This window comes from Sessilibacter sp. MAH1 (assembly GCF_054658315.1).
This window is the reverse complement of the sequence record NZ_BAAGIC010000001.1, coordinates 57,672-115,342: the sequence shown is the minus strand read 5'-3', so window position 1 is coordinate 115,342 and position 57,671 is coordinate 57,672. Positions and strand designations below refer to the sequence as shown.

The window sequence follows — 57,671 nt, the reverse complement described above, 5'->3', positions numbered from 1 at the left end:
CGGCAGTTTTAGGCGTCGCCTTAAACGAAGTGTTTATTCCGATTTTGCAAAAGCAATTCCCCGAGATTGTCGATTTTTATTTGCCGCCAGAAGGCTGCTCTTACCGACTCGCCGTTGTGACCATGAAAAAACAATATCCCGGCCATGCCAAGCGTGTGATGATGGGGGTTTGGTCTTTCCTGCGCCAATTTATGTACACGAAGTTTGTTATCGTAACCGATGACGACGTCAATGCTCGGGATTGGAATGATGTGATCTGGGCTATTACTACTCGTATGGACCCGGCTCGCGACACCACACTGGTAGAAAACACCCCCATCGATTATTTGGATTTTGCCTCTCCGGTTTCGGGTCTCGGTTCAAAAATGGGAATGGATGCTACTCATAAATGGCCAGGGGAAACCAATCGCGAATGGGGCACCGCAATCGCTATGGATCAAACAGTGAAAGACAAAATCGATGGTATTTGGGATGAATTGAATATTTTCTGATATTCAATTTTTATAGGAAGCTCTGATTAACCCAGAGTTTCCAGCGACACAAGAATGTGTCGCCAATTTCTAGAACGGTAAGTGATTGAAATTGTGAAGAAATTGGAAATTGCATTTTCAATTTCTGCCCTCTGATTAAATCAGGGATGAGTTAATCAGAGGTTCCTATAGTCGTCAGTAGTGGTACCTACACGAGATAATCGTGATTGCGATATCGTCTACGGCATAAACCAAACGATTGATATCATCGATTCTCCGCGACCAGAAGCCGGAGAGATTTTCTTTTAACGCTTCTAGCTTGCCATTACCTTCGAACGAAGAGCGTTGAGCATCAGCGATTAATTTGTTGATGCACTCTAACGTTTTCTTATCTTGTGTCTGCCAATAGATGTAACTGTTCCAAGCTTCATCAGTTCACGATGAAAGCCTACTACTCATCAATCAGCGCTCTATGAGTTGTTTTTCGATTTTTAAATTGTGCAATTGAACGATTTAAGTGCTCAGCATTAACAGGCGAACGAAGTAAATGCACCGTTTCCATAAGGCTATTGTAATAATCCAGCGACATTACCACGGCATCTTCAGTGTCACGACGAGTAATTACAACGATATCTGCGTCATCCACAACGCTGTCTAAAACTGCTTTAAGCCTATTTCTAGCATCAGTAAAAGAGATAATTTTCATAGAACGCCCAACGTGTAGAACATTTGGTATAAGTCTAACCAAGAAATAAAAACAAGTACCGAATTCGCGCAAGACTTTCGTTGGCGACAAATACCAGACTGTAGAAACGAATACTCGATCTTACTCTTAGCTGTTCACAAGAGAGTATTTTATCCAGTACTTTTGTGAATAACTCCTGAGAAACCACCCACCTTAACGATTAATAGCTCCGTTTAAAACCCTCAAAGCATGGCATATAAAAGATTTTATCGATAGTAAACACTCACACCAAACATTCAATTCTGTGCTGACTAAGATTTACACAAAAAAGCTATTGAGCTTCTGCGTAATGGTGATATAGTTACATATAACACCATCACAACTAACTCGGACCAATGACATGTTAAGCGCAACATCGCTTCCAATGATTCACCGACAACACCAACACATCCGCTCGCTGATTTGGTTGTGGAGTTTTGCTGCATTCACGATGTGGATAATTATGTTCGCAAACGCCGCACACGCTGAAGATGCCAATCAAGGCAAAAAAACGTTTAACTTGTCAGAGGTTCATCAGATTGATGTGTCTGACTTCTACCAAGTGACGCTAATTCAGGGTGACAAAGAATACGTAACCGCCACCGGTCCTTCACAGGCGCTTGCCAATATTGACGGTCAATTTCAAGACAACGTGCTCTCATTGGGTAGCAAGACCGATGCACTCCTGCCGATCTCTCTAGAAATTGGTATCAAAAATCTAGAAAAACTCGTCCTCGAAAATGTATTAGAAACTAAAATTGAGTCTCTAAATGCCGACAAACTGAGCCTAGCGTCTGTGGGTACCGGATTATTATCCTTGGGTAAAATATCTGCGCAAAAACTCAAAATTACCAGTCATGGGACCGGCGAAATCTGGGGCGAATTACTCACCAGCACCGACGTCAATCTCACCGTATCAGGCTCAGGCAACGTCAACATATTTGAGCTGAAGGCCAACCATCTGCGCACCAATATTTCTGGCAGCGCCGGAGTTCATATCGATCACGTCGGCGAGGTAGAAACCTCTGCCATATCGCTTTCCGGGTCGGGCTTGTTTGATGCCGCCAACCTCATCATGCATCAAGCAGAAATCGCCATCGCAGGTTCTGCGAACGCTTTGGTTAACGTATTAGAAAACTTAGACGTCAGCACTTCCGGTTCAGGCACCGTTACCTACTATGGTAATCCCAACATTGATTCGGGCATTTTCGGTACCGGCTTAGTGCGTCGCGCGTTTTAAGGCTGGAGCAGATTAATGCAGGAAAACTGGAACGATCAACAGCCTATTTATAGACAACTTAGGGATCGTGTTGCGGCTTTAGTAATGAGCGGACAAATCAAAGAAGGGGAATTTGTTCCTTCAGTTCGCCAAGTAGCCACCGAATCGCAAGTCAATCATTTAACCGTGAGTAAAGCCTATCAAGAACTGGTTGATGAAGGCGTCTTAGAGATGAAACGCGGCCGTGGCATGTGTGTGATGACAGGCGCCCAGGAACAATTGCAAAAGCTTGAACGCAGCAGATTTATTCAAGAACAACTGCCCGAATTCGCCAAAAAGATGCAGCAGTTGAATATTACCCCGCAAGAATTGATCGAACTGATTAAGGAAATACAATGACAAGTCCGGTCGTAAAAATTCGTAATCTGGAGAAGCATTACGGTCGCACACAAGTAGTCGACATCCCGCAGCTTGATATTGAACCCGGACGCATTGTTGGCTTAATTGGCCCAAACGGTGCCGGTAAAACCTCAACCATTCGCTGTTTACTGGGTCTTTCTCAATTTAAAGGTCAACTCGAAGTTTTGGGATTAAATCCCTATACAGATCGATCTAAATTATTAAAAGACGTTGCCTTTATCGCCGATACCGCTGTTTTACCGAAATGGATTAATACTCAGCAGCTGCTCGATTACATGGCCAAGGTACATCCGAATTTTAATATTGAAAAAGCCAAACGCTTTTTATCTCAAACCAATATTCGACCAACGGCAAAGGTTAAAACCTTATCTAAAGGCATGATGACGCAATTGCACTTAGCCTTGGTTATTGCCATTGAAGCAAAACTCCTGTTATTGGATGAACCAACACTTGGCTTGGATATTATTTATCGCCAGCAATTTTACGAGCAATTATTAAACGATTTTTTCGAAGAAGATCGCACCATTATTATTACTACCCACCAGGTCGAAGAAATCGAAACCATCCTTACCGATCTTATTTTTATCAACCAAGGTTCGGTGGTGTTAAACGTCGCGATGGACGATATTGCCTCTCGATTCGTTGAATTAACGGTTTCTTCCGATAATTATCAACAAGCAAAAGCGCTTAACCCCATTCGTGAGCGCTCAAATCTTGGCAATACCATCTTTACCTTTGAAGACACAGATCCACAATTACTCACAAATTTAGGCAGAATGAACACACCAAGCCTGTCAAATTTGTTCATCGCTAAATGCGCCCAAGATTCAGCCAAGGGAGTACAGTCATGAACACTTCCAGCTTTATTGCGCAACTAAAACGTGAGTATTGGGAATCGAAAGCGTGGTTAATTCTATTACCCACAATTCCCGCCGTACTCATCACATTGTTGATTATTTTAGTTTCACAAGTAGGTGAATTTGCTCAAATCGAAACCACACCGTCGATTCCGTTTGAAAGCTCACAGCAACCGCAAATTCTCGATTTTAGCATCGATGAAAACTCATCTACGTCAGATACCGACGACGAAAACGATGACTTCAATGTAGAAATTAACGTAGAAGCCAACGGCGGTGCTCGCATTGACTCGGTGCTACAACTGCTGATGGCCGTGGGTTGGTTTAATGCATTCTTCTACTTTCTAAGCTGTTTATATTCCGACCGTAAAGATTCGAGCATTTTGTTCTGGAAATCGCTACCCGTTAGCGACACCCAACAGGTTCTATCCAAGTTTACCTTTGGAATGGTTTCGTTTCCGATGGTCTCTATGGCCATTGGTTGGATACTGATGGTGGTACTCGTAGTTATTGATAACACCCTCATCGAGAGCTCAGGATTTAACCTAATTGAAGAACTTGAACCCAACAGAAACGTGTTTGTAGATTTTATTGTTGCACCCTTTGTTTTGTGGGCATTAACAGCGCTAAAATTTTTTCCTTTGGTAGCCATAGCCATGCTGGTATCGGCGGTATCGAAAAGATCGCCCTTCTTATGGTTGATCTTTCCGCTGTTTATCATCTCAATTATCGAACGCATATTTTTGCATTCAAACAATCTTCTGGATTGGTTTTTATCACACCTACCCGTGTTCGAAACCGAAGCCTTTAGTGAAATTTCCTCCGACCCTGTCGGATTTATGGATCGATATTATTTTTACGGTGCAGCAGTACTTGTTCGTGATACGGTTTTAAGTGTCATAATAATCGCCTTGTGCATATGGCTGCGCAAAAATCGATTTGAAATTTAGCGGTGGGACCTAGTTGTTCCCAGTGCAACACCGAGGAACAACATGGAACACCAAGCGACATCTAAAGGCGAATTTTTCAGCAGATATTTAATTGCTTTAATTGCAACGGGCATCGTGCTCGGAGCAGTAATAGGCAGTCTGGCGCCGAGCGTCGGCATTGCCCTTGGGTTATTGGGCGAATTGTTTGTTGGTGCTCTGCGTGCCGTCGCCCCCATTCTGGTATTCACCCTATTACTAACGGCGATTGCCACGCGCTCAAAAGACAGCAGCCTTAAATTCGGACCAATACTAACGCTCTACATTATAGGTACCCTAAGCGCGGCCTTTATCGCCGTAGTTCTCAGCCTTCTCTTTCCTTCAGAACTGGTTCTAAACAACTCCGCCGGTGATATCAATCCACCCAGTGACGTTCAACAGGTACTTAGAAACCTTCTGTTTCGCATTGTCGACAACCCCAATAACGCCTTGGTGACAGGGAACTACATCGCCCTAGTTGCTTGGGCAGTAGCACTTGGCTTTGCCCTTCAAGGGGCAGCAGACAGTACCAAAAGAGTCATTAGCGACTGCGCACAAGCCATCGCAACCTTAACCCGCTGGGTTATTCGCTTCGCGCCCTTGGGCGTTTTCGGCCTTGTGTGTAAAACCGTGGCGCAAACGGGCTTGGGAGCCATGACCAACTTTATCCATCTGCTGTTCGTTTTATTGGCAGCGATGTTAATAGTCGCGCTCATCGTGAATCCACTTATCGTCTTTGTAAAACTGAAACGCAATCCCTATCCATTGATTTTTACCTGCTTAAAAGAAAGCGGAATTACCGCGTTTTTTACCCGCAGTTCTGCGGCCAATATTCCAGTTAACCTAGAATTGTGTCGCCGATTAAAACTCGACGAAGAACTGTATTCCGTATCAATTCCGCTCGGTGCTAACGTCAATATGGCCGGTGCCGCAATCACCATCACCGTAATGACGTTAGCCGCCGTTAATACTCTAGGCATTGAAGTAAGCTTTATTTCAGCACTTTTACTGAGTGTAATCGCCGCGGTATCAGCCTGTGGCGCCAGTGGTGTGGCAGGTGGATCTCTATTGTTAATTCCCTTAGCGTGTAATCTTTTCGGTATCAGTGGCGATGTAGCGAGCCAAGTCATTGCCATTGGCTTTGTCATCAGCGTTATTCAAGACTCCGCCGAAACAGCGCTCAACAGCTCAACCGATGTTGTTTTTACCGCCGCCTGCTCCAAAAGCAACGAAATCCCATCTTAAAAATCTACCAATAAAACAAACGGCAGTTGCAAAAATACAGCTGCCGTCTTCACCTCGATTTTGTTCAAACACCAACAAAACAGTCATGAGAATAGAATAAAGATTTATTAGTCTTTATCACCAGCACAAAGCTAAGATATGGGAATCATTTGTGCTTAACAAATGACACCATTGGAAGCTCTGACTAACTCATCCATGATTTAATCAGAGGAAAAGTTGAAAAGACGATTTTCAACTTATTCAGAATTTCAATCACGCACCGTTTTTGAAATTAGCAGCACATCTTTGTGTTGCTAAAAACTAAGCACTAGGAATTAAGTAATGAAAGCTGTTGAACTGTTTATTGAAGCCATCATATTTAGAAGCCGCTGGTTATTGGCGCCATTTTTTCTCGGTCTCATTCTCGCTACCATTGCTTTGCTCGTTAAATTTATGAAGGAGCTGTACGTCCTTGCATCGCAACTTCTAAGTCTAACCTCGGCCGATGTTATTATTTCAATTCTAACCTTGGTTGATACCACACTCATTGCAAGCCTACTGTTCATCATAATATTAAGCGGCTACGAAAGCTTCGTATCTAAAATTGATTTTTACGATCACGAAGATCGCCCTTCTTGGATGGGCAAAGTCGGATTTTCAGAACTAAAACTGAAACTCATTGGCGCCATTGTGGCCATTTCTGCCATCGAACTGCTAAAGGCCTTTGTAGATGGATCTGCGACTAATCAGGAAATTGCGTGGAAAATTGCCATTCATATGACCTTTGTGGTCTCAGGCGTACTGTTCGCCATCACCGACTATATCTCTGCCAGAAAAAACAAAGACGATAAACACTAAACTATCGCACTTTTAAAGAACTTTCAGATTTAACCTAAAATAAATCCCTCTCTAAAGCGCCTCAAATAATGTCGAGGCGCTTGCCGCCCCAAATTTCCTGTCTTAAAGCAACTTCCCGCCAAAACATTTAAAAGACTTTAGATCTCAGTCTTGAGTGTGTCTACAAACAACTTAAATGCGATTGTAGAACTTATCTCTAGCGCTAGTATTGCGGACGTTATTACCCTCGAACTCAGGATAGAAAAATGAAAACACTCTCTCAAATCATCATATTATCGTCACTGGTGATAACTAATCTCGCACTTGCTAATAATGTTCGAATACCCAATGAATTTATGATGAAAATAAACCCAGAAAACTTTACTCAAAATCTGGATCAATCCAACAGGAATGAAAATTATCACAGCATAGATGTAGATAACACTTGTCTCGCAGTCAACTCAGATGAAAATAGATTTATTTATAAAACCTGTGACGCAGGAGATCTAACCCAACACTTCAGATATGAGCAGGGAAGATTAAAAAACTCTTTCGATCAATGTTTAACTCATTTAGATCAAGAACAAAGAACAGAGCGCACATCATTTTGTACAGACACTAGAACATTAATCCGCAAACGAACATCTTACCGATGGACAGTTAATTTCAATAGTTGTACACAAAATTCAAATCAAGTATGGCAAATAGAAACTTCTAGTTTGGGGGACGTTATCTTCAAGCAAGATGACGAATGCCTAGCATTCACAGGCGAGAGTTTTAGGCAAGAAGTTGGTTGTAATTTTGATCTCTACTGCTATACGAACAGTGGTGGCAATGAAGTATGTGAATACCTCAATTCTGTAGTTGGTGACGTGGATTTTGAGGATTTCAGAACCCGAACAAGATCTTGCGAATTAGATTTAACATATGGATTAGAAAATCCAGATGGAAGCATCCTCGTCATAGAAAAATTAATTCCGATAGTCGTCCCAATACTCTAGTTAAACCTTCTCCAAAGCACACGAAATTGATCGTAGCTTAATCCCAAAATACTTGCGGCTCGGCCTTGGTGATGTTGTGCCAATTCCATTGCTGCGAGTATTTGTTGTTTTTCCCAATTTTCCCTTCTGCCTTTAAAATCTCTGAGGCTTTCTTCGGAAATTTTTTCAGGTATTGTTTCTTGAATTATTTTCTGTGACTTTTCAGATTCTTGAATTTTTCTTTTTACTAAATCGACATCATTTGCTGCATTGATTTTGGTGTTTTTCCAAGGCGATTGGAATGGATCAAGATTAATTTCAGATATTGGTTCTTCAGGATTTTTACAGCGAAATAAAGACCGCTCAACAACATTTTTAAGTTCGCGAATATTTCCGGGCCATGAATACTGTAATAATTGCTGTTGCACGACTTCGCTAAAACCCGGGAAAAAATCCCAGTCCAGCTGACGAACAAAGCTTACGGCAAAGTGGTCTGCCAACAGTAAAATATCGTCCTCACGCACTCGCAGTGGCGGCGTATGAATTACATCAAAAGCGATACGATCCAGCAGGTCGTTTCGAAACTCGCCCTTTTCTGCCATGGAGTGTAAATTACCGTGAGTAGCACCAATGATTCTACCTCGGGTTACCAAGGTTTTTTGGCCACCCAATCGCTCGAACTCTCCGTATTCTAAGACTCGCAAAAGCTTTTCTTGTATTCGCAAAGATAGCGTTGCGATTTCGTCTAAAAATAACGTGCCCTCACCAACTCGCTCGAAGTATCCGGGTTGCGAACGAATCGCTCCGGTAAATGATCCCGCTTCATGGCCAAACAAGGTGGATTCGACCAGTGTTTCAGATAGCGCAGCACAGTTGACTTTGATGAAGGGTTCTTCCCAGCGAGGCGATAAGAAGTGCGTTCTGTGAGCCATTAGTTCTTTACCAGATCCGCGCTCACCCAGTATCAACACAGGCCGATCAAGAGTAGCCAAACGAGAGGCTTGGTCTAGGGCATCCAGATAATAACGACTTTGACCAATGGATTGTTGTTTTCGATCTTCTTGCATGGCTAATAACACCAAATATTGGCTTTGAAATGGGTTTATTTAACCAAATAATTAGAGAGAAAATCAAAGCAAATTGAAAAAAAACCAACAAATCCTTTTAAATCAATTAGTTAACAAAATTGGCACAAAGTCAGCTATATATCGAATACAAAAATAGGAAAGACAGAAATTACTCATAATTTTCAGGAGATAGAACACATGGGCATCTTTTCACGCTTCAGTGACATAGTACAAGCCAACATCAACAGCATGCTCGATCGCGCGGAAGATCCAGAAAAAATGATCCGCTTGATGATCTCAGAGATGGAAGAAACCTTAATTGAGGTCAGAAGCTCAAGTGCGCGCATTATTGCCGACAAGAAAGCGGCTCAACGTCGCTTAGATAACATGAACGACGACTCTGAAGAGTGGGAACGTCGCGCTAAACTTGCACTAAGTAAAGATCGAGAAGACTTAGCGCGAGCAGCGTTGTCTGAGAAACAAATCATCAAAGATGAAATTGCGCTAATTGAAAAAGATTTGCAAAATTTGGAAGAGCATCTCACCAAACTGGATGTTGAGATTTCACAATTACAGTCAAAACTTGATGATGCGAAAGCTAAAGAAAAAACCTTAAAAATGCGCCAAGAAGCCACCAGCGCTCGTTACAAAACCAAACGCCAAAACGAACGCTCCGATATTGAAGATGCATTTTCTAAATTCGAACGTTTTGAGAAAAAACTCGATAAATACGAAAGTGAATTAGAAGCCATGGATTTAGGTAAAGATAAATCAGGTAATTTACATCAGCAATTTGCTAATTTAGAGAATGACGACAAGTTAACGGAAGAAATTAATCGTCTTAAAAAAGAAGTTAACAATAACAACATTTAATTAGGGAGCCCGGTACCCATGTCATTCACGTCATTTTTATTCGTGCCAACAATCTTATTTATGATTTTTGTGGCACCACTTTGGATAATTTTTCATTACAAGAGTAAGCGAAAAGAGGAAACCGGGCTTTCCGAACACGAACGACTACAACTCGAAGAACTTTTAGTCAAACTCGACAAGATGTCAGACAGAATTAAAACGTTAGAAGAAATATTAGATGATCGTCATGGTAGCTGGCGGTCAAAATCGGACAAGGAGAGATACCACTCATGAGCAGGTGTTCTGATAATAAATTCCAATGTTGGAAAGAAAAGAAAGCACACGGCTATAACCGCAATCTATATCGCAACAAACGCGACGGAAAAATATTTGGGGTGTGTGCCGGCATTGCCGACCATTTAAATATGGATCACTGGGTAATGCGAGTATTGGTTTTAGGTTCGTTTTTTATTCTTGGCCCACTGACATTTTGGGCATACATCACCGGCGCCATTGTCTTGTCAAAGCGTCCCGAGCAGTGGACGCCGGAAACCGAATACGATGAAGAACGCGGACATTTTCGAGAAAAAACTATTTTTAAACACTCGAAACCAGCGCCACAAAGATTGAGGGTTGCAAGAGAGAAAATGGATATGGCGTTAAAAAGAATCGAAAAGATCGAGCGCTATGTAACTTCATCGCGATACGACCTAGACAAACAGTTTGCCGACATGGAGAGAGGTAAGTAATACCTCTCTGCCAATAAAAGTATCACTATAAATTCGGCATTTTAGGGACAATAAATTTAGGGGTGGGCCATGCGATACTTCGAAGGTGTTGTTATTGCAGTAATGGTATTGTCATCAAGCCTTTTTTATTTAATTGAAAATACCAATTTTCGCTGGCAAGTGACATTGATGGACGTCACCATTGAGGTTTCGAATCAATTTCACTCACCAGCGCAAGATACGATTAGTTTAGCTGTTCAAGCTGACCAACTCGCATCATCATTTCTGTTACCACCTGCAAATCCAACAAAAATTGGTAATCCGTTTTAAATTCATTGGCGTTGTGACCGGTATATTTTGTACCGGGCTCAGCCAAACCAAATTGCACTCCGTTTGGTAAATAATGAACAGAGGTAGCACCGGCAGAAGAAGAAAACTCTCTCGGTAAATTTAGGTTTTCGGTCGCAACGTCCAACAATGCATTTACCCAACGACCCTGCGGATTACGGTACATGGGTTCAGCGATAGAAATATCTAAATTCATTGGCGTCTTGGTCGTTTCTTGCCACTGACCAACCTTCTCAAGAATCTCTGCTTTTAAATAATCAGGCTTTTTACCAACCGGCACACGAAGATTAGTGGCGATTTTCATTTCAGCATCATCAACACTAACATAAGTGAGCGATGTGGTAAGTGGGCCCATAAATTCATCAGAAAAACCAATATTTAATTTGCCGCCCAAATAATTTAATCCCCAGTTTGAAGCCGCATATTCGGCAGCATCAATAATATGATTTTGCTTTACAGGAAGCTGGCCGTTAAGTCGATTTAACAACAGCATCATTCGAGAAACAGGGTTTACGCCAGAGCCAGGATCTGATGAATGCGCCGAAACGCCTTTTACTTTCAACAGAATTTGATCGTTGACAATATCAACATCAATCGAGAAATTACTGCCGTATTCTTTAACGAAAACCTGGGCCTGCTGATTTAACACTTCGCGAGTGGCAACCAAGTCATCGGCAAGAATTGTGGCAATAGACTCACGGGGAATTTGATTGGTTGCTAAGCCACCGGTAACCTTGATGACTTCCATACCTTTACCGGTAGCGGTTCGCGCGGGAAAACTCGCCATTACGGTGCCATAGCCTTTTTCAGCAATAACAACGGGATAACCGCCATCTAGAGCCAAGTTATAGTCTGGTGTTGGGTGTCTTTCAAAATAATAAGGAATAGCGGTAGAAGAAGTTTCTTCTGTGGTATCAACCAATAACCGGAAGGTTCTATTAAGCTTAATGCCTTCTTCTTGGATGACTTTCATCGCGTATAAAGTTACAACGATGCCGTTTTTATCGTCTTCGGCGCCACGGCCGTACATACGATCGCCAATTTTGGTTAATTTAAACGGATCAAGCTTAGTACCATCTTCTAAAACCCAGTTATCTGGATTAACCGGAACCACGTCGCCGTGAGCGTGAATACCCACCAACTCTTCGCTCGTGCCCGGCAGGGTAATCTCGTAAACACGATTATCAACGTTCTTAAACGCTAAACCAAAGTCGGTAGCAAGCTCTTCAATGCGCTTAGCAAGTTCATGAAAATTGGGGTTGTCGTGCTGCTCGTACCGGCTGTCACGGAATGTTGGAATAGCAACCAATTCGGCCAATGTTTCAACCGCTTGCTTGCCGTATTTAATACGTGTGTATACGCCTAAAAGGCGCTGAATTTCATGACTTTGCTCTTCGGAGAGCGCTTTGCCACGACGATATAAACTGAGTGTTTTTTTTAGCTCAGGATTTGATTTGGCCAATTCTGATTTTTGAACCGATTTTAAAAACTTATTAAACGAATCAAAGGATTTCTCATGCTGCGCAACAATAAGTTCCTGAACAGTTTGGCTTGGTAACAAGGTTTCTGCACTTGCTTGGGCAATTGGCTGACAAAAGGCCGACACCAATATACCGGATAATATCAACGGTTTACGCATAAACTGACGACTTAATAATCTCTTCATAAAACTCTCAAAATCTCACGTTTAAACTAAAAGCTCCTAGAGCCATAACATGTGTATGCTACTCGAATATAACCCGACGAATTAACCCTCAACCATCGGATTTGTGACAACTTCTGAATGAGTTGTTTCACAATTTTTTATGCGTTTTAAACCGCATATTGAGTATGGTAAATGCGGGGCATAACCACGGCTGTTAAAACAGTGTCACTAATGAGTATGGATACACGTTGCAGATGAGACGAAAACACGGTCTGCAAGCACAATAGACGCAACCAAACGATTTTAATAACAAAGCAGACTAAAGAAACTTCTGATTAACTCCTCTATGAATTAATCAGACGACAGAAATTGACAATGCGATTTCCGATTTCCTGACAATTTCAATCACTTACCGTTCTTGAAATTGGCGAGACATCCTTGCAACACTGGAAGCTCTCGGTTAATCAGAGTTTCCTAAGCTTTTAATATTGAAATAACCTTAACTGGCTAACTCAGTCAAATACGATCAAACATTAAGTATTAGATGTACTATGAACCCTTCTGACCCAACACGAGCGACTCACAGTAATCACGGCGATAACCATGATTTCTACATCAGCCAAAAGCGGCTATTTGAACAGGGTTCAATGCAATTACTGCTGGCCAACCTGCTCCAACTCTACGGCCACATAAACCAGTGTCATGACCCAGAAAACCTAGCACTCGCCATTAAAGCGTTATCGAACCTAGGTTTAACCCGAGATGCCTCCGCCCTGTTTTGGCGTAGTTGGCGACGCTTGAATAAACCCGACGTACTGGCGGATTTCTATTACCACCATCTACGTCGTAGAGGCAGTCATTGGCAAGCACTTTTAGAAGTGAAAGAGCACCTGCACAACGCCGAGTTACCCAATAAAATCCGCAGCGACCTGTGGATAACCCAAGCCGAGCTATTGGCAACCTATCGCGATTTCACCGGCGCCGAAGAGGCGCTAGATACCGCCGAAAAATTCGACATCAGTCGGTGGTCGAAGGTGAGTCGTGCGTACCTTAAACTCGACGCCGATTTACCCAGCGAAGCTCTCGCTATTTGCAAAAACCTGCTCGCCGTAGAACCCAACTATCGACCTGCTATTCAGTTCGCCGCGCACATTTATCATCAACTAGGTGACAGTAATTCCGCCATTAGCTTGCTTGAAAACGCGGTAATAACCAGTGATATGCAGGTGCGCATGCAATCGTTCTCCACGTTTTCACAACTCATTTATTTGTACATCGAACAAAAAAAATATTCAAAAGCGGAACACGCCTTAACCCTATTAAAAACATTTGTTTTGAATCCGCCACAATATTGGCAAAATTTCGTCGATCAAATCGAGGCTGATTTATTATGTGCTCAACAAAAATACGAAGACGCTATTAAATATCTCAGCCCCGTACATTTATTTACCCAAACCATTTCTGAAAGAATTAAAGCGAATTCACAAAACACGCAACAGCGTCAAGCGGGCAACCGCACCGTTTTAGAAACCCCTTACGAGCGCCAGAACTATTTAACCTGTGCCCCGGCAAGCTTAACAACAGTTGCCAATTATTTTGGCGCAAACGTCAAACAACAAGATGTCATTGATGAAATTTGCTACGCAGGCACACCCGATATTGACGAGCGCCGCTGGGCAAGAGATCAGGGTTGGCTGGTTAAAGAATTCGAATTAAATCGCGAAACCGCAGTAAAACTGATTGATGCCCAAATACCCTTTTTATTTTGCACCGTTGAACCTGGAATGGGACACCTTCAAGTATTGGTTGGTTACGATGAAGCCACCGAAACCTATATTATTCGCGACCCAAATTATCCACGTTTACGAGAAACGCTTATTGGTATAACTGAGGATTATTATGCATCAAGCGGGCCGCGCTGCATGGTAATGATTCCACCGGAACTATATTCGCGAATCGAAAATATAACGCTGCCAGCTTCGGAGTTATACGACCATTATTTTGAATTAAAATTGGCGTTAGATAATCACCAACGCGCGAATGCCTACCAAGCCTATCGAAAAATGCTGACCATTGATGCCGAGCATCGACTCACTTTATTTGCCAAAAGAGCTTTAGCGAGTTACGATTTTGACGATAAAAAGTTAAGCATCATCAACGATCAATTGCTTGAGCGATATCCAAACGATGTTAATTTAATTTTAGCAAAAGCAGGAAATATCGCTTATTTAAAAGGCACCCAGGAGCTTTTAAAATTCCTAGAGCCTTACACTCAACAAGCAAACTGTCATTATTTGATATTAAATCAGTATTTGGAATATTTCCGCCGCGACGCACGCTACCGAAAAGACGCCGAAAAATCCGCGCAAAAATTATTAAAATACTACGGCGCTCAAGCGAATATACTTACCACCTGCGCCAGTTTATTTTGGGAGAGCGACCAAAAAGAGCTCGCCTGTGAAGCCTTTCGATTAGCGACCTGCCTTGAAGATAAGCAAGAACAATACGCTCACAATTATTTTGTGACCGCGCAAAAACTAAAAAAGACTCAAACCGCATTGGATTTTTTGCAGTCCAGATTCGATCAATTTCAGCATAAATCGTCCGGCCCGGCCTTGTCTTTATATTCTGCACTCGCGGCCATAAACCGCGAACAAGATGGTTTGGAAATACTGAACAAAGCCGTTGTAGCGCGACCCGGTGATGGGTATTTACTAATTCAAGCGGCAGAAAAGCACCTGCAAGTTGGTCAGCACAAAGAATGCCTTGAACTTCTTAAAAAAGCCGAACCTGTTGCAAACCGTTTAGAATATTTGCAAACCCTTGGGGCCTACTACACATTTATTCACGACTATGACGGCGCCTTAAAAGCCATCGATGAACTTCTCGTTTACGAGCCATTAAATCGCAAAGCCTATCTCAATAAAATAACATTGCTAAAAAACCAAGGTAAAAGCGCGGATGTAAAAATATTCGTGAATGAACTGCTAAAGTCATTCCCCGACAATCTAGGAGTCTTGGCTACCGGTTATCAAATAACCGATAAAATGGACCATGAACAGAGACGCGAAATACTCAGCACCATTACTCAAAAACACCCAGAAGACCCTTGGGCGTATATCGAATTATCGCAGCTTTATGTTGACAATAACGATTTAAACCAAGCGCTATTATACGCCCAAGAAGCCGTTAAGGTTGCACCGCAAAGGGCCTATAACTATGTGCAACTGGGCAGAGCGTATTTACAACAACTCGCTTACGAACAAGCGCAACATGCCCTTAAAAAAGCCATTGAGCTGTCCGCAGACGAAACCGAGGCCTTTGATTTACTCTTAGCTACGTGCCGAACTCAAACGGAAGAAAAAGAATCCTTCACGTTTATTTTGACTCAATTGATGACGCAAACTACAGAAGGTTACGGTGTACTTCGTTATTTAGAATTAGCCTTAAATTACCTAGATTACAAAGAAATTGCGTTATTTTTAAAACAAGCCCTAAACGAAAGACCAGATCTGTGGCAAGTTTGGATTGCGAATGCACGCTTTCGCGTAAAAACCGGAGAACAATCATTAGCGCTTGAGCTCTTAAATTCGGCAACTGAACGCTTTCCACTAAACAGCACCGTGTTTTATTTAGCCGCAGAATCCTGTGTTGAAATTAACAATCTCACAGAAGCTGAAGCCTATTTAAACCAAGCTCTCATTGTCAATCCATTGTATGCATCTGCTATTAATTTATTATCCGATGTTTTGCTGGCCACAGATCGTATCAGTAAGGCCATTGATCTGTTAGAAAATCACTTAAAACGCCAACCGCACGATTACCCCAGTTATGCATACCTTGCTGATATTTATTTGCAAAATCAACAAAAGCAAATTGCCTGCGAAAAACTGCATCAAGCACTTGAAATAGAACCAGAATACGCGTGGGCCTGGCAAAAACTGGCCTTGCTTGCCGAAAATAATGCCGAATTGGTGAAAATTCAAAACAAACTCACCGAGGTCAGAAAAAGTCGGCCCGGCTCCACACAATTGGCGTTATCACAAGCGAATATTGAAAAAAATATCGACGCTAAGCTGGATATATTACGTGATTTTCTTCAACGCTATCCTCACAACGCAGACGTCGCCATACGCTATTGCGAAGAATTAATTAATAAAGATTACATAGAACAAGCACAGCAATTTATAGAACAAGAATATTGGCGAGAAAACCAGCTGGCCGACATTCAAATAATACGCGCACAATTAAACTACCAAACCAAACAACCCGATTTAGCTTTTGCGATTTTAGAAGATCTATTATCAAAAAATCCCAGCCACAGACGCGCTTGGGAAGTATTACTTACGTTCTACAGTAACGAAAAAAATACTCAAAAGGCCGTCTTTTGTGCCGATAAATATTCTGATTTGATCAGAACAGAAGCCGAGAACATCGCCTACATTGGGGTTTTATTAAATCGAACTTCGGCGCAAGCACAAACCGTTGAAAAATATTACCAACATGCGTTGGAGCTAAATCGCACCAGCGGCTATATTTTTGAAAACTACAGTTCGTTCTGTTTTGATCAATTAAACGCTCTAACATCTGAGAACAACACGCAGCCAAAAGAAGAATTAGAATCTAATAAAAAGCATTGGATAGCGGTACTGAGAGATATGCTTGCCAACGCTGTGAATATGACAGAACAACCCTGCTTTTTATGGGCCACTATCAGATTGGCAACCTATGAACCAACTGAATTTGATGCATTAAGCTGCTGGGACAAATTACTCGGTAATACACGTTGCAGTTATTATTATCTGAGTAACACATGGAATGATCTTAACTCCTTAAAACTTCAAGATGCAGCGATTACGGTCATAGAGAATCGAGTTCATAACAACTTGGATATTGCCGCCGATGCGGGTGTACTCTGGGCCGATGGTACAATAAAGTCTAAAGGGCTTTCGGCTTTCGAGAAAAATCTCCCTAAAAGACCAATACTGTCGGACTTTGATCACAGAGTGCTGGAAGGCTATCTTAGATACAAAATATCAAACTTGTCTTCAGTGCCCGAAAAAATCCTAACTCAATTTAATCAAGCTTTTGCCGACGACGCTACAAATTGGAGCCTTCTCGGTGAGCTGTATGCGCGAATGGATCAATGGTATTCGTGCAAACAATGGATGAGGGGTTATAAGAAGTTTTCAGAAATAAGCGCGCGAACACTTTATATTTACGGATTATCAGAATTACACACCAACCAATGGCAAACCGGCAAAGCCATTATTCGCGAGTCGGCACAATTGGAGCGAGATGACTTCTACGAGGATATTCTGTGTTGGATATTATTGTTTGACGTTTTGGAAGGTAAAACTGTTGATTATTCGCAATTGGATAATGTCGATTATTCTTATTTAAGCAGCTACAGCCAATACATTTACACATTGTTGCACGCAATTGAAAAGGTAGACAACGGCAATCTAGAATCTACATTTAGCAGTATCAGCCATTTACTTAGAAATGCTCAAGCCAGCTACCAAAATATAACGGGCGCCAGCGCTGCTGTAATGATTAAAGAACACGCCCGCCGCTATCTAGAGTCGAAAATCACCAGTACCGCACCAATATCGTGGTATTGGCGATGGCGGCTGGGCAATCATTTTTAATTAACGTTAAAAGACCGTTACATAGAGGATAAAAACATGAGAGCTATGCAATATATAACCTTTGTTTTTTGCGCACTAATTTCTCTGCATCTACACGCAAGTGAGAATATTACCAAAAAAGACATTCTGAAAATAATTCATGAAGTTGAAGCGGCGGCAAAATCACACAACGTCGAGGCCATTGTTAAGCATTTTAGTACAGACGCTAAAATCACTCTGAATTTTCCAGCCGAACTTGGCGGTACGCAGGTTTTGAGCGTTTCAGAATACAGTGCTTTATTGCGTGATGGCTGGAGTTTACCCGCCGAATTTAAATATGATGTCAAAGATATTCAAATTGAAATTAGTAAGGATCAAAAAACCGCTACCGCAACCGATATCGTCTACGAATCTATAGAGATACCTGGACAATTTAAAATTAAATCCAAATCATTCGAACAAGTGAAATTTGGATTATTTAACGGCGCCGTACTCATTACAGATTTGAGTGGAAAAACCGAAATCCAACAGTAGGAATCTCTGATTAACTCATCCATGACGTAATCAGAGTGCAGAGATTAAAAACGCGAGTTCCAAATTTTTAACAATTCCAAGCTCTTACAGGCCTAGAAGTTGGCAACGCATCCCTGATTAAATTTTCCATCAATCAATCGGGGATCTTTCTATTTAATCGACGATCTCGTAACCACCATCAATATAATGTATGCCGCCGGTCACAGCCTTAGCGCCATCGCTTACTAAGAACGCCGCGAATGAGCCGATATCGTCTAAATTAAGAGGTTTATGCAAAGGCGATTTATTGACAAACTCGGTTAATAAACTGTCGAACTTTTCAATACCCGACGCGGCGCGAGTATGAATAGGCCCCGGAGAAATTGCATTAACCCGAATGTTATTTTTACCCAATTCAGCGGCCAAATAGCGCACCGTTGATTCTAAAGCGGCTTTAACGGGGCCCATTAAATTGTAGTGATTTACCACCTTCTCAGAACCGTAATAGGTTACCGTCAATAAACTTCCACCGTCTTTCATTAAGGGTTCTGCACGTTTAGCCATGCGAATAAAGGAATGGCAAGAAATGTCCATAGCCTGCAAAAAGCCCGCACAACTGCTGTCAACCACGCGCCCTTGCAAATCGTCTTTGGGCGCGAAGGCGATGGCGTGTAGCATAAAATCGAGTTCACCCCAGCGCTTTTCAATATCTGCAAATACGGCATCCATTTGTGATTCGTCGGTAACATTCAATGGCAGTATTGACGCCGCATTTAATTGCTCGGCCAAGGGTCTTACGTATTTTTCGGCTTTTTCATTTAAATAGGTAACAGCCAAATCGGCACCGGCGCCGTGAAAAGCCTGCGAACATCCCCACGCAATGGACTCTTGGTTAGCAATGCCAACCACTAAACCTTTTTTACCGTTTAAATCTATGATGCTCATATCGCCCTCTTAGAATTGTTCGCCAATGGTTGTTAAGGTCTGCTTAGCCAGCATCCACTCTTCGTTGGTTGGAATTACATAAATACCTAACTGACTGCTGGCTGCATGTATTTGCGTTTGGTTCAGCTGGTTTTTATCGGTATCGATAGTAGCACCTAACCATTGTAGGCTTTCGATAATTTTCGCGCGCACTAAGGCGCTGTTTTCGCCAATACCACCAGTAAAAATAATGCCGTCAATGCCATTAAGTGCCGGAATTAATCCAGCCAGTTTTTGGGCGGCACGAAAACAAAATAAATCCAACGCTTCTTTCGCGCGCTCGTCGTTTGAAGCTTCTAATTCCCTCACATCACTGCTGATTTCTGACACACCTAAAAGACCAGATTGTTTATAAAGCAGTGTTTCAATTTGTGAAATATCGAGCTGCTTTGCCTGGGCAAGATACAGAACCACTCCAGCGTCCAACTCGCCACAGCGCGTGCCCATCATCAAGCCATCAAGAGCGGTAAAGCCCATGGTTGTGGTAACACTTTTACCGCCCTTCATGGCACACATGCTGGCACCATTGCCTAAATGCGCTACTACCAATTTTTCTCGATGCTCGGCCAGCACATGCTGTTCAATGACGGTACTGATGTAATGATAGGACAAACCGTGAAAACCGTAGCGCAAAACGCCTTCTCGGGCCAGCGAGCGTGGTAGCGCGAACAGTTTATATAACGGCGACTGAGTGGCATGAAAGGCCGTATCAAAACACGCGACTTGTGGAATATCTGAATAGTGCCCAGCAATAAACTCCACCGCCGAGAGCTCCGCGGGTAGGTGCAGCGGTGCTAGGGGTATCAACTCATGCAATTTATCGGTAATAGCTTCATCTAATCGAATGGGTTGAACAAACTCTTCGCCACCATGAACCAATCGATGACCAATCATTTTTATAGTTCTGTGGCCGTGATTTTCTTCTATATGTGTTATTAAATCCTCAAGGGATTTTTCAAGAGGGTTATGATGCTCACGATCGAATTCAATTTTACCGTGCTCAGCCGGAATTAAATCCGGCAATTCGTAAACCGAAAACTTTAAATTCGATGAACCCGCATTGAGTGTTAATAATACGTTCGACATAAATATATTTACGAGAGTGATTTATTACGAAGATAATTTGCGTAAATTAAGCCAAGCGCACAAGAAGAAATACGTGTTGCGCCGCGACCAGCTGCTCGACTGGTCAGAATGATTGGCACACTGGCACCCAAGACAATTCCAGCACCTTCAATTCCAAACAAATAACCGAATTGTTTGTAAAGCATATTTCCCGCTTCAAGATCGGGCACAACGATGATGTCGGCATGACCAGCCACTTGCGAAACAATACCCTTTGCTTGAGCCGCGGCCTCCGAAATTGCATTATCTAACCCAAGCGGGCCATCCAAAATACCACCGATGATCTGGCCGCGTTCCGCCATTTTACACAGTGCAGTTGCATCCAGCGTTGATGGTATAGATTCATTGACAGTTTCTACCGCCGAAACAATCGCAACCTTGGGTGTGCCCCTGTCTAGCGCTAAGAAGAGATCAATGGCGTTTTGAACAATGTCTTTTTTTACGGCTAAATTGGGTGAAATATTAATAGCAGCATCGGTTAAAAACAGGGGTTTTTCGTAACTCGGCACATCGAGCGCGAATACGTGACTCATGCGACGCTCGGTTCTTAATCCATTCGCCTTATCAATCACCGCCGTCATTAATTCATCGGTATGCAACTTACCTTTCATCAATGCCTGTACTTCGCCGCGCTTAGCAAGAGCCACAGAAACCTCAGCGGCTTCGTGGCTGTGTTTGGTTGATATTAATTTAAATTGCGAGATATCAAGGTTTTCCGCTTCGGCAATGGCACGAATTTTATGTTCAGGACCAACCAATACGGGAGCAATAATTCCTGCCTCTGCCGCCTCAACGGCGCCACCCAAAGATGCACCATCAACAGGATGCACAATTGCCGTAGTAACAGGTTCTAGTGATTTGCATTTGGTCATCAGTTCTTGATAAAAACGCCCTTCGTCATTTTTAAATTCTACCGATGGTAAGGCGATTTTTTTGCGTTTTACTTTTTCAGTGGGCGCAATAACGGTGGCTTGGCCAACCACAACTTGCTTGCCATCTTGATTCGCACAAACGCAATCTAAAATTAATTGATTTTTTTCGACTATTTTTTCTCGCACCGAAACCGTAGCAGTGACCTTGTCACCCACTTTTACCGGACGCGTAAATTTAAGGGTTTGCTCAAGATAAATGGTTCCTGGCCCCGGTAATTGTGTACCTAACACGGTAGAAATCAATGCACCACTCCACATTCCGTGGCCGATAATTTCGTGGAACATATCACTCTTCGCGTATTCTTCATCAAGGTGAGCGGGGTTTACATCGCCAGACATAATCGCAAAAAGCTGAATATCTTTTATCGTTAAAATATGCGATACGCTGGCACTGTCACCAACTTCAATCTCAGAAAAAATTTTATTTTCAATACAATCAGACACAATTAATACCACTCATTTTGAATTCTTTAATGTGTGTTAGGCCGGTAAAATAAGTTATTAGGAAACTCTGGTTACCTAGAGTTTCCGGCGATACATAAATGAGTCGCTCATTTCAAAAACTGCAAGTGATTGAAATTATCCAAAAAATTGGAAACCCCATTAACAATTTGTGCTCTCTGACTAAATCGTAGGTGAATTAATCAGAGGATTCATTAGGTACCAAATACATAGGTTCCGGGTGCGTCGGTAATGACCGCAAAACCGGCCTTTGCATTTCCCATAGGTGGCGGATCAACAGCCTCACCGCTGTTTTGATTCAACCAGCTCACATATTCAACCCACCAAGAGCCTTCTTTCGCAGGCGTTTCTGCCAGCCAATGGTCTGGATCAAGATAGGTAGCATCGGCGCTGCGTTTGCTGATTCGATAATGACGTCGCGGATGTCCGGGTTCAGAGACGATACCTGCGTTATGTCCGCCGCTGGTTAACACAAAACTAACTTCGGTATCACTCAAAATATGAATTTTATAAACAGAATGCCAAGGTGCCACATGATCTTTTTCGGTGCCAACCGCAAAAATAGGCGCTCTAATATCGGTAATAGAAATGGGTCGACCACCAACAGTGTAATGGCCCTGGGACAATTGATTTTCTAAAAATAATTTACGTAAGTATTCACTGTGCATACGATAAGGCATACGAGTAGCGTCGGCATTCCACGCCATTAAATCGTTTAGTGGTGCACGCTCACCCATTAAATATTCGTGCACAAGCCGCGACCAAATAAGATCGTTAGAACGCAATAACTGAAAAGCACCGGCCATTTGCGAGTTTTCTAATACACCTTGGTGCCACATCATGTCTTCTAAGAAACTGACTTGGCTTTGGTCAATAAATAAGGTTAACTCACCCGCTTCAACAAAATCGGTTTGCGCAGCTAATAAACACATCGATTGAATACGGTTTTTAACACAAACCTGATCGGTAGTTTCGCCGAGCGTATCACGCTCAAACTCTTTGCAATCACGGGCTTGGGTTGCTGCCGAAATACTCAACAACGTGCCACCCAAACAATAACCCATGGTATGAATTTTATCGCTACCGGTTATCGCTTCTACGGCATCAAGCGCGCGCTCAATACCTTTAATGCGATAATCTTCCATAGACAATTCTCGATCTTCGCTGGTTGGATTTTTCCAAGAAATCGAAAACACGGTAAAACCTTGATCAACCAAATATTTCACCAGAGAATTGGTTTGCGATAAATCCAAAATATAATATTTCATGATCCACGCAGGAACGATCAGCAAGGGTTCTTTTTTCACATGTTTGGTTGTGGGCGTGTATTGAAGCAGCTCAATTAATTCGTTGCGATAAACCACTTTCCCGGGTGTTACAGCTAGATTTTTGCCTACCTCAAATGCCTCAGAACCCTGCGGTTTTTCGCCATTAATTTGTCGTTGTAGATCATTAATAAAATTTACATAACCGCGAATTAAATTGGCGCCGCCTTCGTTAAAAGTTTTTTGTAAAACCTCAGGATTAGTCATTAAATTATTACTGGGCGATAGAGTATCCAATAATTGCCGAGCGCCAAATTGCACCATTTTTTCATGATGTTTTGAGACACCGGTGACATCGGTGGTTGCCTTGTCCCACCATTGTTGCGTTAATAAAAATCCCTGATGAATAACGTTGTATGGCCATTTCTGCCAACTCTCATGAGAAAATCGATTATCGTTAGCCAAGGGTTTTACGCAGGAGCCGTCGGTACACCACACCGCAGAACTGGCGGCATAATTAAAAAGACGAATATTTTTGTTGAGATATTTCTCGGCTAATCGCCATTGCTTACCGGGTGATATAGCAAGGTGTGTATACCAATCTGAAAATGCTTCAACAACGGAGCCGGGCGATATTCCCATGGTCATCTTGGCGATCGCTGCATGTACACTTTTATCGAGGGAATCACCCACTGCCTTCGACGGCGACTCCATAACGGTTGAGTACTCTTCTAACAGCCGATAGTAGGGCCAAACACTTTCTAACAATTGCAAGTTTTGGGTTTGAAAATCGCGAAGCGCGTTGGCGCTTTTAGAATCTAAGGGAAACTGACCAAATGTTACGGATTCATTCATGAGTATATGCTCAACTTACCCTCACACCGCAGGGTCTAAACTTAAATTAGATACGATTTATGGACTGTCGGTTGGACTGCTATACCCACAACTTAATTCAAGACCAATTAAAAAGATATGCCTAAAACTGCTCTAGTTTTTGTTGAATATCAATAAATCGTACAATCTATACATCAAAACTGCGCTACAGCGATTTCACCAGATTACTATGACGGTATTGCATAGGAAACTCTGATTAAACCAGAACTGCTAATGCTATGACTTGTGTCATCAACACCCAGAGGGGTAAGTGATTGAAATTGTGAATAAATCGGAAATCGCATTTTCAATTTATTCCCTCTGATAAAATCAGAGAGGCGTTAATCAGAGGTTCTCGTATAAAGAGCAGACCGAAAACCGATATGCATCTACAAATGTGCATTACAAATATGTCATATAAATATGTTTTGTATATGCCTTTTACAAAATAACCGCTTGATTAACTCAAGGAGACTCTATAGAAGCTCCGATGAACGTAGAGTTTACCGCAGGAGTTTGCTACAAAAATCGTGGCGCACAGTTATTTTTAACGATATTTTTTTAGTAGTTCAACAATTGCCTAAATCTACAAAACGCGCATTTATTGCTGCCAACAAAATAACGTTATAAACGTATATACCGGAGTATTTCTTAATGATATTTATGAATTTTTCTTCAGTGCAACCGACGTCAGTATTGGACCAATTAACTCGAAAATGAGCGTACTGGCAATAACAATTTGCAGCAAAATTTGCTCGTAGTCTGGAAGAAATTGTCCTGCAACTAATGCCATGCCAATAGCGGCACCTGCCTGAGGCATTAATGCAACACCAACCCATTTTTTAGTTTTGGCATCCACACCCGATATGCTCGCACCGGCAAAAGCACCACTCCATTTACCAGCGATTCGCGCAAGCGTGTACACTCCAGTTGCCAGCGCAATCACGCCAATGGAATCCAACTCAAGTAGGGCGCCCGCCAAAATAAAAAATAACAGCAAAAACGGCCACTCGACGTTTTCGATGGCGTGAAAAGGTTGATCGTGATGCTTGGCGATATTAGCAATCACCGCACCCATAGAAATTGCCGCTAATAAAAATGACACTTCTAACCATTGAGCTAGACCACTGCAAATAAATACAACAGCCAGAGCCTCTACTAACACAGGCTCGCCAGGCTTTAAACGACCAGTGATATAAGCCGCCGGAACACCAAGGCCAACGCCTAATGCGACGCCACCGACCAGCTCTTTGCCCGCATGAATAAAAGATTCAAATCCGGTACCGGCTGCAGCTAAGGCAATGCCAACCGAGAATATGATCAAGCTCCATACGTCATCGAGTGCCACAATACCCAGTAAAAGATTCGAGAACCGATTATTAGCGCCAACGTCAATCACACTTTGAAAAGCCACCTCAGCGGCGGTTGCTGCACCAATACAACCAAGCACTAGCGATAATTTCCAATCCAACCCCGCTAGGGTTAGGGCAAGCGTTACTAGCACTGCTGTCGTTAGCGCCTCCGCCAGCGAAATCCAAAATAATGGTGCACCCAACCGCAAAAAGGTATCTGACGTTAATTTACCACCCAGTAAAAAACCGACCATGACCAAAGCTATGCTGGTTAACCAATCGAATTGCTCTTCGACAATGGAAGGAATAACGTTTAATACCTGCGGCCCGAGGACAACCCCCACACACACTAGGATCGTAACCCTTGGTATGGCGGTTTTTTTTGCGATGACATCGGTAATTAAACCTATCAGCAGAAAGCTGCCGATAGCGATAAGAACAATAGAGTCTTGATTCATTGCGCTTCGCCTCTGTAATGCGCGAAGAGTACTACATTTGTTGGGCAACCGATTTTTTAAAAAGCAAACAAACTCAAAGATTCGATTATTTAAAAAAAACAAACCATTTCGCAAACGCGTAAGCGGTGCTTGTCTCTCCAGTCCCGTACAAACGTTCAGATCAACACTCTTCTAATTCGCCTATATTTGTCGGTGAAAAAAGCAGAACCGCTGCGTCAAGCAACACAGCAAGCAAGGTGGACACATCCAAGCAACAACGCAAACTTAAGCAGAAAGATCGTCTTTGCGTACGAGAAAAATTAGGAAGTATTTTGTTTGTAACCATTCACTTTCATCAAAAACAAAGAATAGTAGTGACCGAGCAGACCGGGGAATGATTTTTGGGAGGGTTATTTGAATGAAGACATTTGGGAGCGATTATCGCTTTGCGAAAATCGGAAGAGATATCACATCGCCGCTACACGCAGTAACCGCGATGTGAAGTTGGCTTAAATCGATTAACAATTTCGGTTAAGAGAGAATCGAAGTGACGACCGAGTTCAAACGCTTTATTGGCAATTCAATCCTCTCGGCTATCAATGCACCCCAGCCGAATCCGCTAACGACAGCAAACCGGGTACCGCAAATGCAATGATGCGATCCAAGAGCGCTTCTTCATCAACTTCAGGGGAAATGTCTTCACCAAAGTGCTCGATGCGCTCCAATTGGGTGTGAACAGCTTTCTCGATGTTCAGCAAAAAATACAATTGCCACGACACATCGGATCTATCGGCATTGGGAAGCGTATTTGCCAAGGCATCAACAAACAGCTGCAACTGAGCATTGTGCTCACGCAGAGCCTCAAGCAGTTCTTCGCCCAGCTCTAAATCAGAGGCGCGCGCTAGGAGCGTACCGTTCGCCACGGAGCAATTGCCGTCAACCGCAGCAACAGAAGGTCGCAATAGCGCCTTGAGAATAGCTTCAACACGGGCTCGAACAGAAAGATCCTGAGACAAGGCTTCCTGTAACAATTGATCTCGCTCGGCGCCAATGGTGTCGCTGGCTCTTTTCACCAAAGCGACCAACAGTTGATCTTTGGTGCCGAAATAATAATTGACCGCTGCTAAATGAGTGTTAGCCTCTTTAGTAAGCTCTCTCAGATTAACCTTATCGAAACCTTTTTGAGCAAACAGACGCTGTGCGGTGTTAAGAATACGCTCACGCGTTTCATTATCTTCAAGCGCTAAGCGAGGTCTTCCACGACTTTGCTTACGAACTCCTTCATCTTCTTCTTTCTGGAACATTGATTACAAACCCCTTAATTTTTTAATCTTTATCACATCGATATATTTAATAGTTTTTAGTTATTCGATGGGTCTTCTCTTTACAAAAGACCTAGTATTTCCTGCGGTCGATCAACTCTAGCAATCCTGCCGCGCTCATCGTCCACGAATATGTATAAATAAGTGAATGTTAGCATCTAACGTAATTAAACCTATCCACAATTATGATGAAGTCAATAGGCTGAAAACGAATCAAAAAATCATATTTTTGCCACCCGCGTCCATGACCCCAAACACCCCGAAATCGAATCAAAGCAGTCCACAAAGAATTTAGTCCAACACAAATTCCAAAAACTCCAATAAAAACTGTTTTCCTCCGAATCGGAATTTTTATTCCATAAAAATCTTGAATTAAAGATCCAAATTCACTAACGTATTAAAAAACCATAACAAAGTATTAGAAACGCTGTTATGCAAAGCCAAGTTCCATCTTGGTAGATTATCGAGAACTTCTATACACCTGATATAAGTTACAGCTGAGAAAAGGCGAAGACATACCGATAACCATATGGATTATTTGCCACCGATGTAGCCATAATCAAGCATAATTAAAAGTTATAAGCAGATTGCCGGAATAGCACGTTAAGACACATCGCAAAGATGACGTTGTTTGCCGAAAATAACTTTTGAAATGTGGTCTCGATAATAAAATTGAATAGTAATGGGTTAATTTTTTACGAAATTTCGATTTATGACAGGTTAGACATGTTGAGTCGAAAAATTAGATACGAATTAATTGATATCTTGAGATGATTAGTGTGTCTAGATCACCAAGATATACAAGGGATTGTTAGAGGCTCCAATCAGATTTACCATATATAAGAAGAGAATTGTTAAAAAAATAATTTCTCTCACCCGTACTAATTTACGATACAACTATTTTTTTGAAAGTATTTTTAAGGCCTTTAAATAATTGATACTTTTTTAAATGTTTATTTTTACAGGTATCAAACAGGTCCTAAAAATCGCTAGATTTCTACTTAAATAGACAAGCGGTGTTTTTTTTAAAAATTAAATCGCAGATAAATTCGGAGCTTTTTAATTAAGATAAAACCGATTTTAAGTAAATTACTTTTTTATCACGCAACCGATAAATAAAGTAACCAAGTTGTTTACCAAACGTTCAAAGTGTGAAATTTGTAACAACTTAAAGAGGCATTTAAAGGTAATCTTAATAAAACAATAACAATAAATGTTAAAAGGATGCATAAGTTTTAAAATCGATTATTGTTGCTTATGAATCGGAAATACCGATAAATACTGAATCTGTGAGATCTGTGAGAATAGGTTCATACAGTAAAGTTACAATAATTTACTCAGCATAAAAAAGTAATTGCTCACTGATTTTTTAATGTAAAAACCTTAAGCAGTTACCGGAAAGATCGGACTAGTATAAATGGATAACGCCTTACCTGATGTCTACGAGTTACTGGATACAACTCACAGGCAAGGCTTTAAAGAAATCAAAACTTGGAACTTGGATAACAAACACAAAAGTCTCGAAGGACTTTACCCTTCTAAGTTTATCTGGATGAATATCTGGTCTCGTTTTGTCAGTAGATAAAATTGAAAGAAGTTGGCCTTTACTATCGGCGCTTTAAAAGAATGAGATTTTTGCGAGTACTTTTTTGCAAAAACAAACGAAATAGAGAACAGCTTTTTAGTAAATCGATTTTTATTGTATTGCTTTTTATATTTTCGATATAAATACAAAAAATTGAACGAAAAGCCTAACTTGAATTAAACGGTTAACTTAATTTTTTAGCGCAATATTTAATAGGTCGAATGTGACGTTATATATCTAAAAATGTTGCTATATAAAATATAATTGTTGCCAAGAGCTGAAGCTAGCAAAAACATATTAAACAAGCGTTCAAAACATGATATAAAATGCTGAACATACATTACTTAACTAAAACATAACCCGTTATTTAGTTATCATTTTTAACGTTAAGTATATGCAGCAAAACAGGACGCAGATAATTGATTGTTAAAATGAGCGGAATAAATATTAATACTGTCCGCCGCCGCATTAAGAATCTATAAAACAAAAATTCACAAAAATTTAGGAGGCCTAAAAACCACTCAAGGAAGTATTAGCTATTACAGAACTACTACCCCAAACAACTGTAATTTGCTCAGCGATAAAATCGATATATTAAAAATACAATTAAAAGGTGTTAAAACACCAAACAATAAAACTTCGATTCACTTTTTTTATTTACAAGGAAGCTAAAGTTATGAACAGTGAAAAAATCAAAAGAAGTTCACGTGGTCGCCCAATTTCTTTCGACAAAAGCCAGCTAGTACACGCGGTTATGCATAAGTTTTGGGAACAGGGTTACAATAACGTTTCTTTAAATGAAATCGCCCGAGACAATGGTCTTACTCGTGCGAGCTTGTATCACAGTTTCGATTCTAAGGAATCACTATTTTTGCAAGCCTTAAATCTTTACATTAAAAATTCTCCTGACGCGTTACTTGATAATGTCGAGGAAAATGTTCATGTCGGTGATACTTTCTTCGCCTTAATGGACAAAATTTGTGAAGAACGTGCCGCCGATGAGCGTCACCGTGGCTGTATGGTATTCAATTGCATCAATGAATTGATCACCTCCGACAGTCCACTGGCTCATCAAATGATGGAAGTATTAGAAAAACGTCGTCATCGTGTACGCGACTTATTTTCTCTTGCCGTTAAAAACAACGAGCTGCCAAATCATACCGATATCGGATTGTCCAGCAACATGTTTTTAACATTCTTAGGCGGCCTCAGCACTTTTTCAAAAACACCAGCAACCGAACAAGAATTACGCGCTGTGTGTGAAGGCTTCTTAAACAGTATGGGATTCTATCGTCGCTCTGCCACGCAGTAATCTTCGAAAAATCTAGCACTACCCAGAAACCCCCGGCGACCCCGGGGGTTTTGTATTTTTAGAGAGCTCAACGGTGAAAGGTGTTTTTCTAAGCGATTGGCTTGGAAGTATTTTCAAAAATACGCACAATCACCACCAACACTCCTTCAGTAAGCTAAAAATCTAGTGCCCCGCCACAGCAATACCCTCAAATTTAAATAACCGTATTAATTTTATTTAAATAAATTCTCTATTCTCGAAAATTGAAAAACTACAGGAAAGATAGCCACTATTTTTATTAATTGCGGATCTTAGTGCGCAGAACACTTAGATTTATAGAAGAGTTTTTATGGGGATTTCTCTTTGGCGTCGTTCACTGCTAGCGTATGTGACTGCGGATTACCGTATCTGTGATTTAATCAAATAATAAAAATTGAAAATCGAATTTCCAATTTTTTCACAACGCCAGTCACCTAGTATTCTTGAACCTAGTGACACATCCATGTGCTGCCAGAAACTCTGGATTAATAAGAGTTTTCGGTAAGTTACATCCTTCAGAATAACGTCTTTTAAAAACAGCGAATGAAATTAATGTTTGACTCCTGGCATGGGTAATTGTGGTAGCGGCGGTTCACAGGACAAATACGATTGCTTTAAAACCTCTAGACTTTCCTTAGATTTACCCATGCTCTCATAGAGTCTCGCCAATTCAGCGGCTGCCTCTTTTAGCGCCCCCAAATGAATGCTTTGCTTAAAATAGTCCTCTGCTTGACCCCAAAGGTGATTTCTTAAACAGATTCTTCCCAACGATAAATACAACCCAGCATCGTCTGAATGATCACCAAGCCAACTCTCTGCGGTTTTAAGTTGTTTGTCCGGTTTCTCGCTTTCTAAAAGGCCGTAAACCACAACTAACTCCGCGTTCCAGCGCGCCTCTATGGATTTTTTCACCGCATCTTCGCTCAGTTTTAACGCCTTTTGTCGCTGTAATAACTTCACATAATGAATTAACAATGGCTGGTGAGTTTGTAAGGATGTGGGTAATTCCAACCATTTTATTTGCAGTTTTTCGGCGATTTTTGCCGGCGTTTCATTTCTGTACTGTTCAACTAAATTATCCAATTCAAATTCCGTTAAATGAACTTGCAGCTGATGCCATTTGGATTCGGTGAGTTGCTTTTTGATTTTCGGTAAAATTTGCTTAACGTTTTGCCACTGCCCAGCCTCGGCATACAGACTGCAAAGGCGCTCCTGAATTAATACATTACCAGTGAGCTCGTCGTCAGACTCTAATAATTCAATAGCTTCGCTGTGACGACCTTGTTCTTCTAAGATTTCCGACTTAGCCAAGCGAATGGCCAATACCCCGGTATTGTATTGTTGAGATTCATCGAGTATTTCCAGTGCTTTTTCGCTATTACCCAGCTTTTGCATTGCATAGGCGGCAACCATTAAATTAATTTCAGGCATGGGCGAGCGATTGGCAGAACGCAGTAACAGTTTTCTAGAAATTTCGTAATTGCCAACCAGATATTCAATAACACCTTGGGAGGTTTGACGCATAAGTTTTTGTTGAGATTTAATTCCTAAGACCCGCTTAAAAACGCGCACCATAAATAAAGCGGCTTTTTTGAGGTATTTATAGGCAATTAAAAACGCAATCAGCATAACCACAGCAAACCAAAAATTCACTTCTACTGTGGTTTTTCCTAACGAAATTAAGACATATCCGGGCGTTGCTAGTATAAATTTATTGAGAAAATACCCACCGACAAGAACCGCTAAAATAATCAGTAATATTTTTATGATCCGACTTTTCATTGCTGCTCTCCGTCTTTGGAAAGATCTTCCTCAGAATTTAAGCGATGAAATTGATCAAGATAAGCTTGAAGTTGTTGTTGGGATGTAAAAATTGTCGGTAGATTTTGCTCTACGGTTTGTAATTTTAATTCGGCAATTTCGGTTAACAGAGATTTAGCCGGACTGGACTCGGGAAAATATTCGGTCACAATGTTTTCGGCCTGGCTCAACGCGGCTTGATAAATAGCGGTTTCTTCACGCAATAAAGCGAGTTGCGCTTGTTCCAGTGAGAAACGCAGGTTTTGTCGAAGATAACCCACCGACGAAGGAGGCAAGAGAGGTCCGACGGGCTCGTTGTGATGCTGAATTTGAAGGTAAGGGCGACTCACCTCACCAAACCAACGACCCGCGGAAACAAACCAACCCTTGGTCATTTGCCACCAGGTTTGCGTTTCTTCTGCGGCTGCATCTTCACCCGCTAATAAATCGATGTCCTGGCCATGTAATTCCGGTTTTTGAAAGGTAGGCAGCTGATCAAGCGCTTCGGCTAAACCTTGTAATCGCAAATAAATGCCTTCGCGATCAATTTCATTTGCAAGCTTAAGAGCAGCAAGATCACGCGCCAGCGCTTCGCGCACCGCAAATAAATCGGGCAGCGCTAATTCACGCAATATTTGATCGGCCGCTTCCATTAAACCAATGGCAGAACGTGCACTGCGATCAACCAATAATCTTTGATTTGCCAAACGCACTAAATAATGCGCTTCTGCCAACTGCCAATCTTCTCTGCTGGTATTTGAAAGCGCCAGTAAGCGTTGATTGTGGCTATCTAATCGCAGCTGTAATTCTTGGAAATGTTTGTCGAGCGTAGCTTGTTGATTTTTATCGGACGCGGTCAAAGCTTGCAGCTTTTGATTCAACTGAGTATCCGCTTGATTTAATTGCGTTAAAGCGAGGTCACTCGATTGCACTTGTTCAGAAGCTTGTTCTACTGTGGTTTCTAATTGATTCCATTTTGGCAAAATGGATACATAGCCAAAAACCAACGCCGCAATCACGCCAATGATCAAAATAAGATTTAATCCCACCAATAAACCAACAACACTGGAGCGCGTTTTTTGCTGGTGTTGTTTCGAGTGATGTTGTTGCGCGTCGTGTTGTTGTGCGTCGTGTTGCTGCGCGGCTTTTTTAGGATTTTCCTCCGAGCTGCTCGCAGCTGTCTCGGCCTCTGTTTCAGTGGTTTCGGCTTGAGCAATCGGCTCTTGCGTTTCTGTTGATGTGCTTTCCGATTCTCGTGCGTCTAGCGCTGATGTTTCCGCTGAGGATTTTTCCTGCGCTGAGTCTTCAAGTGCTTCTGGCTCGGTTGAAGCGGAATTATTTTGCAGATCTTTTTTATCGGTCATGAACTTGGTGTCCTCACCCAGAAAACATCAATGCAGTTTATTCTGGTTTTGTTGAATCGTTCGAGAAAGATTATCAAATCTCGTTTGAGCTGTAGCGCAATCACTCTCTTAAAATTTAAAACTTAGGAACCTCTGATTAACTCATACTTGATTTAATCAGAGGACACATCCTTGTGCCGCGAGAAACTCTAGGTTAATCAGAGTTTCCCTTATTTTATGGTTAAAACTTTAACCCGAGACCATGGCATAGGCGTGATATAAGGTCTTTAGCATAATTTCGTCGGTAGCATTTTCAGCGATAAATACCTGAGAAAAACCCAATTGTTTGGCAAGCTCCGCCACACGCTTGCCAGGTACAATCACCGGCTGATGCACTAACGAGGTCAATCCACAATGTTTGATGGCTCGATGCACGTTTTCCAAGCTCTCGCCACTGTACGCCAAAATTATATCGTCTCGGTTGCGGCCAAAACCTTGGTCTATTAACGCGTGTAGGCTTTGACGCGGTTGGCTGCGTTCGTATAACTCACAATAATCCACGCGCGCACCACGTTCGGTTAAAACTTCTGCTAATGTCGTGCGCCCACCAATGCCGCGAAAAATGAGCACTTTTTGGCCTTGTACATTATGCATGGCGGCAATTGCCAGTAAGGATTCGCTGTCCATTGTCTCGCCAACGTCACAGGCAATTTCAATGTTGTATTTGTGCGCGGCTTTCGCTGTTGCACGACCGACCGCATAAAACTCGGTATTTAAAGGAAGTTGCGGCCAAAACTGTTCGATTTCTTCGGCGGCATAATCTACCGCATTTTGGCTGACAAAAATGGCTTTGTGGTAGAGATCAAGATTCATTACTTGATCTCGTACGTGCTGACGAGCGGAGGGATCGGCGATCGGAACAATTTCCATCACCGGGCAAACCCAAACTTCAAATCCGGCCTTGTGCAGAAGTTGCAATGTTTTTTGCGCTTGTTTTTCAGGACGTGTTAACCAAACCGTCATTGTGTGATTACATCCTTTTCCGTCATGGTTCTACGTCATTCAAAAAATATCCGGGTAGTCAGAAAAACCGCGGATACTTCTTTAGAGTGTGATATGGATTATTTACTCTACGTTGTGCCCATAAACATCTGCCAGAATTTTCCCTGCTCCGGCTTCTAATAAACGCTCAGCTAAAGTCACGCCCAATTGCTCTGCTTCGCTGGCGGTTCCGGTAATTTCATCGTGCAGCATTAAGGTACCGTCGGGTCGGCCCACAAGACCGCGCAACCGTAACGATTCACCGTCAAGTTCGGCAAAACAACCGATTGGTACCTGACAACCGCCTTCTAAACGGCGATTCATGGCGCGCTCGGCAATAACTCGCTGCGCGGTTGCTTGGTGATGCAGAGGTTCTAGCAGTTTTAGTGTTGTTTCGTCGTCGGTACGACATTCAATACCCACAGCGCCCTGACCGCCTGCCGGTAGACTTAATTCTGTGGATAAGAATTCACGGATGCGCTCGGGCATTTCTAGGCGAATCAGGCCCGCCGCCGCGAGAATAATGGCATCGTACATGCCGCTGTCTAGTTTCGCTAAACGCGTGTTGACATTACCGCGCAAAAATTCAATTTTTAAATCGGGACGTACCGATGCGATCTGACATTGTCGGCGTAAACTTGAAGTGCCAACGATGGCGCCTTGAGGAAGAGATTCAAAACTTTCGTAATTATTAGAAACAAACGCGTCGCGAGGGTCTTCGCGCTCACAAATAACGGCCAAACCAAGACCTTCTGGGAAGTCCATGGGCACATCTTTCATGGAATGCACAGCGATATCGGTTTCTTTAGCGAGCAAAGAAGTCTCAAGTTCTTTAACAAACAATCCCTTGCCGCCAACCTTGGCTAAAGGAACATCAAGAATTTTATCGCCGCGACTGGTCATTGGAAAAAGCTCGACGGTAAGACCGGGATGACTTTCTTCGAGACGTGCTTTTACGTATTCGGCTTGCCACATCGCTAGGGCACTTTCACGGGTGGCAATTCTTAGAATTTTACCATTGCCCGCAGAATGGGGCGTTTCGGAGACTTGTGACATGCTGTTTTCTCTTTTTTCGATATCGCTTTCATTCATTGAATGCTCGAAGTTTTGCCCATTTGCAATCCTAGCATCTAGACAAAACACGTTCTCAAGAGGTCGGATGATACAGCGTCACAAGCTTTGGTGAAACGACTACAACTGTTGCATGAGTTCTTTAACTGCCGCCAAGTGCCTGCGGCTAACCACTGGCTTGATGTCGCAGTCTGCCAGTAGCAATTGATAACTTTTATCAAGATTACGTTCTAACGCAACGATATGCTTTATGGAGACCAGCGCATTGCGATGAATACGAATGAATGATCCTGCGAACATGGTTTCTAATTCTTTAAGAGTATCATCAATCAGCGTGGTACCGCCGGTATGCACAACGGTGACGTACTTTTGATCGGCGCTGAAAAATCGAATGGTATCAATCTCGATCAATTCCACACCGCGATGGGTTTTCGCAGCTATGTGCTGACGAGACGGTACTTTTTCAGAGGTTGGATTATGGCGTTGGCGCTGAAGGCGATTTAAGCGCTTAGCATTATCTAAAGCTTCTCGTAATTGCTCGGCACGCACCGGTTTTAGCAGATAACCAACGGCTTTCACATCAAAGGCTTCTAGGGCGTATTGATCGTACGCTGAGCAGAAAATAATAGCGGGAGGATCTTCTAACTGCTGAATTTGGTTGGCCACTGCCATGCCGTCTTTGCCGGGCATGCGAATATCCAAGAGAATTAAATCGGGATCAAGACGCTCAATTTCTGACAAGGCGTCATTGCCGTTACTGGCTTCACCAACAACCGAACAATCTTCGATGTTTTCCAGCATTTTTTGTAAACGTGCCCGCGCGAGAGGTTCGTCATCGACTATCAGAATATCCATACATTCTATTTTTTTGTGCTTAGGTGATGTTGTGTTTTTATGGTTTTTAAGTTCGCGTTAATAGTGATTAACGTCCCAATAAATCGGGTTCTGCAAAATCTGTTTGCAATTTTGAAGGATCGTAGCTTAGACAGACTTGATAAGTGTCGTCGTTAACGTTTGTCTCAAAAGTAGAAGCTCCCGGACAATAAGCCGACAAACGCGCGCGAATGTTCGCCAACGCGATACCATTGCCTTTGCGAGCGGAGCGTTGTGAAGTGAATAAAGGATTAGTTACGCGTATTTCTACACGGGTAGCGCTGGCATCGACTTCAATGATAATTTCGCCACCTTCTGGAATTGGCTCGATACCGTGGTAGACCGAATTTTCAACCAAAGGTTGTAAAATCATGCTGGGAATGAGCACAACGGAGAAATCGCCACTTTTTTGCCAACGAATGGTCAGCCTGCCATCAAGTCGCAACTTTTCAATCGATAGATACTGCTCAACCAGTTCTAGCTCGGTGGTTAAACTCACCAGCGCAGGCTTAGCCAAACTCGCACGGAACAGATCGCACAAATCTAGAGTAACTCGCTCAGCCTTTTCTGGCTCAAGAGTAATTAGGCTAACGATGGAGTTCATGCTATTAAATAGAAAGTGTGGACGAATCCGCGCCTGCAACGCTGAGATTTGCGCCTCGGCGCTGGCCTGTTGCTGGAAATACAACTGCTGCTGCAAATACAAATAACGCAATACAATGCCGCCAATAATGGCCGAGATTAGCCCGGTTCTCGCCAGCGTATCACTATTAATTTCGGTATAGATCATCCATTGCGACAGCGCCGTAAACCCAAGCGAAACCGCCACAACCAATAAATAACTGATGCAACCTGCCGCTAATTCGGTGATTGAGCCCAACCAAAAGCGAATCCGACACAAAATTGCAGCACTGATAAGCGTAATCCACTGCACCAGCATCGACAGTTGACCCAAGATTGGCCAATCAAAATGACTCAGTGACGAACGCGCAAGCACCAAAGCTAACGCGATTAATTCGGCACCCATTACTAAAAATAATACCGACTGCAATGAACAGATGTCGGGAATAAAAGGCCGCTTTCTCCGAGAGGAAATCTCAAGATGGCTGTTGTTCGTGCGAGGCTTATTGTTCAAATTTTTCTCGTTTATAAGGCTGATCTTTTCCAAATGATCATTCGGTAATTTATGGGTTTTAAGCGCCGATTTTTATAGGTTTGAACCTACTCTATGATCATCCAAATTTAATATTCATTCTAATATTAAAGATTTAACGCTTTTAAAAAAGTGACGACGGGTAATTTTTTTGAAAACTCATTTCACTTTACGTCATTACGCGGGCGTTTATTCAATTATTCGCGTAATTTGATTAAACTCTTAACAGAATCTCTGATTAACTCATCCATGATTTAATCAAGGGGCAGAAATTGACAATGCGATTTCCAATTTCTCCACGATTTCAATCACTTACAGTTTTTGAAATTGCCGACACATCCGTGTGTCGCCGGAAACTCTAGCGTCTATGTTGATTCGACTTAAATGGCTACACTGACGCTACTTTCTATTGATGAATTTTACTAACCGCAAGCTGATCCGTTTGCCAACGAATTTAAACCGTTATCCGAGCAAGAATCACGGGAAGAAATCCCTGCACTGCTTTTCTTAATACAAGGCCAGTATCCATGTCTTCAGACTCATCGACCAATCAACAATGGGGCGGACGCTTCAGCGAACCTACCGACGCTTTTGTACAACGCTTTACCGCTTCTGTGGATTTTGACCAACGCATGTACAAACAAGACATCGAAGGTTCCATCGCCCACGCGACCATGCTCGCTAAGGTTGGAGTTCTCACCAATGAGGAACGCGACCAAATTATTACGGGCTTGCGTCAGGTAGAAGAGGAAATTACCAACGGCACTTTCCAATGGAGTGTTGAGCTTGAAGACGTGCACATGAACATTGAAGCGCGTTTAACTCAGTTGATTGGGATTACGGGTAAGAAGTTACATACTGGCCGCTCTCGTAATGATCAGGTCGCAACCGATATTCGCTTATACCTTCGCGCTGAAATTGATTTGATTAACGAAGAACTAAAGCGCCTACAGACCGGCCTTTTAGACTTGGCCGAGCGTGAAGCCGAGACCATTATGCCAGGCTTTACACATCTACAAACCGCTCAGCCTGTGACCTTTGGTCATCATCTGTTAGCGTGGTTTGAAATGCTCAAACGCGACGCCGACCGTTTGGCAGACTGCCGTAAGCGACTTAATCAATCGCCACTTGGTGCCGCGGCCTTAGCAGGAACTAGTTATCCCATTGATCGCGCTTATACTGCTGAACTGTTAGGCTTTAGCAAACCGACCGAAAACTCGTTAGATTCCGTATCGGATCGCGATTTCGCCATCGAATTCTGCGCGTTTGCGAGCATTTTGTTCACGCACCTATCACGCGCCTCTGAAGAATTGATTCTTTGGACGTCGGCACAATTCAATTTTATCAATTTACCCGACCGCTTCTGTACCGGCTCATCCATTATGCCGCAGAAGAAAAACCCCGACGTACCCGAGCTTGTTCGCGGCAAAACTGGTCGTATTCACGGTCATTTGATTGCACTTTTAACGTTGATGAAATCTCAACCCTTGGCCTACAACAAAGACAACCAAGAAGACAAAGAACCAGTTTTCGACGCTGTTGACACGGTGAAAGACTGTTTACGTGCCTTTGCCGATATGATTCCGGCCATTGAAGCGAAAAAAGACTCTATGTACGAATCGGCCAAACGTGGCTACGCCACTGCTACCGACCTTGCCGATTATTTGGTTCTTAAAGGTTTGCCATTTAGAGATGCGCATGAAGTTGTTGGCCGATCGGTTGCCTTTGCGCTTGAAAAGAATTTAGATTTATACGAACTGGAGCTCGAACAGCTACAACAATTCTCAGATATTATTGGTGAAGATGTATTCGAAGTTCTGACCTTAGAGGGCTCGGTCGCCGCGCGCGATCATTTTGGCGGCACCGCACCCAACCAGGTTCGCCAAGCTATTGCCAGAGCTAGAACCGAAATGAGCCCTTGGTAAAAGGCGCTTTCCATAAATCGCACGCGTGCACAAAACAGATTCACACTTATGAATCAACCCATCGCCAACCCACAGGTTCAGCACGGTTTAGATGCAAAACGTATCACCGAGCTAAAAAACCGCTTTCTTGCCATCAGCGAAGAAAAGTTGGCGCGCACGCGTCTGGAATTAAACGAACGCCAGCAGGTGGTTCTCGACACGTTGGCGGCGCTGTTTCACTACAATCATCCCGCTTTGCCTGGGTATGTGGGCTCTCACACGCCATCCGGTCTGCACGGTTTTTCGATCACCAATCGTAACAAGCTCGCTATTAAACGTTTAGCGAACGATTTTTCGTTCGAAGAACCCAGCCACGATGCGCAAATTCAAGCCTTGTTTGTGATGGGTAGTGTAGGCAGCATCATTCATGGTGGACGCAGCGATATCGATTTGTGGATTTGCCATTCTCCGCAACTCGATGACAACGGTAGAAAACTGCTGCAACAAAAAGGTGATCGCATTAGCCGCTGGGCGGAGGCCTTCGGCGCTGAGCTGCACTGCTTTGTAATGTCGAGCGACGCCTTTAAAACCGGCAATCTTGCCGATTTAGATAATGAATCCAGCGGTAGCTGTCAGCAGTTTTTACTGCTCGACGAGTTTTATCGTTCCGCCATTTGGCTCGGTGGCCGCGTGCCCATGTGGTGGTTTGTTCCACCCCAATTTGAAGGTCACTACGATCACTTTAGTCAAAGCCTGATAAGAACCGGTATTGTAGATAAAAACGATGTTATCGATTTTGGATCGATTGCCAGCGTTCCCGTAGAAGAATTTGTGGGCGCCGGAATTTGGCAGCTCTTTAAAGGCATAGAAGCACCCTACAAATCGGTGCTAAAACTGTTGTTGTTAGAAGTCTATTTGAGCGAATTTCCACGAATTAAAAGTTTGGGGATCGAATTTAAAGAAAAGGTCTACGAAGGCGAGACGCATTTAAATCGACTCGATCCTTATTTGGCACTCTATCAGCGTGTCGATAACTATCTAAAAGGCAGAAAAGAACGCAAACGCTTAGAGTTGGTGCGCCGTAGTTTGTATTTTTTAGCGCATTGTCCGCTAACGCAAAAACCTTCCTCTCTTGGTTGGCAATGGCGATTACTGCAAGAACTCGTGCACGGCTGGGGTTGGCAACACCGGCAATTAGCACGCTTAGACGCGCGTAACAAATGGAAGGCTAATCAGACTAATCTTGAAAAGCAAAATCTGGTGCAGGAGCTCAATCGCAGTTATCGCTACATTTGCGATTTTAGCGCACGCCTGGGCTTAGAAAGTGTTGTTACGCAAGAAGAGATGAGCATTCTGGGTAGAAAGCTCAATGCTGCCTTTGATCGCCGCGCCGGCAAGATAGAATTAATTAACCCAGATATTTCCGCTGACATCAGCGAGCGCTTTTTACTGTTCAAGCGGACAGAACACGCCGACACCGTCGATTCTTGGCAAGTGTTTGGTCTACCAACCAAGACCACCTCACCCACCATTAACTTTTTGCTTAAGCAAACTCACAGCCTTAGCGAGCTGCTTTGCTGGTGTTATTTAAACGGGGTTTATACAACGGAAGCTGAGGTTATTGTTCGCGATAAAAGCTTACAACAAAGCCACATTCTACAATTTATGAGTGCGCTCAAAGCGTGTATTCCGTTGCCATTGGTAAAACCAAAACACACGCAATTTTTAACATTTCCTACGGTTACGCAATTTTTGGTATTTGCGAACCTATCGAATACGGTAGAGCTGAGTAAAGATCAGCGCAGCAATGCCGATTCGAAAGATGTTTTCAGCTACGGCAAAGATCATCTTAATATCGTTCAAACCATTGAGCTTGTGTATGTGAACAGTTGGAACGAGGTCGTTTGTCAAAGCTTCACGCAAAACGCCGTGTCAGAACTGGCAAAACGCTATTTGCAGATTCACTACAATCAGCCCGTTGAACAAAGTGCTCCGGAGGTTTTTGTACAAAGCCCGCATGGAGAGTTTAACTACGCCATTTGCGACCGTCTTAAGGTATTTTTAAAAGACCTACTGGAGCAACTGCACCGCCAGCGTCAACGCGGCCCAGAGGTTGGCTTACGTTATGTCTTTCAAACCGGTGGTAAGTACCATGTACTGCGCTCTTTCCCCAATAAACCTCACGTAGACACCTTCAACAGTCTCGACCAACTTAACGCTGGCCTGCAAAGACCTCAAAGTAAAAATTCGGTGTTGGCTCTTGATCGCAACACGTTGCCAACATCACCTATAAGGCTGGTCATCGAAAACAGTCAGAACGAAGGTATTCATGTTTTTGTGATGCCGTTGGCGCTGCATCGCGCACGCGTATTCTTTGTGGATAACAACAAGAGCATGCTGCAATTGCAGTTTCCCTTTGGCCACCTAGATAACCTGCTGCATTCCATCAGACACTTCATCACCAATGTTTTGAACAAACAACCTCTGTTGAGTGACCGCAGAGCCGATATTGCCGCAACTCCCTTCGCCTGTGATTATCCAATTAGCTTCCATAAGCTCGTGCAAAATAATCATCAATGGGATCATTGTGAACCTATGGAATTGAGCCATCGGGCGCCCACGTTTTCGGAGTTTGAAGTTAAAGCCATTGTCGAACCACTGGGTTCAGATCAATTGCACTATCGCCTGTTTTGCGATCAATTTGAGTTTTCCGGCAGTCTTCAACAGCAAGTGGCCGCGGTTCGACAATTTATTTTGTCTCAGCGTAAAGGTGATAAACACTATCCTTGCTACCTATCCGACGTGGATATTTCTCTGTGTCGCGAGCAAATTAATCACGGTGGCGATTTGCTGTTAAGTCATTATTTGATGGTCAAAAACGATATTGAGCAAAAACTTAACTCCACTCTGGTTCGCTAGCTTTCATTGCACAAAAACGTTGATCAGTCCCGAGTTGCCACAATACCGAAATGTGTTATTAACACAACTTATCGTAAGCTACTGAAATTACAGAGAAAGTGAGTATTTCTGCAATTCTTTCTTCCTTTCGGTTCGGTCATACCATAAATAATCCACAGATCTGATTGCTTAACCCGCATCCAAATTGTGCGCATTTGTCGCGCGTTTGATATACTTTGAGGCTATTTTTTGTGGTCATCAAAACATGTTTAAGAATTTCTTCTCCAGCATTCGAAATATGCGTTTAACGTTCGCTAAACGGCTCGCATTGGCGACAACCGTGCTGGTGTACTGCGTTGTAGTGTCTGGGTGTGGCCAAACCGGCCCGCTTTATTTACCCGAAGACAAACCAGAAACACCAAAAACCACCTCAAAATAACGTTTTGCCCAGACTTATTTAGACCTGAACTTTTTGCTTTACCGGATTAATCATGACCCAATTCACCGAGAATAACGGTGCGCTGTTCGTAGACAACCTATCTGTCGCTGAACTTGCCAAAGCCTACGGAACACCTTTGTACATCTACAGCCAAACGGCTATCACACAAGCGTTTAATGAATTTAAAAACGCACTGGGTGACTTTCCATCACTGACTTGTTACGCCGTTAAAGCTAACTCCAATCTTTCTATCTTGAAAGTTCTGGCCGATCTCGGCAGTGGCTTTGATATTGTTTCATTGGGTGAGCTGGAGAGAGTTCTCAAAGCTGGCGGCGATCCGGCCAAGATCGTGTTCTCTGGTGTGGGTAAGTCGGTACAAGAAATGAAACGCGCCTTAGAGGTCGGTGTTGCGTGCTTTAATGTCGAATCTGAGGCCGAACTTGAGCGTTTGAGTGATGTTGCCGTCGGTGAAGGCAAAACCGCAAAAATTTCTTTGCGTGTAAATCCCGACGTAGATGCGAAAACACACCCTTACATTTCTACGGGGCTTAAAGAAAATAAATTTGGTATCGAGTTCAATCGCGCCATCGACGTATATTTAAAAGCAAAGGCGCTTCCTGGAATTGAGATTGTCGGTATCGACTGCCACATTGGCTCGCAGCTAACACAAGCGACTCCGTTTTTAGACGCGACCGATCGAATTCTCGTACTGGTTGAGCAGCTAAAAAATCATGGCATTGTATTAAAACACATCGATTTAGGCGGTGGTTTGGGTGTTACCTACAAAGACGAAACTCCTCCTGCGGTTGCAGATTACCTGTCGCCAATTCTTGCCAAGCTTAAAGATTTAAAAGTAAGTCTGATGCTTGAACCGGGTCGAGCTATTGTCGCCAACGCCGGTATTTTGGTTACCAAAGTAGAATACTTAAAACCTACCACCGAGAAGAACTTCGCTATTGTTGATGCTGCGATGAACGACAACATCCGACCATCGCTTTACCAAGCGTGGCAAGAAATTCGTCCGGTACAATCCAGTGACGCGACACCAGACACATGGGATATTGTCGGCCCGGTTTGCGAAACCGGAGACTTCTTAGCAAAAGGCAGAACCCTAGCAATCGCTGCGGGAGATTATTTGGCAATGTTTGGTGCTGGCGCTTATTGCTTTAGCATGAGTTCAAATTACAACAGTCGGCCCAGAGCCTGCGAGCTGCTCGTTGACGGTGACACATCGCGAGTTATTCGCCAGCGTGAAAGCTTCGACGATATTATTCGTGGCGAATTGGTTGGTAACGCCTAATCATGAGAATTCGATTTACTAAAATGCATGGCTTGGGTAATGACTTTGTCATGATCGATGCAATCAGTCAGCGCCCAAATTTAACCGCCGAGAACGTTAGAAAACTGTGTGATCGTCGTTTTGGTATTGGCTGCGATCAACTGCTCGTCGTTGATCACCCAACCACTCCTGACATCGATTTTAAATATCGCATCTTCAACTCTGACGGCAGTGAGGTACAAAATTGCGGTAACGGCGCTCGCTGTTTCGCAAAATTTGTTCGCGAGCGAAAACTCACCGGCAAATCGAGAATTTCGGTAGAGACTTGTGCCGGAGTCATGATTTTGGAAGTTAATAAAGATGAAACCGTGCGGGTTAATATGGGTGAACCCATTTTGGCACCTCGCAAGATCCCATTTGCCGCTCCCGAACAGTTAACGAGCTACCCAATCATCGTAGATGATCAGCAATACGAGATCGGTTCGGTATCAATGGGCAATCCACACGCGGTATTATTTATTGATGATACAGAAACAGCTCCGGTTCAAACCCTTGGCGCTAAGCTAGAGTGCCACCCAGATTTTCCAGAAAAGGTGAACGTTAGCTTTGCTCAAGTAATGTCACGAACCGAAGTGAAATATCGCGTCTTTGAACGCGGTGTTGGCGAAACTTTAGCCTGTGGCACAGGCGCTTGCGCCGCGGTTGCTTGCGGCATTGTGCAAGGCAAGCTCGACAACAATGTGACCGTACACCTAAGAGGCGGTGATCTAAAAATTCAGTGGCAAGGTGTAGGCCACCCTCTTTATATGACCGGACCTGCGGTTACCGTATACCATGGCCAGGTAAGAATATGAGCGAGAATCTAGACCCAAATACGTTGCAACCGGCTACGGTTGCTGAGTTTTTAAAACAGAATCCCGATTTTTTTATTGAGTACTCTCAGCTGTTACAGTCCATACGATTGCCCCATGACAGCGGTTCGGCAATTTCGTTGATTGAAAAACAAATCAGTGTACTGCGAGATAAAAACGTTGAACTGCGCCACCGACTGAATGATCTTGTCGAAAATGCCCGCGATAACGATATCTTGTTTGATAAGACTCGACGTTTGGTTCTAGGTTTACTTGAAGCAGAAGATCTCGGCGATTTAGTTGATGCACTTCACTACAGTTTCGATAGTGACTTTCGAGTGCAATACACCAGCTTAATCGTGTTTTCAGACTCGGGAGATGAGCGGATCGGTCCAGCGCGTGTAATGTCGCTAAAAAGTGCGCAAAGAATGTTACCCAGATTTGTCCGCCTAAACAAAACTCTGTGTGGGCAATTCTCTCCTGAAGACCTTGCGGAGCTCTTCCCAAAGAACTACGCTCAAATTGGCTCCTGCGCAGTAACACCACTATCAAATGGATACCCGTTGGGTGTGCTCGCCATTGCCAACTCAGACCCCAATTATTACCGCTCCAGCATGGGCACTTTGTTTTTAAGCTATATTGCCGAAGTGCTGAATCGTTGCTTGCCAAGAGTACTAGAGAACTGACCGCCACAGATAAGCAAAAATGCCTATCTGTGGCAACGAGTGACTATATCGGTCGGCTACCGTAATTACTCGAAGGTTTTTGTGGAGGATCACCACTCACATTAGACTCAATGTGATTGATTTTTCCGCCACGAGAAAGAAATTCTTCAATTTGCTGTTGAAGTTCTAGGCGTTCTTTCTCTTTCGCCGTCAAACTATAATCAACATCTATGTCATGAGAGTCGCTATCTGATTCAGATTCGGATGCAGACTCAGATAGATCATCATCAGAGCCGGCTTCAATGTCCGCAGAATCATCTTCGAATTCATCTACAGCTTCGTCGACCATATATCACCTTTTAAAATACAAATAAGCGGTTACAAATATGAGTGCTTGGTATTAAGAACAGTATTTATAGCGCAACTTTTGGAATTTTTACTCAGTTTTCATCGATATTTTTTAGTTTTTTTATTTATAAAAAGCATAATAAAAAGCTAAAAAATGTATATCTAAAAACCTGAGTAAGAACGCGATATTAGCAGTCTTCGAATATTAACGGCGAGTAGAAAAAATCCTGAATATCAGACGATTTAATGCGCAAAAAGAAGGGACGTCTTTTGGGACGTAAAGGTAGATAAAGCTTCCCGCAGGTTACGGGAAGCAGCAGGTAGGTACCGAAGTTAAACCGCGTCTGCGCCAGTTTCACCGGTTCTGATACGTACAATCTCATCAAGTGAGGTAATAAAGATTTTACCGTCACCAATTTTACCAGTTTGCGCAGCTTTAGTAATCGCGTCCACCGCTTGCTCGACCACAGAGTCATCAACGGCCAGTTCAATTTTTACCTTAGGCAGAAAATCAACCACATACTCAGCACCGCGATAGAGTTCGGTGTGACCCATTTGGCGACCAAATCCTTTCACTTCGGTTACGGTCATACCTTGTACACCGACTTCAGACAAAGCACTGCGTACATCATCGAGTTTAAATGGCTTGATAACAGCGGTGATCAACTTCATTTATGTATCCTTTATAGTAATTTTTCTTACTTGTTTGGCCTTACGCACTGTCCGAAGTTTAAGCGTTGGTAACAATATTATGCGCCTATTTGTTAAACCTTAACATACAATGACGCGATTTCCAGAACCGGGGATTGTGCGCTTACAGAATTATCTCCGATTTCCAGTCTTGCAACAACGGACTGCCTGTACGACCGACCCACAACCAGTTAATTCCTAAATCCAATCTTTTAAATAGCTTCAAATCAGAAGCCAGATTCAACTACGATCTATTCAACTACTATCTAATAGTACTGATGAATAATTTAACTGATCTAGATTAAAGTTGTGTTTAAAAACACTGAGATGTTAGAACAAAAAAGCCCGCATTAAGCGGGCTTTTTTTTGCAGAATGGGAAATTATTTTCCAGTGAACTCAGGGTACGCTTCCATACCACATTCAGAGATATCAACACCTTCAAACTCTTCTTCTTCGCTTACGCGAACACCCATGATTAATTTGATGATGTACCAAACAACCAAGCTGGTTACGAATACCCAAACGAAGATGGTAAGTGCACCAAGAATCTGCATGCCGAAAGATGAGTCGCCATTAGTTAACGGCACAACAAGTAGACCGAAAAGACCAACTACACCGTGTACAGAGATAGCACCTACAGGATCGTCTATTTTCAACTTGTCTAAAACCAAGATTGAGAAGAATACGATCACACCACCAACAGCACCAATAATGGTAGCAACTAGAGGAGATGGAGTGTCTGGACCCGCAGTAATGGCAACCAAACCAGCTAGAGCGCCGTTTATCGCCATAGTAAGGTCAGCTTTGCCAAACATAATACGAGCTACCAAAAGCGCTGCGATCAAACCACCAGCAGCGGCAGCATTGGTATTTAGAAAGATGTTAGCAACTGCAGCCGCATCAGCTTTGGTAGAAACTACAAGCTGAGAACCGCCGTTAAATCCAAACCAACCCATCCATAGAATCAACATACCTAAAGCAGCTAAAGGTAAATTTGAACCAGGAATCGCATTGATTGTGCCGTTAGGGCCGTATTTGCCTTTACGTGGACCAAGTACTAGAACACCTGCAAGAGCTGCCGCAGCACCCGCCATATGAACAATACCGGAGCCAGCGAAGTCTTGGAAGTTAGTTGCATCTTCCATACCCTTGATTTGGAACAGACCAAAAACAGGCTGACCACCCCAAGTCCAACTACCTTCCATTGGGTAGATAACACCGGTCATAACAACTGCGAACAACAAGAATGCCCAAAGCTTCATACGCTCAGCAACAGCACCAGAAACAATAGACATTGCGGTTGCAACGAATACAACTTGGAAAAAGAAGTCAGCCGCGTTGGCATAACTTAACCCTGCATCACCACCAATACCCGATAGGAAAAATCCAAAATTGTTACCTGAGTACATTATTTCATAGCCACACACCAAGAACATGGTGCAAGCAATCGCAAATAACGCAACGTTTTTAGTTAAAATCTCAGTGGTGTTTTTGGCGCGAACCAAGCCTGACTCCAGCATGGCAAAACCCGCCGCCATCCACATCACTAACGCTCCGCACACAAGAAAATAGAATGTGTCCAGAGCGTACTGGAGTTCATAAACATTGTTTTCCATAGCAGATCCCCAAGGCTCCAATTTATCGATTTTTTAAAACAAAATTCAGCATTAACTAGCTGCTTACAGCGCGTCTTCGCCAGACTCACCAGTACGAATTCGAATAACCTGTTCTAGGTTTGAAACGAAGATTTTGCCATCTCCGATTTTGCCGCTGTGAGCGGCTTTGCTAACGGCCTCAACAACTGCTTCTAGTTGATCATCGGAAACCGCTACTTCGAGTTTGGTTTTCGGCAGGAAGTCAACAACATACTCCGCGCCGCGGTATAACTCGGTGTGACCTTTTTGGCGACCAAAGCCTTTCACTTCAGTAACCGTAATACCCTGAACACCGATATCGGATAGAGCTTCTCTAACAGCGTCCAATTTGAACGGCTTGATAACCGCGGTAACTAATTTCATATTTATCCCCTAAAAATGTGCTTTAAGTTTGCCAGCGTGAAACGCTCGATTGTTGCTCAGACAGTTGGTGCAATATTTGGAAGCAACCACCCATTGCGAAAACTTGTTAGCCCCGCGAACAATTTCATCGATGTTAGGTTCGGTTGACCTGAGTCTGCACCACCACATCCGAACTTATATCTCTCTCTAAAAAATTAGAGTTTTGAATGTTGCAATCGCTAGGGGTCAAAATGCCGCGCTAAAAGCGCGGCAAATAACTTAGAAAGTTTTGGTCCAAGAAATCCACGCTAATGGATCTTCTTCACCAGACTCTTCGTCAGCGTCGCTTAGAGAAATGGTAATGTCACCCCAATCTCCGTATGACTTAGATAGATCAACTTGGAAGTAACCGTAACTGCCTACACCTTGCTCATCTAAAACAGCATCGCCGTCGTGGTCGAAATCGTAGTAACCGTAAGTAAGGCCCAAGCCCCAGTCGTTACCTAGATCAAAACCTGCACCGAAGTAGTAGTGCACGTCACCTTCTACAAATCTTTCAGGCTCATCAACTTCGCTGTTTACAGTGTAAGCAACGCCAGCGCTGAATATGTTGTAGCTAAAATCAAGTAAGACTTCACCGAAGTTAATATCGTCGGTAGTTGGGTACAAGTAGTAGTTATAAGTAACGCTATAACCTAAATCACCAGCTTCACCGGCGTAACCTAAGTACAAATCCACTTCGTTACTGCCGAAGTCAGTATTTGATAACCAAGTACCTGCGAAGAAGCCACTTTCGTCTGTGTAATCGATACCACCAGAAATTGCAGCACCATTTGCGGTTTGAGTGACACCACGCCAAACGTAGTCGCTTGATAAACCGATATTGGTACTTACTTCTGCCATGGCAGTTGTTGAACCCAATACAACAGCAGCGACAGCTCCAGCCATCAAACTTTTTGCCAATTTCATTCGTTGAGTCTCCAAAAGTGTGCTCTTTGATCTTGTAATTTTGACCGAGTATTTCTAAAAGAAGTGAGATAATCAGCCCGCTCACCGATTTAGCACTTGACATGCCAAAAGCACTTTTTTCATGCATTACAAAGACTTACCGCCATGTTCTCACCACTGCGGGCGCGCCCATATTGGTAATGCTTATAACGAAATGCATTAAATTGCGACAAATATCACGTACAAGTACATTTACAGTGCGTGTGAACTATAAACAAAGAGTTTGGTATTTTCACCAGTAGATTTTTCATTAATGGAACTATCCATCAAATCAAAACATCACCAAAAAAGGTCACTTTGTGATCAAATCTCTTCTAAAAACTCAAAAAACTTTAATTTTCTTAGAATTTAGAAAGATATCTTGAAGGGAAACCGCAAATAGGAAGCACCAAAATAATGCAAATCAATGATTTGATCAGCCAATTCAGGGCAGTAATACTTTATGAACTAAATCAGAAAATTAAACACTCATGAAAAATAATTAGATAGCTTGAGCTATATCCAAAAAAACCTCACCAAAACCAAGCCCGCAAATACGCCCAAAAACTGTTTACCTAAACCAAATACTGTTTACCTAAAAGAGCTCTCATTAACTCCGCCATGATTTAATCAAAGGACAAAAGTTAAAACGCGCTTTCCATTTTCTTCTCAACTTCAATTACCTACGACTCTTGGAGTTGCTAACACCTTACTGTATTGCGAAAACATTGGTAGCGAACGTTTTTAAAAACCGCAGGCATAATGACATAATAGCCAACTTCCTATTAACGATGACATTCGGCCTCAGTTTATGAATCCATTTGAAGATCTAATTAATAAAATACCGAATCCTCTCTCTAATCCTGTATTCGACTCCATCATTGAGAAAGTCATCCAAGAACACAAATTAGTAAGCCGAGTTGAATTCGATGCTCAAACCAAGGTACTGGAACAAACAGAAGCACGAGTCAAAGAATTAGAAGCGCTCGTTACAGCACTTGAACTAAAGCTTTCTAGCCAGCAAAGTTAAGGCAATGCGTTTGGCGCCCAATGTAAAGGGCGCTGCTTTAGAAGATCACATAATCGCGAGCAACTGCACAGAGCGCGCATTTTGTTCAGGCGTGAACAAAATACAGTTTTAGTGCCCTGCCTGATGAACGCCTTCCGCCTGATTCCGATCTAAACTCACCCCTAGATTCAATGCGATATTACTGATCTACACCTCTTCTCCTAGAAAACCGAAAAACAGGCATAAATAGCTTTTAACGACTACGCTTACTATTCATCTCTCTTGCGCCAAGGTAGCCAACGAATGTTTGTACTAGCGTCGTCGCTCACGAAACAACAATCCGAAAATGAGCAGTTAAGCCGAAAGATCCGAGAACTAGAAGACGAGTTATCGTCATTGCGGATGGAAAACCAAGCTCTCAGCGTGCAAGCGGATGATTCAGGCAGCTCACCACAATCGTTATTCAAAGATCAACTTATTCACAACCTGTTGAGATCGCTCTACCAAATCAGTGGTATTCGTCAAACTGCGTTCGAGTCTTTTGAACGCGTAGAGAAGCAGACAACCACGGTAGCCAGTATCAATAACTTGTTCGACGTTTCCTCAACGTCTCTCCACGATATTATTCGTTCAATGCAAGGAATGGGGCATCGTATGTCTGGCATGACAACCAGTATTGCCGGGCTTTCAGATACCGCGGGAAGCATCAACGATTTCGTATCGACTATCACAAGCATTTCCGATCAAACCAACTTGCTCGCTTTAAACGCAGCTATCGAGGCCGCACGCGCCGGTGATTCAGGACGGGGTTTTAGTGTGGTGGCCGATGAGGTGAGATCGCTTGCTAACGAAACCAATAAATCCGCGAGTGAAGTTTCAGAGTTGGTCAAAAACATCATTAATTCGACCAAGTCTGCTGTGGTTTCTGTTGATGAAATCAAATCCAACAACGAAGAGCTTTCTTCAGGGGTTACCAACCTAAACCAGCACTATTCTTTGATCGTTGATAACTGTAAGTCGATCACCAACACAATCACCGAATCAGCACACAAGTCTTTTATACAGACCGTTAAACTCGATCATATTGTGTGGAAGGGAGACGTCTATGCTTGCGTTTCTGGTGAATCGTCGAAATCTATCAGTGAATTTACCAACCACCACAGTTGCCGATTGGGTCAATGGTGCGACCAGCAAAATCACACGCCTGTTGGTCAAAAACCCGCCTTCAAAAAACTCCATACTCCGCATCAAGAGATACACAACCACGGAGTTGCGGCATTGGAAGCCTCCAGAAATGGCGATCAGAAAAAAGTTGTGGAACATTTAAGCTTGATGGAATCCGCCAGCGAAAAAATGATGTCCTTACTGGAGGAACTGAGCAAGACTTGATAAACACAAGTAAAAGAAGCCGATAAAGTCTATTGATCCATACAGACGTCTTCAGTCTTAGCGATCAATAACGTTCGTAGAGCGCTTATATTACTTACTTATTCTATAAATTCAGACGAAAGTTTAAAACACCATCTAATTTAGACAGATCGGCGAAATTCCATTAAATTTGGGCTCATTTATCAACAAATCGCCTCAATGGAGTGAAGCCAAAATGTCCCTGGCCGTTGTCCTGACCCGCGCCCAACATGGCGTCAATGCACCACAGGTAACCGTCGAAGTTCATCTTTCGAGTGGATTACCCAGCCTGAATATCGTTGGATTACCAGAGACGGCCGTTAAAGAATCCAAAGAGCGCGTACGAAGCGCGTTGCTCAACAGCCACTTCGAGTTTCCGGCACGAAGAGTCACCATAAATCTTGCCCCAGCAGATCTTCCCAAAGAAGGCGGTCGCTACGATCTTGCTATTGCGCTAGGCATATTAGTCGCTTCAGATCAACTGCCCGCACAGTGCATTGCAGACGCAGAATTTTACGGCGAGCTAGCGCTTTCAGGAGAAATACGCCCGATTCGCGGGATTATCCCCGCCGCAATAACCTGCCTGGAGGCTGGGCGATCACTGTACGGATCACAGAAAAACGAGCAAGAACTGGCATTAATTGAAGGCTTGAATTGCTTTGCAGTAGATAACCTCCTCAATTTATGCGCCTTATTAAAACAGCAAATTCAATGGCCAAAACCTAAGGCAGAACGTTACGCCTCTGAAGTAAGCCATCTGGACCTCTCCGAGGTGAAAGGTCAACATCAAGCCAAGAGAGCCTTGCTCGTCGCAGCAGCCGGAAGGCACAACTTGCTGTATTTCGGTCCTCCGGGAACGGGTAAAACCCTATTGGCGAAAAGATTACCGGGAATAATGCCCTCGCTTACCAGTAGTGAAGCTCTCAAGGTCGCGGCGGTGTATTCGGTTGCAGGAATGAACCATCACCTCTGGCAACAGCCACCACTGCGCTCGCCACACAACAGCTCATCAATGGCGGCGATGGTTGGTGGAGGATCAAATCCAAAGCCCGGCGAAATTTCTTTGGCTCATCTCGGCGTTTTATTTCTCGACGAGTTCCCAGAGTTCCCGCGCCAGGTCCTTGAAGTACTGAGAGAACCTCTTGAATCTGGCCAAATCAATATTGCTCGCGCCAATCATCGCGTTACCTATCCAGCTAACTTCCAACTCATTGCCGCAATGAATCCGTGCCCTTGTGGGTATCTTCACAGTGAAAGATGTCGTTGCACTCCAGATCAAGTACGGAAATATCGGCAGAAAATCTCAGGCCCAATTTTGGATCGCATTGATTTGCAGATTGCCGTTAGCACTCTAAAACCCAGCGAACTGCATCAGCAAGATTCTGGCATGGGCAGCAAAGAAGCCCGCGCCTGTGTAGTGAAAGCCCGAGCAAGACAAATTGATCGCCAAGGCAAACCCAATGCCGAGCTCAGCAATAAAGAACTGGAACGCATATGCATTCTTTCGCGCGAACAAATGACACGATTGGAAAACGCTATTCAAAAAATGCAGTTATCGGCTCGCGCATATCATCGAACACTGAAAGTCGCCAGAACCATTGCCGACCTCGCCGACAGTGACAACATCGAAAATCAACACATCATGGAAGCGCTCAGCTACCGGCAACTGGAACGCCAGAGAAGCAGCTAGATCGTATCTTTACTCAAAAAGCTAGGGAAAGTCGAAGCCAAACGCATTTCCTCCGGAGCGAGTTTTTGGCCCCTTCGAGCCATCCACCCGGATATCAAACTCTCGAATCCGACCAGAACTTGCGACTTCACAACTGACATAGCCATTTTCAATTTGCCGATTATCCATATTGAAATTGGCTTTAATAAAAATGAGATGTTTTTTTCTCTCGGAATCGTATCGAGTGGAAAGATTATCCATGCTGTAGGACTGTAACTGATCGCCTGCCTCTTCTCGCAAACGACGGCTGCAAGATAAATAGGCGTCAGTCATGGTGACATTGACGTAACCTTCCGATGCGCTTTCCCGACCGCCAATCACAATCAAAGTCGTAAAGCCTACCGAAGCAAACACCAACAAAGTGATGAGTATGGTAATAAGCAGATGATTATGACGAGTATCAGACTTTTCCAAAGGCTACTTCCGCAAAATGGCTCTGTTTAAAGTTTAGACCAACAGGCACAAACCAGTGAAAATTAAGACCTTCTTCAAGAACAACTGAAAACAAATAAAAACGACAAATACAATTTGTTTAAGCGAGGTCGCCGCCAAAAGAGCGCCGCGACCCGCGCCTAACACTTATGATTTTGGACGATATACACCGAAATTCCCGGCTCCAGAATTCAGCAAGTGGCTGGCATGAAGGCGACTCATAACGCCCTGATCGCAATACAGTAGATATTGAGCCTTGGGCAACTGATCAACCTCTTTGGCCAACGCATAAAATGGAATCACGAGACTGCGCCCAGCCTCCACCGCAAGCGGCGATTTTTCAACTTCATCGGGATGACGAATATCAATGACCACACTATCGGTCGGTAAATAAGAAAACTCATCGACGAGCAAGTCTTCATCACTGACATTCATAACCTCGTCAATTGACTCAACTTTAGCTTTGTTTATTGCTCGTTCCAGCACCTCAAAGTCAAAATTCTCTTCATCGGCCTTAATCTTGTCGGCGTGAGCACGAGTCGTTGGCCGCTTAGAAATCACTCCGCAGTATTCCGGCATACTCGCAGCAAACCCTTCGGCGCCGATCTGACGAGCAATATTAATAATGTCGCCTTTATCCATGGTAATTAAAGGACGCAGCACCAAGGTGTCTGTGACCCGATCAATCATGGTCAAATTAGCCAAGGTTTGAGACGAAACCTGCGCGACACTCTCTCCGGTCACAAGCGCTTCAATACCTTGATGCTCGGCAACAACAGATGCTGCTCGCAACATCATGCGTTTCAGAATAACGCCCATATTTCCCTGAGATACGTTTTCTAGAATCTCGCCAACCACTTCTTCAAAAGGCACAGTAACAAACCTAACTCGATGCGAGGCTCCGAAACGATTCCAAAGGTAATATGCGACCTCTTTGCAACCTAGCTCGTGATCACGGCCACCCAAATTGAAAAAACAATAATGGGTTTTTAGGCCGCGCTTGATCGTTAGGTAACTGGCGACGGTGGAATCGAAACCGCCGGATATCAAAGACAAAACAGGGTCTTGCGTGCCCAAAGGAAAACCACCAAGACCAGACTTTCGATCACGCACCACATACACAGTGTCGTTTTTAATTTCGAGATTAACCGTGATGTCTGGATCTTTTAATCTCACACCCGCAGCTTCAGAATATTGATTCAGACCACCACCGACGTATCGCTCCACATCGATGGAGGTGAAATCGTGCTTACCGCTGCGCTTTACGCGCACACAGAAGGTCTTGCCAGCCAAAGCATCTAGCCAAACCTCCGCGGTACGCTCGTAGATATCGTGCATCGTTTGATAAGTAAATGCAGACACCTCGTAAAAAAACGCAACACCGGGTGTTGAGGCTAAAATTTGCTTCACAGCAAGATTCAGCGATTCGTCGTCGGAGTCACAATAGACATCGATTTTCTCCCAATCTCGGGTAACACGTGCTCCGCCATCGTGACGACGAATCAGTGTTCGCAAGTTATTTTGCAACTGGCGAGTAAATCGTTTGCGCACCGGGGCGCTTTTTATGGTTATTTCGGGGAATAATTTAACTATGAAATGCATGTACCGCTCGCATCGAATGCAAAAAGATCAGAATTTGACAATTATAAGGCAATGAATTGATTTACACACATTCCAACGGAAGCCAATGACATGTAGCATAGGCAGCCTCGGAAACTATGCTTAAGTCTCTAGCGCACCACATTGATGCCGCGGCACCAAAATTAAGCATAATATTGTTTGATATAACTTCTATCTCTATCTGCCAAGTCAATGGCTGCGACATCTTAATAATGTTCAGCTTTGATAAAATCTATGGCATATTGATTGCTTCATAATGATGCACTAATAACCAGCCGGTTGATTTTGTGCACATCCAAGAGCAGTTTATCAACCACGAGCATTGGGCTAAATGCGCTAATTCAGCCTATGAACTCTTCACACCTATTCTGGCGCAGCCATTTTGGAGGAAACATGTCAGAGCAGACTCTGAACTTAATAAAAGACAACGAAGTTAAGTGGGTTGACCTACGCTTCACCGACACCAAAGGTAAAGAACAACACGTAACTATTCCTTCATTTGAAGTTAAAGACGACTTCTTTACCGAAGGTAAAATGTTCGACGGTTCTTCTATCGCCGGCTGGAAAGGCATTAACGAGTCTGACATGATTTTGATGCCGGACGATAGCACTAGCTTCCTTGATCCGTTCACTGACGAAGCAACTGTTGTTATCCGCTGCAACATCGTTGAGCCTTCAACTGGCGAAGGTTACAACCGTGACCCACGCTCTATTGCAATGCGCGCCGAAGAATACTTGAAGTCTACTGGTTTAGGTGACACCGCTTTCTTTGGTCCAGAACCAGAATTCTTCATCTTTGATGACATCAAGTGGGGCGCAGACATGTCTGGCGCTTTCTACAAAATCAGCTCTGAAGAAGCCGCTTGGGAATCTGGCCGCGAAATGATCGATGGTAACATGGGTCACCGTCCAGGCGTTAAAGGTGGTTACTTCCCAGTTCCTCCAGTAGATTCACTACACGACATCCGTGGTGCAATGTGTAACGCTGCAGAAGCTATGGGCTTGGTGATCGAAGTTCACCACCACGAAGTAGGTACTGCTGGTCAGTGTGAAATCGGCGTTGGCGCTAACACCCTAACCAAGAAAGCTGACGAAGTTCAAATCCTTAAGTATGCCGTACACAACGTTGCTGCTGCTTATGGCAAAACTGCGACCTTCATGCCTAAGCCACTTGTTGGCGACAACGGTAGCGGCATGCACGTTCACCAATCTTTCGTTAAAGATGGCGTGAACCAATTCGCTGGCGATACCTACGCAGGCCTTTCTGAAACTGCTCTTTTCTACATCGGCGGTATCATCAAGCACGCTAAAGCATTGAACGCTTTCTGTAACGCTTCTACCAACTCTTACAAGCGTTTGGTTCCAGGCTACGAAGCTCCAGTAATCCTTGCTTACTCTGCACGTAACCGCTCTGCTTCTATTCGTATTCCTTACGTTGCAAGCACCAAAGGTCGTCGTATCGAGACTCGCTTCCCAGACTCTACCGCTAACCCATACTTGGCGTTCGCAGCATTGTTGATGGCCGGTCTTGACGGTGTTATCAACAAGATTCACCCTGGAGATTCAGCAGATAAAGACCTTTACGATCTTCCTCCAGAAGAGTTGGCAGAATACCCAACCGTATGTTCTTCATTAGAAGAAGCACTTTCTAATCTTGACGCTGACCGTGAGTTCTTAAAAGCAGGTGGTGTATTCGATGACGACATGATCGATGCATACATTTCGCTTAAGAAAGAAGAAGTTGAGATGTTGAACATGACAACTCACCCGATCGAATTCTCTATGTACTACAGCGTGTAATCACTGCTTTAGTTTTCGAGAAAACGCTCAAAAGCCCTGGCATACGCCGGGGCTTTTTTGTTTGCGAGATTTTTAAATTAAGCCGCGAACAGATCACAAACTTAGCGTGTCAAATACACTAATCTACGAGTCTAACGATACAAATACACAGCAACTTGGTGTATTTGCTATTGGTGAGAGATGTTAGT

At 43.3% G+C, this 57,671-nt stretch carries 46 protein-coding genes and 1 pseudogene (1 of these 47 only partly in view); 24 read left to right on the top strand and 23 right to left on the bottom strand.

What is annotated here, in order from left to right; all coding sequences use genetic code 11:
* Nucleotides 1-491, top strand: partial view of a 4-hydroxy-3-polyprenylbenzoate decarboxylase gene (ubiD, locus tag ACYQ28_RS00495; protein ID WP_460047291.1) — the final stretch only. Its footprint begins 991 nt before the window's first position; only the last 491 of its 1,482 coding nucleotides appear in the window; the start codon falls outside the window, past its left edge; it ends in the stop codon at nucleotides 489-491.
* 174 nt (nucleotides 492-665) lie between these two features.
* Here ubiD and ACYQ28_RS00490 read toward each other — a convergent pair.
* Nucleotides 666-893 (bottom strand): annotated as a pseudogene (locus ACYQ28_RS00490) (Txe/YoeB family addiction module toxin); the annotation flags it as partial.
* Between the two features lie 28 nt (nucleotides 894-921).
* On the bottom strand, nucleotides 922-1,176 hold the full coding sequence (locus ACYQ28_RS00485; RefSeq protein WP_460047290.1) for a type II toxin-antitoxin system Phd/YefM family antitoxin: 255 nt from the start codon (nucleotides 1,174-1,176) through the stop codon (nucleotides 922-924).
* A gap of 379 nt (nucleotides 1,177-1,555) precedes the next feature.
* Between ACYQ28_RS00485 and ACYQ28_RS00480 the strand changes: the two genes are divergently transcribed.
* The 7 genes from ACYQ28_RS00480 to ACYQ28_RS00450 all read left to right on the top strand — a co-directional run bounded on the left by ACYQ28_RS00480 (nucleotide 1,556) and on the right by ACYQ28_RS00450 (nucleotide 7,717).
* The gene (locus ACYQ28_RS00480) at nucleotides 1,556-2,434 is read left to right on the top strand and encodes a GIN domain-containing protein (protein WP_460047289.1); all 879 of its coding nucleotides are present in this window, start codon (nucleotides 1,556-1,558) and stop codon (nucleotides 2,432-2,434) included.
* 15 nt (nucleotides 2,435-2,449) lie between these two features.
* Nucleotides 2,450-2,812 (top strand): GntR family transcriptional regulator, encoded by a 363-nt coding sequence (locus tag ACYQ28_RS00475; protein WP_460047288.1) that lies wholly within the window; start codon nucleotides 2,450-2,452, stop codon nucleotides 2,810-2,812.
* On the top strand, nucleotides 2,809-3,684 hold the full coding sequence (locus ACYQ28_RS00470) for an ABC transporter ATP-binding protein (RefSeq protein WP_460047287.1): 876 nt from the start codon (nucleotides 2,809-2,811) through the stop codon (nucleotides 3,682-3,684). Before ACYQ28_RS00475 ends, ACYQ28_RS00470 begins: the two co-directional genes overlap by 4 nt.
* Entirely contained in the window at nucleotides 3,681-4,640 is a 960-nt protein-coding gene (locus ACYQ28_RS00465) for an ABC-2 transporter permease (RefSeq protein WP_460047286.1), read from the top strand. The genes ACYQ28_RS00470 and ACYQ28_RS00465 overlap by 4 nt, the downstream gene beginning before the upstream one ends.
* A gap of 42 nt (nucleotides 4,641-4,682) precedes the next feature.
* Entirely contained in the window at nucleotides 4,683-5,900 is a 1,218-nt protein-coding gene (sstT, locus tag ACYQ28_RS00460) for a serine/threonine transporter SstT (protein WP_460047285.1), read from the top strand.
* 321 nt (nucleotides 5,901-6,221) lie between these two features.
* Nucleotides 6,222-6,737 carry a TIGR00645 family protein gene (locus ACYQ28_RS00455; RefSeq protein ID WP_460047284.1) on the top strand — a complete coding sequence of 172 codons (516 nt, stop codon included), beginning with the start codon at nucleotides 6,222-6,224 and terminating at the stop codon, nucleotides 6,735-6,737.
* A 245-nt stretch (nucleotides 6,738-6,982) separates the two neighbouring features.
* Complete coding sequence (locus ACYQ28_RS00450) at nucleotides 6,983-7,717, top strand: hypothetical protein (RefSeq protein ID WP_460047283.1); 735 nt, start codon at nucleotides 6,983-6,985, stop codon at nucleotides 7,715-7,717.
* Here the strand turns inward: ACYQ28_RS00450 and pspF are convergent.
* Nucleotides 7,714-8,763 (bottom strand): phage shock protein operon transcriptional activator, encoded by a 1,050-nt coding sequence (gene pspF / locus ACYQ28_RS00445; protein ID WP_460047282.1) that lies wholly within the window; start codon nucleotides 8,761-8,763, stop codon nucleotides 7,714-7,716. The two genes, ACYQ28_RS00450 and pspF, sit on opposite strands and share 4 nt — an antisense overlap.
* 198 nt (nucleotides 8,764-8,961) lie before the next feature.
* Between pspF and pspA the strand changes: the two genes are divergently transcribed.
* The 3 genes from pspA to ACYQ28_RS00430 are packed head-to-tail and all read left to right on the top strand — an operon-like array spanning nucleotide 8,962 to nucleotide 10,364.
* Nucleotides 8,962-9,636 (top strand): phage shock protein PspA, encoded by a 675-nt coding sequence (pspA, locus tag ACYQ28_RS00440; RefSeq protein WP_460047281.1) that lies wholly within the window; start codon nucleotides 8,962-8,964, stop codon nucleotides 9,634-9,636.
* Between the two features lie 18 nt (nucleotides 9,637-9,654).
* Nucleotides 9,655-9,909, top strand: coding sequence for an envelope stress response membrane protein PspB (gene pspB / locus ACYQ28_RS00435; RefSeq protein ID WP_460047280.1), 255 nt, complete (start codon nucleotides 9,655-9,657; stop codon nucleotides 9,907-9,909).
* A complete protein-coding gene (locus tag ACYQ28_RS00430) occupies nucleotides 9,906-10,364 on the top strand; it encodes a PspC domain-containing protein (protein ID WP_460047279.1) in 459 nt (152 codons plus the stop codon). Before pspB ends, ACYQ28_RS00430 begins: the two co-directional genes overlap by 4 nt.
* Nucleotides 10,365-10,587: 223 nt before the next feature.
* Here the strand turns inward: ACYQ28_RS00430 and ACYQ28_RS00425 are convergent, their stop codons facing one another.
* A complete protein-coding gene (locus tag ACYQ28_RS00425) occupies nucleotides 10,588-12,357 on the bottom strand; it encodes a dipeptidase (RefSeq protein ID WP_460047278.1) in 1,770 nt (589 codons plus the stop codon).
* A 530-nt stretch (nucleotides 12,358-12,887) separates the two neighbouring features.
* Between ACYQ28_RS00425 and ACYQ28_RS00420 the strand changes: the two genes are divergently transcribed.
* Both ACYQ28_RS00420 and ACYQ28_RS00415 read left to right on the top strand, forming a co-directional pair.
* On the top strand, nucleotides 12,888-17,987 hold the full coding sequence (locus ACYQ28_RS00420; RefSeq protein WP_460047277.1) for a tetratricopeptide repeat protein: 5,100 nt from the start codon (nucleotides 12,888-12,890) through the stop codon (nucleotides 17,985-17,987).
* Nucleotides 17,988-18,023: 36 nt separating this feature from the next.
* Nucleotides 18,024-18,500, top strand: coding sequence for a hypothetical protein (locus ACYQ28_RS00415; protein WP_460047276.1), 477 nt, complete (start codon nucleotides 18,024-18,026; stop codon nucleotides 18,498-18,500).
* A gap of 153 nt (nucleotides 18,501-18,653) precedes the next feature.
* On the opposite strand, the gene fabI is transcribed toward ACYQ28_RS00415, so the two are convergent.
* From fabI to ACYQ28_RS00385, 6 genes are all read right to left on the bottom strand, one after another.
* Complete coding sequence (gene fabI / locus ACYQ28_RS00410) at nucleotides 18,654-19,424, bottom strand: enoyl-ACP reductase FabI (RefSeq protein ID WP_460047275.1); 771 nt, start codon at nucleotides 19,422-19,424, stop codon at nucleotides 18,654-18,656.
* Nucleotides 19,425-19,433: 9 nt separating this feature from the next.
* On the bottom strand, nucleotides 19,434-20,549 hold the full coding sequence (locus ACYQ28_RS00405) for an acetate/propionate family kinase (RefSeq protein WP_460047274.1): 1,116 nt from the start codon (nucleotides 20,547-20,549) through the stop codon (nucleotides 19,434-19,436).
* Between the two features lie 8 nt (nucleotides 20,550-20,557).
* Complete coding sequence (locus ACYQ28_RS00400) at nucleotides 20,558-21,964, bottom strand: bifunctional enoyl-CoA hydratase/phosphate acetyltransferase (RefSeq protein ID WP_460047273.1); 1,407 nt, start codon at nucleotides 21,962-21,964, stop codon at nucleotides 20,558-20,560.
* Nucleotides 21,965-22,176: 212 nt separating this feature from the next.
* Nucleotides 22,177-24,102 carry a PHA/PHB synthase family protein gene (locus ACYQ28_RS00395; protein WP_460047272.1) on the bottom strand — a complete coding sequence of 642 codons (1,926 nt, stop codon included), beginning with the start codon at nucleotides 24,100-24,102 and terminating at the stop codon, nucleotides 22,177-22,179.
* Between the two features lie 679 nt (nucleotides 24,103-24,781).
* The gene (locus ACYQ28_RS00390) at nucleotides 24,782-25,930 is read right to left on the bottom strand and encodes a cation:proton antiporter (protein WP_460047271.1); all 1,149 of its coding nucleotides are present in this window, start codon (nucleotides 25,928-25,930) and stop codon (nucleotides 24,782-24,784) included.
* 575 nt (nucleotides 25,931-26,505) lie between these two features.
* The gene (locus ACYQ28_RS00385; RefSeq protein WP_460047270.1) at nucleotides 26,506-27,213 is read right to left on the bottom strand and encodes a TetR/AcrR family transcriptional regulator; all 708 of its coding nucleotides are present in this window, start codon (nucleotides 27,211-27,213) and stop codon (nucleotides 26,506-26,508) included.
* Nucleotides 27,214-29,492: 2,279 nt separating this feature from the next.
* On the opposite strand from ACYQ28_RS00385, the gene ACYQ28_RS00380 reads away from it, so the two are divergent.
* The gene (locus tag ACYQ28_RS00380) at nucleotides 29,493-30,128 is read left to right on the top strand and encodes a TetR/AcrR family transcriptional regulator (RefSeq protein ID WP_460047269.1); all 636 of its coding nucleotides are present in this window, start codon (nucleotides 29,493-29,495) and stop codon (nucleotides 30,126-30,128) included.
* A 567-nt stretch (nucleotides 30,129-30,695) separates the two neighbouring features.
* On the opposite strand, the gene ACYQ28_RS00375 is transcribed toward ACYQ28_RS00380, so the two are convergent.
* The 6 genes from ACYQ28_RS00375 to ACYQ28_RS00350 form a co-directional block, all read right to left on the bottom strand.
* On the bottom strand, nucleotides 30,696-31,928 hold the full coding sequence (locus tag ACYQ28_RS00375; protein ID WP_460047268.1) for a heme biosynthesis HemY N-terminal domain-containing protein: 1,233 nt from the start codon (nucleotides 31,926-31,928) through the stop codon (nucleotides 30,696-30,698).
* Entirely contained in the window at nucleotides 31,925-33,310 is a 1,386-nt protein-coding gene (locus ACYQ28_RS00370) for a uroporphyrinogen-III C-methyltransferase (RefSeq protein WP_460047267.1), read from the bottom strand. Before ACYQ28_RS00370 ends, ACYQ28_RS00375 begins: the two co-directional genes overlap by 4 nt.
* Nucleotides 33,311-33,538: 228 nt before the next feature.
* Nucleotides 33,539-34,312 carry a uroporphyrinogen-III synthase gene (locus ACYQ28_RS00365; protein WP_460047266.1) on the bottom strand — a complete coding sequence of 258 codons (774 nt, stop codon included), beginning with the start codon at nucleotides 34,310-34,312 and terminating at the stop codon, nucleotides 33,539-33,541.
* A gap of 102 nt (nucleotides 34,313-34,414) precedes the next feature.
* Nucleotides 34,415-35,386 carry a hydroxymethylbilane synthase gene (gene hemC / locus ACYQ28_RS00360; protein ID WP_460047626.1) on the bottom strand — a complete coding sequence of 324 codons (972 nt, stop codon included), beginning with the start codon at nucleotides 35,384-35,386 and terminating at the stop codon, nucleotides 34,415-34,417.
* A gap of 135 nt (nucleotides 35,387-35,521) precedes the next feature.
* Entirely contained in the window at nucleotides 35,522-36,256 is a 735-nt protein-coding gene (locus tag ACYQ28_RS00355) for a LytR/AlgR family response regulator transcription factor (RefSeq protein ID WP_460047265.1), read from the bottom strand.
* Nucleotides 36,257-36,323: 67 nt separating this feature from the next.
* Nucleotides 36,324-37,409, bottom strand: coding sequence for a sensor histidine kinase (locus ACYQ28_RS00350; protein WP_460047264.1), 1,086 nt, complete (start codon nucleotides 37,407-37,409; stop codon nucleotides 36,324-36,326).
* A 545-nt stretch (nucleotides 37,410-37,954) separates the two neighbouring features.
* On the opposite strand from ACYQ28_RS00350, the gene argH reads away from it, so the two are divergent.
* From argH to ACYQ28_RS00320, 6 genes are all read left to right on the top strand, one after another.
* On the top strand, nucleotides 37,955-39,352 hold the full coding sequence (argH, locus tag ACYQ28_RS00345) for an argininosuccinate lyase (protein ID WP_460047263.1): 1,398 nt from the start codon (nucleotides 37,955-37,957) through the stop codon (nucleotides 39,350-39,352).
* Nucleotides 39,353-39,400: 48 nt separating this feature from the next.
* Nucleotides 39,401-42,250, top strand: coding sequence for a class I adenylate cyclase (locus tag ACYQ28_RS00340; RefSeq protein ID WP_460047262.1), 2,850 nt, complete (start codon nucleotides 39,401-39,403; stop codon nucleotides 42,248-42,250).
* Between the two features lie 244 nt (nucleotides 42,251-42,494).
* Nucleotides 42,495-42,668: an LPS translocon maturation chaperone LptM gene (lptM, locus tag ACYQ28_RS00335; RefSeq protein ID WP_460047261.1), complete on the top strand. Its 174-nt coding sequence runs from the start codon at nucleotides 42,495-42,497 to the stop codon at nucleotides 42,666-42,668.
* A 52-nt stretch (nucleotides 42,669-42,720) separates the two neighbouring features.
* A complete protein-coding gene (lysA, locus tag ACYQ28_RS00330) occupies nucleotides 42,721-43,968 on the top strand; it encodes a diaminopimelate decarboxylase (RefSeq protein ID WP_460047260.1) in 1,248 nt (415 codons plus the stop codon).
* A gap of 2 nt (nucleotides 43,969-43,970) precedes the next feature.
* A complete protein-coding gene (gene dapF, locus ACYQ28_RS00325; protein ID WP_460047259.1) occupies nucleotides 43,971-44,801 on the top strand; it encodes a diaminopimelate epimerase in 831 nt (276 codons plus the stop codon).
* Nucleotides 44,798-45,484, top strand: coding sequence for a DUF484 family protein (locus ACYQ28_RS00320; protein ID WP_460047258.1), 687 nt, complete (start codon nucleotides 44,798-44,800; stop codon nucleotides 45,482-45,484). The genes dapF and ACYQ28_RS00320 overlap by 4 nt, the downstream gene beginning before the upstream one ends.
* Before the next feature lie 43 nt (nucleotides 45,485-45,527).
* On the opposite strand, the gene ACYQ28_RS00315 is transcribed toward ACYQ28_RS00320, so the two are convergent.
* From ACYQ28_RS00315 to ACYQ28_RS00295, 5 genes are all read right to left on the bottom strand, one after another.
* Entirely contained in the window at nucleotides 45,528-45,812 is a 285-nt protein-coding gene (locus tag ACYQ28_RS00315; protein WP_460047257.1) for a hypothetical protein, read from the bottom strand.
* A 332-nt stretch (nucleotides 45,813-46,144) separates the two neighbouring features.
* The gene (locus ACYQ28_RS00310) at nucleotides 46,145-46,483 is read right to left on the bottom strand and encodes a P-II family nitrogen regulator (RefSeq protein WP_460047256.1); all 339 of its coding nucleotides are present in this window, start codon (nucleotides 46,481-46,483) and stop codon (nucleotides 46,145-46,147) included.
* 399 nt (nucleotides 46,484-46,882) lie between these two features.
* Nucleotides 46,883-48,118: an ammonium transporter gene (locus ACYQ28_RS00305; RefSeq protein ID WP_460047255.1), complete on the bottom strand. Its 1,236-nt coding sequence runs from the start codon at nucleotides 48,116-48,118 to the stop codon at nucleotides 46,883-46,885.
* 63 nt (nucleotides 48,119-48,181) lie between these two features.
* Nucleotides 48,182-48,520 carry a P-II family nitrogen regulator gene (gene glnK / locus ACYQ28_RS00300; protein ID WP_460047254.1) on the bottom strand — a complete coding sequence of 113 codons (339 nt, stop codon included), beginning with the start codon at nucleotides 48,518-48,520 and terminating at the stop codon, nucleotides 48,182-48,184.
* 258 nt (nucleotides 48,521-48,778) lie between these two features.
* The gene (locus ACYQ28_RS00295) at nucleotides 48,779-49,468 is read right to left on the bottom strand and encodes a TorF family putative porin (RefSeq protein WP_460047253.1); all 690 of its coding nucleotides are present in this window, start codon (nucleotides 49,466-49,468) and stop codon (nucleotides 48,779-48,781) included.
* An 829-nt stretch (nucleotides 49,469-50,297) separates the two neighbouring features.
* On the opposite strand from ACYQ28_RS00295, the gene ACYQ28_RS00290 reads away from it, so the two are divergent.
* The 3 genes from ACYQ28_RS00290 (at nucleotide 50,298) to ACYQ28_RS00280 (ending at nucleotide 53,592) form a co-directional block, all read left to right on the top strand.
* Nucleotides 50,298-50,516: an accessory factor UbiK family protein gene (locus tag ACYQ28_RS00290; RefSeq protein ID WP_460047252.1), complete on the top strand. Its 219-nt coding sequence runs from the start codon at nucleotides 50,298-50,300 to the stop codon at nucleotides 50,514-50,516.
* Between the two features lie 282 nt (nucleotides 50,517-50,798).
* Nucleotides 50,799-51,884, top strand: coding sequence for a methyl-accepting chemotaxis protein (locus tag ACYQ28_RS00285; protein ID WP_460047251.1), 1,086 nt, complete (start codon nucleotides 50,799-50,801; stop codon nucleotides 51,882-51,884).
* A gap of 214 nt (nucleotides 51,885-52,098) precedes the next feature.
* Nucleotides 52,099-53,592, top strand: coding sequence for a YifB family Mg chelatase-like AAA ATPase (locus ACYQ28_RS00280; protein ID WP_460047250.1), 1,494 nt, complete (start codon nucleotides 52,099-52,101; stop codon nucleotides 53,590-53,592).
* Between the two features lie 21 nt (nucleotides 53,593-53,613).
* On the opposite strand, the gene ACYQ28_RS00275 is transcribed toward ACYQ28_RS00280, so the two are convergent.
* On the bottom strand, nucleotides 53,614-54,045 hold the full coding sequence (locus ACYQ28_RS00275) for a hypothetical protein (RefSeq protein WP_460047249.1): 432 nt from the start codon (nucleotides 54,043-54,045) through the stop codon (nucleotides 53,614-53,616).
* Between the two features lie 165 nt (nucleotides 54,046-54,210).
* On the bottom strand, nucleotides 54,211-55,665 hold the full coding sequence (thiI, locus tag ACYQ28_RS00270) for a tRNA uracil 4-sulfurtransferase ThiI (RefSeq protein WP_460047248.1): 1,455 nt from the start codon (nucleotides 55,663-55,665) through the stop codon (nucleotides 54,211-54,213).
* A 411-nt stretch (nucleotides 55,666-56,076) separates the two neighbouring features.
* On the opposite strand from thiI, the gene glnA reads away from it, so the two are divergent.
* A complete protein-coding gene (glnA, locus tag ACYQ28_RS00265; RefSeq protein WP_460047247.1) occupies nucleotides 56,077-57,483 on the top strand; it encodes a glutamate--ammonia ligase in 1,407 nt (468 codons plus the stop codon).
* Nucleotides 57,484-57,671 lie beyond the last annotated feature (188 nt).

Bases quoted from the DNA above. Each gene is read 5' to 3' on its own strand.
- ACYQ28_RS00485 (WP_460047290.1), bottom strand. From the start codon at position 1,176: ATGAAAATTATCTCTTTTACTGATGCTAGAAATAGGCTTAAAGCAGTT.
- ACYQ28_RS00480 (WP_460047289.1), top strand. From the start codon at position 1,556: ATGTTAAGCGCAACATCGCTTCCAATGATTCACCGACAACACCAACAC.
- ACYQ28_RS00475 (WP_460047288.1), top strand. From the start codon at position 2,450: ATGCAGGAAAACTGGAACGATCAACAGCCTATTTATAGACAACTTAGG.
- ACYQ28_RS00470 (WP_460047287.1), top strand. From the start codon at position 2,809: ATGACAAGTCCGGTCGTAAAAATTCGTAATCTGGAGAAGCATTACGGT.
- ACYQ28_RS00465 (WP_460047286.1), top strand. From the start codon at position 3,681: ATGAACACTTCCAGCTTTATTGCGCAACTAAAACGTGAGTATTGGGAA.
- sstT (WP_460047285.1), top strand. From the start codon at position 4,683: ATGGAACACCAAGCGACATCTAAAGGCGAATTTTTCAGCAGATATTTA.
- ACYQ28_RS00455 (WP_460047284.1), top strand. From the start codon at position 6,222: ATGAAAGCTGTTGAACTGTTTATTGAAGCCATCATATTTAGAAGCCGC.
- ACYQ28_RS00450 (WP_460047283.1), top strand. From the start codon at position 6,983: ATGAAAACACTCTCTCAAATCATCATATTATCGTCACTGGTGATAACT.
- pspF (WP_460047282.1), bottom strand. From the start codon at position 8,763: ATGCAAGAAGATCGAAAACAACAATCCATTGGTCAAAGTCGTTATTAT.
- pspA (WP_460047281.1), top strand. From the start codon at position 8,962: ATGGGCATCTTTTCACGCTTCAGTGACATAGTACAAGCCAACATCAAC.
- pspB (WP_460047280.1), top strand. From the start codon at position 9,655: ATGTCATTCACGTCATTTTTATTCGTGCCAACAATCTTATTTATGATT.
- ACYQ28_RS00430 (WP_460047279.1), top strand. From the start codon at position 9,906: ATGAGCAGGTGTTCTGATAATAAATTCCAATGTTGGAAAGAAAAGAAA.
- ACYQ28_RS00425 (WP_460047278.1), bottom strand. From the start codon at position 12,357: ATGAAGAGATTATTAAGTCGTCAGTTTATGCGTAAACCGTTGATATTA.
- ACYQ28_RS00420 (WP_460047277.1), top strand. From the start codon at position 12,888: ATGAACCCTTCTGACCCAACACGAGCGACTCACAGTAATCACGGCGAT.
- ACYQ28_RS00415 (WP_460047276.1), top strand. From the start codon at position 18,024: ATGAGAGCTATGCAATATATAACCTTTGTTTTTTGCGCACTAATTTCT.
- fabI (WP_460047275.1), bottom strand. From the start codon at position 19,424: ATGAGCATCATAGATTTAAACGGTAAAAAAGGTTTAGTGGTTGGCATT.
- ACYQ28_RS00405 (WP_460047274.1), bottom strand. From the start codon at position 20,549: ATGTCGAACGTATTATTAACACTCAATGCGGGTTCATCGAATTTAAAG.
- ACYQ28_RS00395 (WP_460047272.1), bottom strand. From the start codon at position 24,102: ATGAATGAATCCGTAACATTTGGTCAGTTTCCCTTAGATTCTAAAAGC.
- ACYQ28_RS00390 (WP_460047271.1), bottom strand. From the start codon at position 25,930: ATGAATCAAGACTCTATTGTTCTTATCGCTATCGGCAGCTTTCTGCTG.
- ACYQ28_RS00385 (WP_460047270.1), bottom strand. From the start codon at position 27,213: ATGTTCCAGAAAGAAGAAGATGAAGGAGTTCGTAAGCAAAGTCGTGGA.
- ACYQ28_RS00380 (WP_460047269.1), top strand. From the start codon at position 29,493: ATGAACAGTGAAAAAATCAAAAGAAGTTCACGTGGTCGCCCAATTTCT.
- ACYQ28_RS00375 (WP_460047268.1), bottom strand. From the start codon at position 31,928: ATGAAAAGTCGGATCATAAAAATATTACTGATTATTTTAGCGGTTCTT.
- ACYQ28_RS00370 (WP_460047267.1), bottom strand. From the start codon at position 33,310: ATGACCGATAAAAAAGATCTGCAAAATAATTCCGCTTCAACCGAGCCA.
- ACYQ28_RS00365 (WP_460047266.1), bottom strand. From the start codon at position 34,312: ATGACGGTTTGGTTAACACGTCCTGAAAAACAAGCGCAAAAAACATTG.
- hemC (WP_460047626.1), bottom strand. From the start codon at position 35,386: ATGTCACAAGTCTCCGAAACGCCCCATTCTGCGGGCAATGGTAAAATT.
- ACYQ28_RS00355 (WP_460047265.1), bottom strand. From the start codon at position 36,256: ATGGATATTCTGATAGTCGATGACGAACCTCTCGCGCGGGCACGTTTA.
- argH (WP_460047263.1), top strand. From the start codon at position 37,955: ATGTCTTCAGACTCATCGACCAATCAACAATGGGGCGGACGCTTCAGC.
- ACYQ28_RS00340 (WP_460047262.1), top strand. From the start codon at position 39,401: ATGAATCAACCCATCGCCAACCCACAGGTTCAGCACGGTTTAGATGCA.
- lptM (WP_460047261.1), top strand. From the start codon at position 42,495: ATGTTTAAGAATTTCTTCTCCAGCATTCGAAATATGCGTTTAACGTTC.
- lysA (WP_460047260.1), top strand. From the start codon at position 42,721: ATGACCCAATTCACCGAGAATAACGGTGCGCTGTTCGTAGACAACCTA.
- dapF (WP_460047259.1), top strand. From the start codon at position 43,971: ATGAGAATTCGATTTACTAAAATGCATGGCTTGGGTAATGACTTTGTC.
- ACYQ28_RS00320 (WP_460047258.1), top strand. From the start codon at position 44,798: ATGAGCGAGAATCTAGACCCAAATACGTTGCAACCGGCTACGGTTGCT.
- ACYQ28_RS00315 (WP_460047257.1), bottom strand. From the start codon at position 45,812: ATGGTCGACGAAGCTGTAGATGAATTCGAAGATGATTCTGCGGACATT.
- ACYQ28_RS00310 (WP_460047256.1), bottom strand. From the start codon at position 46,483: ATGAAGTTGATCACCGCTGTTATCAAGCCATTTAAACTCGATGATGTA.
- ACYQ28_RS00305 (WP_460047255.1), bottom strand. From the start codon at position 48,118: ATGGAAAACAATGTTTATGAACTCCAGTACGCTCTGGACACATTCTAT.
- glnK (WP_460047254.1), bottom strand. From the start codon at position 48,520: ATGAAATTAGTTACCGCGGTTATCAAGCCGTTCAAATTGGACGCTGTT.
- ACYQ28_RS00295 (WP_460047253.1), bottom strand. From the start codon at position 49,468: ATGAAATTGGCAAAAAGTTTGATGGCTGGAGCTGTCGCTGCTGTTGTA.
- ACYQ28_RS00290 (WP_460047252.1), top strand. From the start codon at position 50,298: ATGAATCCATTTGAAGATCTAATTAATAAAATACCGAATCCTCTCTCT.
- ACYQ28_RS00285 (WP_460047251.1), top strand. From the start codon at position 50,799: ATGTTTGTACTAGCGTCGTCGCTCACGAAACAACAATCCGAAAATGAG.
- ACYQ28_RS00280 (WP_460047250.1), top strand. From the start codon at position 52,099: ATGTCCCTGGCCGTTGTCCTGACCCGCGCCCAACATGGCGTCAATGCA.
- thiI (WP_460047248.1), bottom strand. From the start codon at position 55,665: ATGCATTTCATAGTTAAATTATTCCCCGAAATAACCATAAAAAGCGCC.
- glnA (WP_460047247.1), top strand. From the start codon at position 56,077: ATGTCAGAGCAGACTCTGAACTTAATAAAAGACAACGAAGTTAAGTGG.